Origin of the sequence: Nostoc sp. MG11, assembly GCF_014904695.1 — a bacterium.
GTDB lineage: Bacteria > Cyanobacteriota > Cyanobacteriia > Cyanobacteriales > Nostocaceae > Komarekiella.
Map to the genome: position 1 here is coordinate 172,867 of NZ_JACXXN010000010.1, position 50,651 is coordinate 223,517.

The 50,651-nt window shown below is 42.0% G+C and carries 39 protein-coding genes, 1 tRNA gene, 2 pseudogenes and 1 other annotated feature (1 of these 43 running past the window's edge); of the genes and pseudogenes, 25 read left to right on the forward strand and 17 right to left on the reverse strand.

The annotated features are described in order from the left end of the window. A protein-coding gene (locus HCR01_RS16845; RefSeq protein WP_193197278.1) for a response regulator crosses the window boundary here: on the reverse strand, positions 1 to 1,211 show its 5' portion. Its footprint begins 2,350 nt before the window's first position; the window shows 1,211 of its 3,561 coding nt (coding positions 1–1,211); the start codon lies at positions 1,209 to 1,211; its stop codon lies off the left edge, out of view. Between the two features lie 1,033 nt (positions 1,212 to 2,244). On the opposite strand from HCR01_RS16845, the gene HCR01_RS16850 reads away from it, so the two are divergent. Together HCR01_RS16850 and HCR01_RS16855 are read left to right on the forward strand one after the other, a co-directional pair. Next, positions 2,245 to 2,889, forward strand: coding sequence for a GNAT family N-acetyltransferase (locus tag HCR01_RS16850; protein ID WP_320073125.1), 645 nt, complete (start codon positions 2,245 to 2,247; stop codon positions 2,887 to 2,889). A 927-nt stretch (positions 2,890 to 3,816) separates the two neighbouring features. After that, positions 3,817 to 4,380 carry a hypothetical protein gene (locus HCR01_RS16855; protein ID WP_193197279.1) on the forward strand — a complete coding sequence of 188 codons (564 nt, stop codon included), beginning with the start codon at positions 3,817 to 3,819 and terminating at the stop codon, positions 4,378 to 4,380. Between the two features lie 8 nt (positions 4,381 to 4,388). Here HCR01_RS16855 and HCR01_RS16860 read toward each other — a convergent pair whose 3' ends face one another. The 4 genes from HCR01_RS16860 to HCR01_RS16875 form a co-directional block, all read right to left on the reverse strand. After that, on the reverse strand, positions 4,389 to 5,537 hold the full coding sequence (locus HCR01_RS16860) for a histidinol-phosphate transaminase (RefSeq protein ID WP_193197280.1): 1,149 nt from the start codon (positions 5,535 to 5,537) through the stop codon (positions 4,389 to 4,391). Positions 5,538 to 5,615: 78 nt separating this feature from the next. After that, complete coding sequence (locus HCR01_RS16865) at positions 5,616 to 6,257, reverse strand: YqiA/YcfP family alpha/beta fold hydrolase (RefSeq protein ID WP_193197326.1); 642 nt, start codon at positions 6,255 to 6,257, stop codon at positions 5,616 to 5,618. A gap of 78 nt (positions 6,258 to 6,335) precedes the next feature. After that, entirely contained in the window at positions 6,336 to 7,712 is a 1,377-nt protein-coding gene (gene gor / locus HCR01_RS16870) for a glutathione-disulfide reductase (RefSeq protein WP_193197281.1), read from the reverse strand. Between the two features lie 458 nt (positions 7,713 to 8,170). Further along, entirely contained in the window at positions 8,171 to 9,478 is a 1,308-nt protein-coding gene (locus tag HCR01_RS16875; RefSeq protein WP_193197282.1) for a FecR family protein, read from the reverse strand. A 463-nt stretch (positions 9,479 to 9,941) separates the two neighbouring features. Here HCR01_RS16875 and HCR01_RS16880 point away from each other — a divergent pair, with 463 nt between their 5' ends. Next, the gene (locus HCR01_RS16880) at positions 9,942 to 11,264 is read left to right on the forward strand and encodes a hypothetical protein (protein WP_193197283.1); all 1,323 of its coding nucleotides are present in this window, start codon (positions 9,942 to 9,944) and stop codon (positions 11,262 to 11,264) included. Between the two features lie 88 nt (positions 11,265 to 11,352). On the opposite strand, the gene HCR01_RS16885 is transcribed toward HCR01_RS16880, so the two are convergent. Then, the gene (locus HCR01_RS16885) at positions 11,353 to 12,174 is read right to left on the reverse strand and encodes a sulfurtransferase (protein WP_193197284.1); all 822 of its coding nucleotides are present in this window, start codon (positions 12,172 to 12,174) and stop codon (positions 11,353 to 11,355) included. A 25-nt stretch (positions 12,175 to 12,199) separates the two neighbouring features. Between HCR01_RS16885 and HCR01_RS16890 the strand changes: the two genes are divergently transcribed. The 3 genes from HCR01_RS16890 to glmU all read left to right on the forward strand — a co-directional run bounded on the left by HCR01_RS16890 (position 12,200) and on the right by glmU (position 16,653). Continuing rightward, entirely contained in the window at positions 12,200 to 13,150 is a 951-nt protein-coding gene (locus HCR01_RS16890; RefSeq protein WP_193197285.1) for a tRNA (5-methylaminomethyl-2-thiouridine)(34)-methyltransferase MnmD, read from the forward strand. A 758-nt stretch (positions 13,151 to 13,908) separates the two neighbouring features. Further along, on the forward strand, positions 13,909 to 15,138 hold the full coding sequence (locus HCR01_RS16895; protein WP_193197286.1) for a two-component system response regulator: 1,230 nt from the start codon (positions 13,909 to 13,911) through the stop codon (positions 15,136 to 15,138). A gap of 132 nt (positions 15,139 to 15,270) precedes the next feature. Next, complete coding sequence (gene glmU, locus HCR01_RS16900) at positions 15,271 to 16,653, forward strand: bifunctional UDP-N-acetylglucosamine diphosphorylase/glucosamine-1-phosphate N-acetyltransferase GlmU (protein WP_193197287.1); 1,383 nt, start codon at positions 15,271 to 15,273, stop codon at positions 16,651 to 16,653. Positions 16,654 to 16,670: 17 nt separating this feature from the next. Here the strand turns inward: glmU and HCR01_RS16905 are convergent, their stop codons facing one another. The 3 genes from HCR01_RS16905 to HCR01_RS16915 all read right to left on the reverse strand — a co-directional run bounded on the left by HCR01_RS16905 (position 16,671) and on the right by HCR01_RS16915 (position 18,361). Further along, positions 16,671 to 17,627, reverse strand: a complete 957-nt coding sequence (locus HCR01_RS16905; RefSeq protein ID WP_193197288.1) for an isoaspartyl peptidase/L-asparaginase — start codon at positions 17,625 to 17,627, stop codon at positions 16,671 to 16,673. Between the two features lie 128 nt (positions 17,628 to 17,755). Then, positions 17,756 to 17,920, reverse strand: a complete 165-nt coding sequence (locus HCR01_RS16910) for a DUF2256 domain-containing protein (protein ID WP_193197289.1) — start codon at positions 17,918 to 17,920, stop codon at positions 17,756 to 17,758. 279 nt (positions 17,921 to 18,199) lie between these two features. Next, positions 18,200 to 18,361 (reverse strand): hypothetical protein, encoded by a 162-nt coding sequence (locus HCR01_RS16915; protein WP_193197290.1) that lies wholly within the window; start codon positions 18,359 to 18,361, stop codon positions 18,200 to 18,202. 226 nt (positions 18,362 to 18,587) lie between these two features. Between HCR01_RS16915 and HCR01_RS16920 the strand changes: the two genes are divergently transcribed. Next, positions 18,588 to 18,926 (forward strand): hypothetical protein, encoded by a 339-nt coding sequence (locus tag HCR01_RS16920; protein WP_226889389.1) that lies wholly within the window; start codon positions 18,588 to 18,590, stop codon positions 18,924 to 18,926. A 92-nt stretch (positions 18,927 to 19,018) separates the two neighbouring features. On the opposite strand, the gene HCR01_RS16925 is transcribed toward HCR01_RS16920, so the two are convergent. After that, positions 19,019 to 19,861, reverse strand: a complete 843-nt coding sequence (locus HCR01_RS16925) for a pantothenate kinase (protein ID WP_193197291.1) — start codon at positions 19,859 to 19,861, stop codon at positions 19,019 to 19,021. Positions 19,862 to 19,970: 109 nt separating this feature from the next. Here HCR01_RS16925 and HCR01_RS16930 point away from each other — a divergent pair, with 109 nt between their 5' ends. The 6 genes and pseudogenes from HCR01_RS16930 to HCR01_RS16955 all read left to right on the forward strand — a co-directional run bounded on the left by HCR01_RS16930 (position 19,971) and on the right by HCR01_RS16955 (position 25,611). Then, a complete protein-coding gene (locus HCR01_RS16930; protein ID WP_193197292.1) occupies positions 19,971 to 21,695 on the forward strand; it encodes a diflavin flavoprotein in 1,725 nt (574 codons plus the stop codon). A gap of 156 nt (positions 21,696 to 21,851) precedes the next feature. Then, complete coding sequence (locus tag HCR01_RS16935) at positions 21,852 to 23,564, forward strand: diflavin flavoprotein (protein WP_193197293.1); 1,713 nt, start codon at positions 21,852 to 21,854, stop codon at positions 23,562 to 23,564. 380 nt (positions 23,565 to 23,944) lie between these two features. Beyond that, on the forward strand, positions 23,945 to 24,202 hold the full coding sequence (locus HCR01_RS16940; RefSeq protein ID WP_226889390.1) for a putative toxin-antitoxin system toxin component, PIN family: 258 nt from the start codon (positions 23,945 to 23,947) through the stop codon (positions 24,200 to 24,202). A gap of 11 nt (positions 24,203 to 24,213) precedes the next feature. Beyond that, complete coding sequence (locus tag HCR01_RS38730; RefSeq protein WP_226889391.1) at positions 24,214 to 24,378, forward strand: YlcI/YnfO family protein; 165 nt, start codon at positions 24,214 to 24,216, stop codon at positions 24,376 to 24,378. A gap of 297 nt (positions 24,379 to 24,675) precedes the next feature. Continuing rightward, positions 24,676 to 24,816: pseudogene (locus HCR01_RS16950) on the forward strand (Uma2 family endonuclease); the annotation flags it as partial. A gap of 219 nt (positions 24,817 to 25,035) precedes the next feature. After that, positions 25,036 to 25,611 carry an HdeD family acid-resistance protein gene (locus HCR01_RS16955; RefSeq protein WP_193197294.1) on the forward strand — a complete coding sequence of 192 codons (576 nt, stop codon included), beginning with the start codon at positions 25,036 to 25,038 and terminating at the stop codon, positions 25,609 to 25,611. 101 nt (positions 25,612 to 25,712) lie between these two features. On the opposite strand, the gene HCR01_RS16960 is transcribed toward HCR01_RS16955, so the two are convergent. Then, positions 25,713 to 26,258, reverse strand: coding sequence for a phycobiliprotein lyase (locus HCR01_RS16960; protein WP_193197295.1), 546 nt, complete (start codon positions 26,256 to 26,258; stop codon positions 25,713 to 25,715). A 608-nt stretch (positions 26,259 to 26,866) separates the two neighbouring features. Here HCR01_RS16960 and HCR01_RS16965 point away from each other — a divergent pair. Next, entirely contained in the window at positions 26,867 to 28,402 is a 1,536-nt protein-coding gene (locus tag HCR01_RS16965; RefSeq protein WP_193197296.1) for an efflux RND transporter periplasmic adaptor subunit, read from the forward strand. Between the two features lie 63 nt (positions 28,403 to 28,465). Further along, on the forward strand, positions 28,466 to 31,768 hold the full coding sequence (locus HCR01_RS16970) for an efflux RND transporter permease subunit (RefSeq protein ID WP_193197297.1): 3,303 nt from the start codon (positions 28,466 to 28,468) through the stop codon (positions 31,766 to 31,768). Positions 31,769 to 31,999: 231 nt separating this feature from the next. Here the strand turns inward: HCR01_RS16970 and HCR01_RS16975 are convergent, their stop codons facing one another. After that, the gene (locus HCR01_RS16975; RefSeq protein WP_193197298.1) at positions 32,000 to 32,626 is read right to left on the reverse strand and encodes a hypothetical protein; all 627 of its coding nucleotides are present in this window, start codon (positions 32,624 to 32,626) and stop codon (positions 32,000 to 32,002) included. 372 nt (positions 32,627 to 32,998) lie between these two features. Here HCR01_RS16975 and HCR01_RS16980 point away from each other — a divergent pair, with 372 nt between their 5' ends. Next, on the forward strand, positions 32,999 to 33,658 hold the full coding sequence (locus tag HCR01_RS16980; RefSeq protein ID WP_193197299.1) for a hypothetical protein: 660 nt from the start codon (positions 32,999 to 33,001) through the stop codon (positions 33,656 to 33,658). A gap of 55 nt (positions 33,659 to 33,713) precedes the next feature. Here HCR01_RS16980 and HCR01_RS16985 read toward each other — a convergent pair whose 3' ends face one another. Continuing rightward, complete coding sequence (locus HCR01_RS16985) at positions 33,714 to 34,775, reverse strand: glycosyltransferase family 4 protein (protein WP_193197300.1); 1,062 nt, start codon at positions 34,773 to 34,775, stop codon at positions 33,714 to 33,716. 469 nt (positions 34,776 to 35,244) lie between these two features. Further along, positions 35,245 to 36,189, reverse strand: coding sequence for a glycosyltransferase family 2 protein (locus HCR01_RS16990; protein WP_193197301.1), 945 nt, complete (start codon positions 36,187 to 36,189; stop codon positions 35,245 to 35,247). Positions 36,190 to 36,341: 152 nt separating this feature from the next. Here HCR01_RS16990 and rplS point away from each other — a divergent pair, with 152 nt between their 5' ends. From rplS to HCR01_RS17035, 9 genes and pseudogenes are all read left to right on the forward strand, one after another. Then, complete coding sequence (rplS, locus tag HCR01_RS16995; protein WP_162399485.1) at positions 36,342 to 36,704, forward strand: 50S ribosomal protein L19; 363 nt, start codon at positions 36,342 to 36,344, stop codon at positions 36,702 to 36,704. Between the two features lie 213 nt (positions 36,705 to 36,917). Beyond that, positions 36,918 to 36,990: transfer RNA gene (locus HCR01_RS17000), tRNA-Trp, on the forward strand. A gap of 174 nt (positions 36,991 to 37,164) precedes the next feature. Continuing rightward, positions 37,165 to 37,386 (forward strand): preprotein translocase subunit SecE, encoded by a 222-nt coding sequence (gene secE / locus HCR01_RS17005; RefSeq protein ID WP_162399486.1) that lies wholly within the window; start codon positions 37,165 to 37,167, stop codon positions 37,384 to 37,386. Next, positions 37,386 to 38,018, forward strand: a complete 633-nt coding sequence (gene nusG, locus HCR01_RS17010; protein ID WP_193197302.1) for a transcription termination/antitermination protein NusG — start codon at positions 37,386 to 37,388, stop codon at positions 38,016 to 38,018. The genes secE and nusG overlap by 1 nt, the downstream gene beginning before the upstream one ends. A 6-nt stretch (positions 38,019 to 38,024) precedes the next feature. Continuing rightward, positions 38,025 to 38,450, forward strand: coding sequence for a 50S ribosomal protein L11 (gene rplK / locus HCR01_RS17015; protein WP_162399488.1), 426 nt, complete (start codon positions 38,025 to 38,027; stop codon positions 38,448 to 38,450). 111 nt (positions 38,451 to 38,561) lie between these two features. Next, complete coding sequence (rplA, locus tag HCR01_RS17020; RefSeq protein ID WP_193197303.1) at positions 38,562 to 39,278, forward strand: 50S ribosomal protein L1; 717 nt, start codon at positions 38,562 to 38,564, stop codon at positions 39,276 to 39,278. Between the two features lie 47 nt (positions 39,279 to 39,325). After that, positions 39,326 to 39,494, forward strand: a sequence feature (ribosomal protein L10 leader region). Between the two features lie 55 nt (positions 39,495 to 39,549). Then, the gene (gene rplJ, locus HCR01_RS17025; RefSeq protein WP_193197304.1) at positions 39,550 to 40,101 is read left to right on the forward strand and encodes a 50S ribosomal protein L10; all 552 of its coding nucleotides are present in this window, start codon (positions 39,550 to 39,552) and stop codon (positions 40,099 to 40,101) included. A gap of 92 nt (positions 40,102 to 40,193) precedes the next feature. After that, positions 40,194 to 40,586: a 50S ribosomal protein L7/L12 gene (gene rplL, locus HCR01_RS17030; protein ID WP_193197305.1), complete on the forward strand. Its 393-nt coding sequence runs from the start codon at positions 40,194 to 40,196 to the stop codon at positions 40,584 to 40,586. A 378-nt stretch (positions 40,587 to 40,964) separates the two neighbouring features. Beyond that, positions 40,965 to 41,198 (forward strand): annotated as a pseudogene (locus HCR01_RS17035) (Uma2 family endonuclease); the annotation flags it as partial. A gap of 226 nt (positions 41,199 to 41,424) precedes the next feature. On the opposite strand, the gene HCR01_RS17040 reads toward HCR01_RS17035, so the two are convergent. From HCR01_RS17040 to HCR01_RS17050, 3 genes are all read right to left on the reverse strand, one after another. Beyond that, positions 41,425 to 46,761, reverse strand: coding sequence for a DEAD/DEAH box helicase (locus tag HCR01_RS17040; protein WP_193197307.1), 5,337 nt, complete (start codon positions 46,759 to 46,761; stop codon positions 41,425 to 41,427). A 98-nt stretch (positions 46,762 to 46,859) separates the two neighbouring features. After that, on the reverse strand, positions 46,860 to 47,633 hold the full coding sequence (locus HCR01_RS17045; RefSeq protein WP_193197309.1) for an Rpn family recombination-promoting nuclease/putative transposase: 774 nt from the start codon (positions 47,631 to 47,633) through the stop codon (positions 46,860 to 46,862). A 9-nt stretch (positions 47,634 to 47,642) separates the two neighbouring features. Continuing rightward, on the reverse strand, positions 47,643 to 50,651 hold a 3,009-nt coding region (locus HCR01_RS17050; RefSeq protein ID WP_193197311.1), incomplete at its 5' end, for an endonuclease domain-containing protein.

Below are 50,651 nucleotides of genomic sequence, written 5' to 3' on the forward strand. Positions count from 1 at the left end.
TCCTGGACTTTTTCCAGGGAATCCTCTGAATTTTGAGAGCTGTCATACAAGCCTACACACTGGACAAACTCATCTTCCTCTGTCCACAAAGACAGGACGCAGCCATCAACTTGTAAGGCTTGTCCCAGCTGTTGTGTAATAGCTGCAAAGATATCTTGAGGATTCAGGCTAGAGCGAATCGCGCTAGTAATCGTATTAATCAAGCTCTCTCGTTTGGCAAGGGCCCGTACTTGCTCGTAAGCATAGGCTTGAGACAACGCTAGGGCTGCTTGATCCGCTACCATCAACACCAGTTGTACCTCTTCCTCTCCCCACAAGCGAGGCTGAGAACACTGGTGTAATGCTAATACTGCCATCAGCTCTTGTTGGCAAATCAGTGGCACAACTAAACTAGAACAAATGTTAGCGGTAGCAAAAGCAGCACCACGTTGATAAGATTCGGGAGTATCGCCCTGAATACGCTCATCACCTACCACATCGTGAATCACTTGTACTTCGCGGGTTTCCCACACCGTCTGAGCTAGTAAAGAAGATGAGGAGGGTGAAGGAGATGTTGCTTGTGTTCCATCTCTGTGATCTTCTCCTTCTCTCCCTGCTTCTTCCTTAAGAGCCTTTTGGTAAATGAATCCTTCATCTGCCAACTGCTCATCTTGGAAAGGACGCAACAGACAGACATCCACTTCCAACATATGACCCACTGTATCCACAATTGCCTGCAAAATTTGCCGATAGTCTAAGGCGCTGCGGATAGTGTTAGTAACGGTGTTCAACAGCGATTCTTGACGAAGTGTACGGGTAAGTTCACGAGTGCGGGCTTTAAGAACATTATGGGTATCTAAAGCTTGGCGTACTACTGCTTTAAGTTCTTCTGCTTCCCACGGTTTCGTAACATACTTGAATACTTTACCAGCGTTGATTGCTTCCACCAGATCTTCAACATCGGTGTAGCCAGTTAAAATAATTCGAATAATATCTGGATATTGAGTCGCTGTCAGACTCAAAAATTCAGTACCGCTCATCATCGGCATTCTTTGATCGGAGATGATCACTGCGACCTCTCCCTCTTGCGAGAGCAGATCCAGCGCCGCAGGACCAGAGGTTGCCCTTAGCACCTTATAGTCGCGATAGAAAGTGCGGTAAAGCAAGTCAAGGTTGTCTGGTTCGTCATCGACAACCAAAATTTTAGGCTTACTGTTTGCTTGGGATTTCATGCACCGCTTTCCTGCAGCAACGGCAGTCGGATAAAGAATAATCTGATCAGGTAAGGATGTTTCTGAGTCAGTCCAGAGCAGAGCATTTTGACCAATAAGGCTGTTTGGCTACATGACTGCTGAGTGTGGAAGCGTTTACTCACAGTAATTTGTCTCAAGAGCTTGTGCCGATTGCTATTCGCTCTGGTGCAGTGCAATTGATTTCATAGTCATTAGTGTTACAGAGTGGATGCTTGCTGTCCAAATTTTCTCTCACCTCCGAGAAGAAATGTCTGATACTACATACAGTGCTCAAAGCTGGTTGAAAAATCCAGATGAAGCTGCATATTAAGTTTTCCCCTCGCAGCAGTTGCACTAACACTTGCTGGTAACTTTTATTTGTGGTAGTCATGGTAGAGTCAGCAATATTACAACAATAATATTTAAAGGCAACGTATACTATTAGACAAATACCTCTTTCCAATTTAGCAATCAAAACTATAACTAAGACAAGTGCTAGTGTCAGGAAAATTCAGGACTAGGAATAAGATAGCCTTGCAGGTTCTTTCCTTAGTGCTCATATAGCCTGTTTCTATTACTGAGTAGCATAATGGTTTTTGCGTAGCGCTAATTGCATAAAATAAGTCAGTACCGCAATCAGGAGTAGTTTGAAACAAGGGTTTGCTAGGGGTGTGCTTGCTTAATAATTTTGTAGGCAATGTTTACTAACAGGTTATACTATGTCTCTACCTGCTCAATCCAGCTACTACCACTGTCAATTATCAATTTGTTTTGTACTAAACAATTCGCTCGCTTTTCTACCCTAAAACCAGGATGCACTTGAACCTCCTGAACTAAAGAGTGTAAATTTATGAAACTGCAACTCTTAAACCTCCTTAAGGCACACAGGTTATAAAAGCCCAAGCAGAGTTTTGCACTTTGTTTGATCCACAATCAAAGGCGAATTGGCAATTTCAGGTCAGTTCAACACCTGGGCGGCTCTTGAGTTTTATCCAGGTGGAGATGGTATTTTAGGATATTTGAGAAGATTTTCGTGAATAAAATTAATACTAAACTAGCCTTGACATCTTGTTTTTTTCGTCCATACCACCAACAGTCAATTACATCTGTCATCAATCCAACTTCTAGCCAATTTCAAATCCGTGCAGCAACATCTGCTGATTTGACTGGTGTTGCTCAAATCATTACTGAAAGCTTTCATTCTCAAAAGGGTATGTGGGGATGGGCTTTTCCGTTACTACGTTTGGGTATTTATGAAGATTTAAGGCATCGCCTAGCGTTACCTACACCCAATCAAGTTTGTTTAGTTGCCGTTGATGTTACTAATGGTGAGGCTAATAACTTAGTGGGAACTGTGGAACTCAATGTACGTTTTAGTGATTCGTGGGCCCAGGTTGGTAAGAGTTTTCCTTATCTGTCTAACTTAGCGGTTCATCCAAAATACCGTAGGCATGGTGTAGCTTCAGAGTTACTTATTAGCTGTGAAAAAGTCTCCAAAGACTGGGGTTTTCAAGACTTATATCTCCACGTGTTGGAAAATAATTATCAGGCAAGACAGCTTTATTTCAAGCTGGGGTATCGGACGCATAAAGTTGAATCGAATTGGAATGCATATCTTCTAAGACGATCACGTCAAATACTATTATTCAAGCATTTGAGTACTGACTCAACTACCTGAGTTATATTGTGGGAATTTTAAATTAGGCTATTATAATTATTTGTTTGTGAGAAAAACTATCGTAAATATTGGTAATTAGACTATAAATTTATCTAGTCAAATATACGTTCAATATTACATATAGTTTGTATGGTGGTAATTTATGTTTTCTGAAATTTAGACAAATAGGTAGACAAGATAGACATAAAACTTATCGTATATATCGAATGGACTAGTACCCAAGTAGTATAATTATTTTTTGTTATGTTAATTCATCCTAAATTTGTATGAATCTCTCTTTAAATAACAATAAAGGCCCTGTGTTACTGGTATTGCTTAGTCTTAACTAAACTACTTTCAAATTTTAGAAAAAACTATATATAAATACGGACTCTTTTAATAACTAGTATAGCTCAAAATTCAATACAAAACAAATTTTTAGACATCTTTGATATTTAACCGTGGAAGTTCTCTGAATTGTACATAGTATAGTTGGATGTAAACTTTTTAAATCATAAATAATTTGTAATAGCAAAAAAATATGATTTTGTTTATTTAGAAAACTTTGCTGTTTGTAAATGTATGCAAGTTTCGATTTTTTTAAATTTATATTTCCATAAATAAATTAATTGATTATATTATATAATAATGGATATATCCGTAATTTCATACTTTAAAATTTGATCTACCTCATAATAACTTTGTAATTAAGATATTCATCTTTATAAAAACTTTAAACAAAAAGTCATACAGTTGGAGACAAATATAGTTATATCTCATAAAATATGATCACTCAATTACTGAACAACGTCTATATTTTTCCCATCTTAGTTAAATTGTCCTGCAAATTTTTGATAATAAGAAAACTCAAAAACTTGATTTGATGTAAAATCTAGTTCTGTTTGGAAGTGCATACTACTACAAAATTCATTGAAAGTTTGAGAAAACATGGATAGCGAAAAGCGTCGACGCTATCAAACTGCTATGTTATCAACTTACTACCCTAACACCAGTTTCCTTGACCATCTTGTCATGCCCGATGGAACTGAGCAATCACAAGGCTCGGATATCCTCACGCTTTTGCACACTGGAAAAGTTTTCATCGTCAATAGTCGTAAGCGGAATGGACTAATACTCTTTAAACGCTACCACGCGGAGTTTGCTGGACCTGGAGCGGCAGTGGGTGGGGATTACGATTGCGATTGCCACAGGGCACTGCCCATAGGCAATGTTTCTAATCAGTTTTTATTAACTCCTGAATCTAATGAGGAGCGCCAAAAGGCTTACTTGATTAGACGACAGTGGATTCGGTTAATTAAGCAAATTACAGAAAATCCGTTGCCCCAGCAGCGAGTACAGAAAATTCTTGATCAATTTGAACAATATTTCCTACCAGAAATAGTGGCTGATTTGCCGGATGTTGCTTTTGCCCTTTTAGTGGGTGTACTGCCACAAACAGTGGAAATAGTACGCCGTTTGGGCAGCGAGGTGGATGGCAGGTTTAATTCCTGAGTGAATCGCTAAGAGTCAAGATTTGCCAAAGCAGCTTGTACTCGTTTTAAGGTGCGGGCGTTTTCTTCGGTCGTCCCTACAGTGATTCGCAATCCTCCGCTGATTTGCCGAACAAGAGTGCCATAATCTCTGAGTTTTTGGTGTAACTTTTTTAAGGCAGCGTCTTGGGAATGAGAACCTTTTGGTTTGAGACGCAGGTAAATAAAGTTAGCAGTACTTTCTGCAATTTGTAATGTTGAATGTTGAGATAAAGCTTTGATAAGTTTGGCTCGTTCACTCAGGGTATGGGGAATCGTCTCAAGTAAGAGTGTACGGTTTTGCAAAGCAACTAATGCCGCTGCTATGGAGAAGCTAGGAAGATTGTAGGGTAAGCGGACTTTTTCTAAGATGGCGATCGCCTCTGGATGAGCAACGCAATAGCCAATGCGAAGGGCTGCCAATCGGAAAGCTTTAGAAAAAGTACGTAGTATAATCCAGTTGGGGCGATGTGCTAATTCACTAACTAAAGTACTCTGACTAAATTCAAAGTAAGCCTCATCAATTACTACTAAAATCTCTTCGCTGAGATTTCTTAACCATGCCAATTCTGCTGTGGTTAAGCTGTTGGCAGTTGGGGAATTGGGATGTACTACAAAAACCACTCGAATGGGAGGATTTTGAGTTTGTTCGATAGCGGCCTGTGCAGCTTTTAAGTCAATTTCAAAATTTGTTTCATTTCTGTCTACTCCCACTACAGGGATGCCTAAAGTTTGTGCCAAAATTCCGTACATCGAGAAAGTAGGATTGGCAACTAGAATGCATCCCTCTCCTCTAAGACAGGTGGCGATTAATAGAGAGCGAATCAGTTCATCTGAACCATTGCCCACAGAAATATTGGCAGAAGTGAACAGGGATGGTGAAAGGGCAGCTGACTCATTGACATACTCGGCGATCGCTTCTTTGAGTGTTTCGTGTCCGCCATCAGGATAACGATTTGTTTCAATTACTTGCTGATACGTCCAGACTAGTTTTTCTTTTAACTCAGGTGGCAAATCATAAGGACTTTCATTCGTATCTAGCCGATCAAACTGCGTAGGAACAGCTCCGGCTGTATCACTGCTGGGGTGGGGTTTATATGCGTGTAGCTTGGTTAAATCTGATCGGATGAATGGAAGCATAATTTTAGTAATTAGCCATTTGTCATTGGTTATTCAATAAATGACAAAGAACAAGTAAGAGTTTAATATTTTACAGCTTCAAGGTAATTGACAAAAGAGGCGAATTGCTTGCCAGATTTCTTCCATAACATTACCTAAAGCATGATTATCCTCTAGTTCGACTAACTCTATCCAAGGACGCGATCGCGCAAAATCACGACTAGCTTCAATAGGGATAACTTCATCATGCTTTCCATGCAGGATAAGGGTGGGGATAGGACGTTGCAAAAGTTCCTCTTGGTATTGAGCAGCGTCTTTAACAAAATCGTAACTTAGAGGCAGCGATTGCCCCTCCCCATAGTGGTAGATCATGAGATATTTTTCCCTTTGCCAACGCTTCACCTCTTCATCTCCTAACTTGGGCAACCAATGGGATAAAAACCCAAAAGCTGGTGCTAGCAAGACTAGGCGTTGTACTTGTAAATATCGCTCTCCCAAATGAGCAGCTGTCAAACCGCCCAAACTTGAGCCAATCAGTACTACAGATGCAGTATCATTACTGAATTCTGCGGCAACTTGTGTTATCTGACGAGTGATCGTCAGATGAGAAAAATCCCCAGCATTCAAATCGGGAATTTTTAGGTTTGTCTGAATTTGGGTAAAGCGATCGCTTATATTTTGCGCTTTAGCAGATTTAGGACTGGAAGCAAAGCCATGAAGATATATGAACTGAGTTGTCATCAAGCTTTTCTTGTTAGGGTTGTTCCTTGTCATTTGTCCTTTGAGATGACAAATGACAAAAAACTAATGACCTTGTTCTTAACGCAATGTGACGAATTCTTCTGCTGCTGAGGGATGGATACCAACGGTAGCATCAAAGTCTTTTTTAGTTGCGCCCATTTTGACTGCGATCGCCACCCCTTGTATTATTTCAGCTGCACTTTCTCCCACCATGTGAGCGCCCAGCAATTTATCGGTGTTGCTATCAACCACCAATTTCATCATTATCTTCTCTTGTTTACCGGTCAAACTATGGTACATGGGGCGAAAGCGAGTGCTATATATTTTTACAGCATCGCCTAGTTGTTCTCGTGCTTGCACTTCTGTCAACCCAACTGTAGCGGCTTCGGGTGTGGAAAATATGGCTGTTGGCACAGTTTCGTGACTGAATACGCGGCGGTTAGTGCCGAATTCGCTATCAGCAAAGGCGCGACCTTCACCAATGGCCACGGGAGTTAAATTTAAGCGATCAGTGACATCACCCACAGCAAAAATATGCGGTTGACTAGTTTGACTATATTCATTGACTGCGATCGCATTCATGGTCTTATAGCCAGGCCCTTCGACGGAACTAGGGACGACATCTACCCCAGCATTTTCTAAACCCAGCCCATCTACATTGGGAATCCGACCAGTCGCTACTAAAAACACATCGGCAATTACTGGTTGTTGATCTGCCTCAGATAAAGTCAGTTTCAACCCTTCCGGCACGCGTTCAATTGCTTTTACCAGATTATTCTTGATCAACTGAATTCCGTGGTTGGTCATGCCCTCTTCAATTCCGGTACGGATATCCTCATCAAACCCTTTCAAAATCTTTTCACCTCTAGTAATCTGCGTCACCTGAGAACCCAAACCGCGCATGATACAAGCAAATTCCGTGCCGATGTAACCAGCGCCAATAATGACTATATGTTTCGGCTGTTCTTTGAGATGAAAAATTTCGTTAGAGGTAATTCCACATTCCATACCTGATAAATCTGGTTTGACAGGACGTCCGCCAACAGCAATTAAAATTTTGTCTGCTGTAACTTTGCGTCCGTCAACTTCTACGGTATGAGGGTCTACCAGACTAGCGCGATTAGGAATTAGTTCGACTCCCGCTTTTTCTAAAAAGCTTATGTGTAGCTGGGACAGTCGCCGAACTTCCTTATCTATAGATGTAATGAAATGTTCCCAGTCCAATTCTGCGTTACCCACTTTCCAGCCATAACCTGCGGCATCATCAAATAATGCGGGAAAGTGAGAGCCATAGACCATGAGTTTTTTGGGAACACAACCACGAATCACACAAGTTCCGCCAACTAAGTCGTTTTCGGCGATCGCCACTTTAGCCCCGTAGCTAGCCGCTCGTTTTGAAGCTGCCAAACCCCCAGAACCAGCACCAATTACAAACAGGTCGTAATCAAAAGTCATAAATTTATATATCTCTTTAGCAACAAGTTGGTTCCTGGGAACTTACACAGAGAGCTTGATTGAACTACAAAGGATATCCGCTAAATCCTGCGTAAATCCTTTCCTTGATTTAATCTAGCGTTAGCAGATGCTCTCCTGTCAGTCGTGAATCTTACTTTTTGCTTTTACTTTAGTAGAGACAGTAGCTCAGCAATTCACAATGAAGAAACGCAATTTCGGCGAGCATCAAGTCAATAGCTAGAATACAAATCAAAGCAAGAACAGCTTAACACTTGTCATATTTCTGCTTCTAGTGTTAGGTGTAATTTCCGCTCCATCTGTGTTTAAGAAATAAGAGTCTACGAGTAAAAGAAGCAGGCTCAGGCTATCTCCTTGTCCTTTACAAAGAGCAATTAACTGATGAATAAAGAAGCCTATTACAGACTACCTTAGCAGTTTTATATATTTGGAGAATCGGTTTAATTATTGACGGGCGGTGTGTTATCATCTGGTTTCTCGACAGGTGTGTTGTCAGTTGGCTTTTCGACAGGTGTGTTGTCAGTTGGCTTTTCGACGGGTGTGTTATCAGTTGGCTTTTCGACGGGTGTGTTATCAGTGGGATTCTTAACAGGTGTGTTATCAGCTGGCTTTTCGGCAGGTGTGTTATCGGTGGGATTTTTAACAGGTGTGTTATCAGCTGGCTTTTCGGCAGGTGTGTTATCGGTGGGATTCTTAACAGGTGTGTTGTTAGTTGGTTTCTCGACGGGTGTGTTGTCGATGGGATTCTTAACAGGTGATGTGTTATTTTGTGAGTTTTGGTTTGTCGGATTTTCTGCTGAAGAGTTTTGAGGTGTTGTTGAAGTTCTACTAGAATCAACACCAACGTTATTTTTTGGAGTGTTTACGTTGCCGTTACCATTTGTTGTGCTTTGCTGCTCAGTATTTATCGAGCCTTGTCCTGTTTTTTCTGAGGAGTTTGCTGAAGAATTGTCTGTGACAACGTCTTTACTGGGCGAATTTGAAGGACTAGTAGTTAGCTGCACAAAAGAAGGGTTTTCAATTACTCCCTCGCCTATTATGGGTGGCTGTGCTTTCAAAGCCGCAGTGGTTTCGGCTTGAACACTAGTAATGGCAGGATCAGGCGTAGGTGCGGGATTCTGTTTATTCAAATCAAGTTCCCGAACCAGCTCACTCGTTTCATAAAAATTTTTCAGATCAAAATCATATAAGCTTTGAAATTTACCTTTAACTATAACTATCATCTGCCCTGCTTCCAGCATTTGAGTTTGAGAAGCTTCTCTATTAGAAACTTCAATGCCACTATTTGTCAGCGCACCCACAATTGTGGTGTCTGTTTGTTGGTTGTGGCGCACAAATAAGGCTGAACCACGAATTGCTGCTGCTGCACTCGGTGTTTGTATATGCGTTTGACCCCTTCCGGGTGGGATAAGCAACAGCACAGTCCCGTTTGACAGTCTAAAGTTGCGAGTCTTTGGCAAAAATTGAAATACCGCTTGTTCTCCAATCCGTGCCAAAGAGCCATCATTGAAACGCAAGTCTGCTAGAGAAGCTCGACCAGTTGACAGCCCATCCCCAGGAATCATTGCATCTAATTTCCGTGCGGGACGCTTTTTTAGGTTATCTCTGGGTATCAGTTGCACTAAGTTGCGGAGATTCTGAATCTCAGCTCGTGTCAAAGGAGTTATAGCACTTGCGCGATTTGACAAAGGCAGTACTGCAATTCCACAGAAACCAATAATTAACAGTGGAAACGATTTATGAAACATAGTTTGTTTGGGAGCTTGTGAACTTTAACTGATACCAAAAAAGTTAATCATAGATTCTGATGTTAAAGGTTCAAGCAGCTAATAACTGTTATAGCGAATTTTTTCAGGTAAATTTATCTGCATTTTAGTGTACATTTAATAGATAAAATAGACAATGAATACACTATATTTAGTTTGTTTAAGTTTTTACTCGAAAACTGACCTACTATGAAATAAATTCTGGAACAAATTTCAAAGTTGTACTTAATATCAATAGTTAAATGAGGAGTACCTTACAGATAATCCTTATCTAATTACCTAAGCCACAGGGTGGATATGCTTAACAAGAAGTTGTGGGGAGCTGTATGAGGTGACTCACTGGCTAAATTTCAGTAAAGTTAGGCAGAAATTTTATTTTCTGAGTTGGAACTTCCAGTGCAACTTGTGGGTCTACATCTGGCAGATGTGATCAATAATTTCAAAGATGCAACTGAAGATCTGGAAAAATTTGTTTTTTTGGATTTTGTTAGCATCCAGCGGTGGAAGCTGTTATTGCATTAAAGTAGATGCGGCAGAATCAGTAAATACAAATATATGGCGTCATCACAATAATTTTGCACCAAAAATAACATCTTTCGCTAGCACACAAAATCATCAGCAATGCCAGCAGTTAGAGCAAGAAGCAATTAACTCTTTTTGCAAGCAGTCTAGTGAGTCAAAGAGTTTACACTCTCAGATACCGTCAAATCTGACACAGCAAATACCACCAACAACTGATCAAACTCCAGCACCAACAGAAAACTCTGGAGGTAATCAAGAGCAGGATGACTCGCCACAGCTAGAAGTACAGCCAAGTAACTTCCCTGCTTCTTCTGACTCAATAGAGCAACTATTAAATGCTCCTGAGATCAATGAGTCTGAAAGACTAGAGAGGCTCTGGCAACTGTTGCAAGAGCAAAAACAGCCACCTCTTGAGTCTGATAGCGATCGCGAATTAGGGCTAAGGCTACGACCACGACCCCTAGAACAGCTGCCACCTCCACCAACAGAACAGCCTGTAGTTCAGTTTAAACCCATAGGCTACCTACAAGCTCGTGTTGGCTACTTTCAGACAAGTAACATTTTTTCCTCTAATGATTCTCCCATAGAAGATGGTTTGATTTTTTCTGGACTAAGACTAGCCTCCGCATATTTTCCTTTGGGATCTGAGACTTATTTAAACGGGTCAATTGATGGCAACCTAATTCGTTACATAGATCAATCACAATACAATTACAACCAAGTAAGATTCAATCTCAGTATTTACCAGCAGCTATCGCAGCGAATGTACGGAAGAGTGAGTTGGAGTAATCAACAGTTATTTTATGCCAACAACAGCGATCGCTTGGATAGCTTTAAAGCTGGCGATCGCTTCTTAGGTGAGAATTCCTTGCAACTGTCTTTGGGACGACGAGATCCTCTAACTTCAAGGTTGGTGCTAGATACTTTCTACGAATTGAGTGTGAATTTTGCTGACCCTGAAAGCCGAAATCGCGTGATCAATTCCTTTTGGATTTCTTTGAACTACTACTTGCAAAAACCGCTTCAGGTTGGTCTAGATTACCAATTTAGCTACTCTGACTTTACGCAGCGCGAGCGAGAAGATCAATTTCATCGGCTATTTGGGCATTTGAATTACCAAATCTCTGACTCCATAAATATGAATGTACAGGCTGGAGTTACATTAGGTAATTCTACCGCTCAAAACATTGATTTTGATGGCTGGTTCTTTAGTGTCAATTACAATTTGGAATTAGGCCAGTTTTAAACTTGTTATCTCTTACAAAGTTCTGAGCGCCGGCTTCCGGCGCTCAGAACTTTGCGCTTTGTCCTTGGTGATTACAAATGACTAATGACTACATATAGCTAATCCAATCACTCCAGCTACCAGCATAAAGTTTACCCTTACTTATGCCGGCTAGTTCTAAAGAAAGTAAATTCACACAAGCAGTTACACCAGAACCGCAATAAACTAAAATTTCCTCGGCTGTTTCTATTTTTTCCCATCGATGGCGTTGCTCTGGTTGAGGAAGTAAGTAACCGGAAGAGTCTGTAATTTCTTGCCAGGGATAGTTAACTGCGCCGGGAATATGACCTGCTATTTTATCAATTGGTTCTCGTTCGCCTCGATAGCGATCGCTCTCTCTTGAGTCTACCAACACTACTTCTGGACTATCTTTGCGATTTTTCACCGCTGTAATATCTACTACCCTGTCTGTTTGTGCTTGAGCTACGAATGTACCCATTCGAGGGGTAGGAAGGACATCCGTGATCAGATACCCGGCTTTTTGCCATCCAGCAAAGCCTCCATCCAGTACAGCTACTTGCTCATGTCCTAGATAGCGCAACAGCCACCACAGACGAGCGGCAAAGGCAAAGCGCGAATCATCATAAGCTACAACTAAAGTTTCTTGGGAATTTACTCCAATCGTCGATAATTTGTTAGCTATATCATTGGGGTTAGGTAAAGGATGTCTTCCGCCATGCTTACCTACGGAACTGGAAAGATCTTGATTCAAATCAAGGTAATAGGAATTCTTTATATGACTTGTTTGGTACTGTTGTTGTCCTAATTGTGGATCGGCTAGAGAAAAGCGACAATCTACAATGACAACTTGCGGATCTTCAAGATGTTCAAACAGCCACGTTGGCGAAACAACAAATTGGGAATTGTGCATTGATCATTATTCAGTTTTTTGTAAGATGTCATTAGAGAATTTTACACCTCAGCTCACAGCAGATGGTTCATTCACTTTCGTCTCCCAAGAGTTTGGTGAATCTTTTCACAGCCATTATGGAGCTAAGCAGGAGAGTTTTTTCAAGTTTGTAGTTCCTACTCAACTAGCTACAGCCGCACGTAAACCTGTTTTGCGGTTATTAGACGTTTGTTATGGTCTAGGATACAATACAGCAGCGGCTTTACAGACTATTTGGGCAGTTAATCCTAGTTGCTATGTCGAAGTCATTGGTTTAGAACTGAATCCGTCTGTGCCAAAAGCTGCGATCGCCCATCAGTTATTCGATAATTGGAACTGCAACCATACCGAAATTTTGACCCAACTAGCTTTTGAGCATCAAGTGCAAACACCTCGCTTGAAAGCAACACTACTAATTGGCGACGCCAGAAGCTCAATGGCATTGGTACATAAGTCAGATTTCCGAGCAGATGCGATTTTTCTTGATCCGTTTTCACCACCTCAATGTCCTCAACTATGGACAGTTGAATTTATCCAACAACTGTCATTGTGTTTACATGAAGACGGTTTCCTAGCCACTTATTCCTGTGCTGCTGCTGTACGCACAGCATTATTAGCGGCTGGTTTGGTAATAGCTTCTACTCCACCAGTGGGAAGGCGATCGCCCGGTACAGTAGCAGCCCACAATAGAGCAATAAAAGAAGTATTGGAATTTTCCCCCTCTCCTCCTCTCCCTCTCCCTCCCTCCTCTTACCAACTCTCTCAAGCAGAAAAAGAACATTTGCTAACTCGCGCTGCGATTCCCTACCGCGATCCCGAATTGAGCGATTCTGCTGAAGTCATAGCAATGCGGCGACAACAAGAGCAACAAGCCTCATTTTTGGAACCTACCTCTCGTTGGCGAAAAAGGTGGCTATCGGGAATTGAAGGTACTGATTTTACAAGCACTAGTTCATAAGAATATTTAGTAAACAATCCTAAGTTACGTATAATATTTTACTATAATTTTGATTTGTGTTTCTTACTAGTCAAGCAATTAGTTTTGATGACCTAAATAAATTAAATTACTCAAAAGTAGCTAAAAATACATGTTTATTAGTAGTATTTACTAGATATGATTATTAGCTAAGGAAAAATACTTATATATTTATATAATTACTGTAAAAACTTTAAATTCAAACCCAGATACTTTGATATAAACTAAGCAACTAAAAGATTTTCTGGCGCTGCTATGTTAATCGATATCCGTAAAAAACCTGATTTAACATTTGCGCGGATTCATCATACTGGAATTTATAGGCGAAAAATTAGACAGCAATATTCTTCTGGTTCTTGTAACATAAAAAACATGCTGAGAATGCCTCGGTTAAGAAGTTTGATCAGCTGTCAGACTTATAAATTGCACATTCTATTTTGTACCCCTCCGGGGAAGCAAGCTAGCAAGAGCGTCGGTTACAACAGAAGTTTGGCAAGAGCAGAGTCGGCGATACTTTGCCTTTGGTCAAGTTTCACTCTGAACTGGAGGATTTTTGACCGGAACTAACGGAAACGTCTCCAGTTCCGCTTTTGAGAGCTATAACGCATAATTATGTAGATTAAAGAGTAAAAGTTATGATGTGTCACCTTTATGAAAATACTGGCTTAAATACAGTCAAAAACTAAACTTTTTTTGAAATTTGACGCTGTTAACTTTTTCAAGAAAATTGCAGTGCCTTTATGATTCAATGGAAATCCAACCATACAGGCTCTACTGAACAAATTATTAGTGGGTCGAACCCTCTAAGTAAAGTGAAGAGTATCGGTTCAAATCACGCCGTAGAATTACAAAATGTAGAGGGTTATTCCGTGGGCTTATCTAAAGAAGACCTTATGCTTGAAGATACCCAAGCAGTGTCTTCTTGGATAAAGGCTGATGTTAATAGTGGTGATTCATTGGTATCTAGAACCCTAAAAACCAAAGGTTCTAAATTGAATGGCTTTGACTCAGAGCCACCCAAGGTTTTAGTGGTTGATGACCATGCTGCTAGTCGCATGACTGCTGTTGCCCTTTTAGCTATGGAAGGATACGAAGTAATTGAGGCAGACAGTGGTTTTGTTGTTGTAGAATTAGTAACGCAAAAACAACCGGATCTGATTTTGCTGGATGTGATGATGCCGGGGATGGATGGATTTGAAGTGTGCCAGCTGCTCAAGCAAGATGAGCAGACTAGGTTAATACCAGTAATTTTTGTTACAGCCTTAAATGATAGGCGATCGCGCATCCGGGGAATTGAAGTTGGAGCGGATGATTTTCTTACCAAACCCTTTGACCGTGTGGAATTGGCAGCGCGTGTTAAATCCTTAGTGCGGCAGAAGCGTTTGAATGAAGACTTAGACCATGCCGAACAAGTACTGTTTTCCATTGCCATGTCGATTGAAAGTCGCGATCCTAATACGGGCGATCACTGCGAACGACTAGTCAAGCTGGGACAAGCGTTTGGGGAATACCTCAACCTTTCACGCTACCAAATTCGGGATTTGATGTGGGGTGGTTATCTCCACGATATCGGTAAAGTGGGTATTCCCGACGCGGTGTTGCTGAAAAAAGGTAAACTCAGCCCCGAAGATTGGAAAATTATGAGACAGCACGTTTTGATTGGGGAAAAAATCTGCCAACCACTACGCAGTATGCGGGGTGTAATTCCGATCATTCGCCATCACCATGAGCGCTGGGATGGCTCAGGCTACCCCGATAGACTTAAGGGAGATAACATTCCTTTCTTGGCGCAAGTGTTTCAGTTAATTGATATTTACGATGCCTTAACCAGCGAACGACCTTACAAGAGAGCTTTTACTTCAGAAGAAGCGCTTTTAGTGATGCGAGAAGAAACTGATTCGGGTTGGCGCAATCCCGAACTAATGCAGCAGTTTACAGAGTTTATTCACTCTTTTGAGGATAGAGAGTAGTCAGTAATCAGGAGATAGAAGATAGGAGCCTTTGATATTTCTGTCTTAGACAATTAGCTGGTATGATTTGAGCCTAAATCTCAAAGCACCAACAATATTTATCACAATTTTATTGATAGCTGATAGCTAATTATGGTAGTTGTAGCAATTCTAGCGGCAGGACGCGGCACACGGATGAAATCAAACTTACCCAAAGTTTTACATTCTTTGGGTGGGCGATCGCTAGTAGAGAGAGTTATCGAAAGTGTAGAACCGCTTTCGCCCTCACGGCGGATAGTAATTGTGGGGTATCAAGCCGAGGAAGTCAAAGCCGCCATGCATTCAATCCCCACCTTAGAGTTTGTCGAGCAGACTGTACAACTGGGTACTGGTCATGCAATCCAGCAATTACTTGCTTATTTAGAGGATTACACTGGGGATTTGCTAGTGCTAAATGGCGATTTGCCTTTAGTACGTACTGAAACCCTCCATCAGTTGTTACAAACTCATCAAGAAAATCAGAACGCTGCCACCATCCTCACCTCGCATCTAAGTGATCCCACAGGCTACGGGCGCGTTTTTTGTAACGATGAAAGTATTGTGCAGCAAATTGTTGAACACAAAGATTGTACGCCTGCTCAAAGACAAAATAGTCGGATTAACGCTGGAGTTTATTGCTTCCGGTGGCAGAATTTGGCAGAGATACTACCGCATCTCCAGGCAAACAATGCCCAAAAAGAATACTATCTTACCGATGCTGTGACTCAGGTTGGCAAAGTCATGGCAGTCGATGTGGAAGATTACCAAGAAATTCTTGGTATCAACGATCGCCTGCAACTAGCAACAGCATACGATATTTTGCAAAGACGAGTTAAGGAAAAATGGATGCTGGCGGGTGTTACCCTCATCGATCCTACAAGCATCACTATTGATGAAACGGTGGAATTACAGCCGGATGTAATTATTGAACCGCAAACACACCTGCGGGGAGATACCACAATTCAAACAGGGAGTCGCATCGGGCCTGGGACTTTAATAGAAAATAGCCAAATTGGTGAAAATGTTACTGTCAAGTATTCTGTAGTGACGGATAGTATTGTACAGGCAGGAAGCCGGATTGGCCCCTATACCCATTTGCGTGGTCATGCACAAGTCGGTGCTGGTTGCCGTGTAGGTAATTTTGTGGAATTGAAAAATACTCAGTTAGGCGATCGCACAAATGTGGCGCATTTATCGTATTTGGGCGATACCACTACGGGAAATAAAGTCAATATCGGTGCAGGAACAATTACCGCCAATTATGACGGCGTGAATAAAAATCGTACCATTATAGGCGATCGCACTAGCACAGGTTCCAATACTACCTTAGTTGCACCAGTAACTCTAGGAAACGATGTTTATGTAGCAGCAGGTTCGACTGTTACAGAAGATGTCTCGGATGATTCCTTGGTGATTGCTCGTGAGCATCAAGTGATCAAACCGGGTTGGGTATCAAAGAAACGTTCAGCCCAAAGCCAACAACCGAAATCTAGCTGATAGCTTCAGGCTGATAGCTAAGACAAACAGCCAACTTCTGTATTTTCAGGAAGTTCCAAAGTATCATTTACTGCTACGCCATCATGGTACGCAGCGAGTAAGACTTGGCTGGTTTTACCCCAAGCTATCGCCCCACTAGCATCTAGAGCGATCGCCCCCAAATCCCGTTTGTTCTGGTGGGCTTCCATAAAGGAGCGCTGCATAGCATCCTTAAGGGACATCCCATCAGTGACGCGTACTACAACCCTTGCTGCTAAGCACTCATCAATGATGTCTTCTCCAATACCAGTGCAGCTGACCGCAGCATGACCAGTAGCATAGTTGCCTGCTGGCATTGCTGAATCACTTACCCGCCCAATTCGCTCAAAGCCTTTGCCACCAGTGGAAGTGCCAGCAGCTAGTTTACCATAGCCATCTAAAGCTACTACTCCTATGGTGCCGCGTCGGGCGTTACTGGTTTCTACTAGTTCGGGTTCTGCTACTACACCAGCCATCGTACTTTTAAAGTTATCCTGGCGTTCCTGTATCCACTCTTGCAACCGCAAATCAGTTAAAGCATTGTAGATGGGAATTTGCATTTCTCGCGCCAACTCAGCTGATCCGTAATCCGACAACACTCGGTCTGGGGAGTTTTGTAAAAATTGCGCCAACTCAATGGGATTTTTCACACGTGAGATATTAATCACGCCACTGAAGCGCCCTAATGCACCATCCATCAGAGAAGCACTCATGCGGATTTGACCATCAGATTGCAGTACTGAACCAGTGCCAGAATTAAAGCAGGGGTCATCTTCGAGTATGTAGCATCCTTGCACCACTGCTTCGCAAGCAGTTGCTCCAGACAATAGAAGAGAATAGACTTCTTCTACTACCTTATGGAGCGATCGGCGCACTACCTCTATTCCCCCTTTCCCGTGGAGAGAACTACCAGCCCCTCCATGAATAATTAATTTAGGTTGCACCTGTAGCTTCATCTATCTCTTGCGCTATTTGCGTCTCACTTGCGGTTCGTTTCACTAGGGATTGGATATTAAGGATTGGGTACTGGGTATTGGGAAGAATTTAGTTCCCAAGATTAGTTCTAATCCCCAGTCTCTAATCTCTAGTCCCCGGTCACTGTAATTCCAGAACGGCGACGGCGACAACGTTCTGAACAGTATTTCACTTCGTCCCAGCAATCTTCCCATTTCTTGCGCCATGTGAAAGGACGTTGACATACCGGACAGATTTTTGTGGGCAGGTCAGATTTAGAACGAGCATGTCCCATATGAACACTGTGCGGATTAGAATTTTATTTCTGAGAGAGATGGAAGATAATTATAACTAGTTTGCTACGAAGGGAGGATACTTTTGACAAACAAATGTATAGTCAATCTCTCTATAGGCTTATTTCTCGACAACCTATTTGAAAAGATAAAACTATAGGCAGATGCTTCAACGCTCAAATAAGTTGGTGCATCTCTCCAAAGATGGTTTTCGTAGCATTCTCAGGAAACGAAGAGATAAACCAACAGAAGTTACAAACGGCGACTCTCATCAGCATCAGCTAGGCGATCGCCTTTTTCAGTTTTTTTGGAATTGCAAGGGTGCGATCGTCCGCCTGCTTGCGTAGTCGAAACTGGAGCAGAGTAAGGTCGGGCGGTTGATCATTGGGGACGACGTTGGCCATTGGTGTCAACTTAACGTGAAAGCCTAGTCTGATAAGCATTTCAAAGTTTTTCGATGTACCACCTAGATTTGAGATCCCCCCTAACCCACGCCAGTCGCTCCACTTGGGGAGACCCCAAGACCGCGCTGGCTCCCCTTTTTAAGGGGGGAATTAGAATCGAATGCCCCCTTTTGAAGGGGGTTGGGGGATCTGAAACTACGGGAAATTGAGTGTTTGAGCTTAAGTTGGCACCAATGGACGTTGGCTAATTCCGTCAGGACTAGTTATGGCAGGCCTAGCTGGTATTGTTATGATTTTCGATATTCCTGCATATGTCACGACGATCGCGGTTCTGTTCTTATCTTTGGGGTACGACCTTACACAACCTTTGTTTGTGGGTATTGTGACCGACTTGGGGGATGACAATAATTTAGGTCAAACTATGGGATTCAAAGTGTTTACACTGTTCACTGGATTTGGTGTTGGCAGCCTCATCTTTGGAGAACTACTGCACTTTGGATTTGGGATATCTCTTGCCATTTTTGGCGGCATTGAGTTAATTTCTGGTTTGATAGCAATTCCACTATTTTGGCAGGAAGTCCCATCTCGATTGCGCTCAGAATGACAATTCATATCTTGATTCAGCAATGCCACTTATCGCTTAGTTCTATGCTGTTTGTGCTTTGGGCTATCGGCTTGCTGTGAAAATTCAAATTACTATTGCCCATTTTTCATGACTATTTTTTGCATTCCCCAAAAAATTAAATTTGGTTCCACAATTAAATGTGCAGCAATTTTGGGAAATTGGGATTGTAGGTAGTTTATCAACAGACTGCGATCGCCTCCTTTAATCGCAACCTTTCCTTCAGGAAATAAATTCCACCACGCCTCAATAAAATCTTTGATTCCAGCTAATAAAGTGTAAATCACTCCGCTTTGAATTGCCTCTGGTGTATTGAGAGCAAAGCGTTGAGGTAGCGTGAAATTGTGTGTCTCTACAAGTGGTAATTGCCCTGTTTCTTGACCTAGAGTTGCAAATTGCAACCCTATTCCCGGTAGAATTGCTCCCCCAACCAGACATTGATTTGCATCTGCACCTGTAAAAGTCAACGCTGTTCCAGCATCAATAACCAGCATCGGAAAACCCCAAGTTTTCCCCGCACCCCACAAAGCTAAGGCGCGGTCAATTCCCAGCGTCGGATACATTTCCTTCAGCGGTACTTGGTCTAAGGTAATAACGCGAATATGGGAATACTTTTGCCAAAGCGCTGTTTGCTTAGGAACTACAGAAGCTACAAAAAGGGCTAGATAAGAAGATGTCTCTGCAATAATTTCTTTTTGTTTTCTACTCCGCTTAGTAAGTGGAAAAATTTCTGCTGGTAAATCATCCAGTGTTCGACATTGAGCCATTTGCTGTATGACAGATTCAGGTAAATGGTTAGTATCCCAAACACACTCCAAAGTTTCGCCTATAAATAACGCCCAATGCAACCGGGAATTCCCAATTTCCAGAGCTAACCAAAGATTTTCTCTGTATTCTGGATGTTTTTGTAGTTTCACACTTTTAATTTTTTTAAGTCAGCCATAGGTTTTTTAATAAAATTTAACATTCCAGGCGTGTAACAATAAAACCAGAGGAATAAATACTCAATTTGTCAAGGAGGGAGTTATGGTAGCGCTCACCGAAAAAACTGAAAAACGGCTCACCATACAGACTTTGGAAATCGCTCAAGATACGACGGCAATTCGCTCTTTGGACTGGGATCGTGATCGCTTCGATATTGAGTTTGGTCTGCAAAACGGTACTACTTACAACTCGTTTCTCATCCGAGGCGAGCAGACTGCCTTAGTTGATACCTCCCATGAAAAGTTTCGTCAACTATATTTTGATACGCTCACTGGATTAATCAACCCAAAAGAGATTGATTATTTGATCATCAGCCACACCGAGCCAGACCACAGCGGTTTAGTTAAAGATATGCTGCAACTAGCCCCGGAAATCACCGTTGTTGGTTCTAAAGTGGCGATTCAGTTTCTTGAGGATTTGGTACATCAGCCATTTAAGCGGCGGATTGTGAAAAATGGCGATCGCTTAGATTTAGGTAACGGTCACGAATTTGAATTTGTCATTGCACCCAATTTACACTGGCCAGACACTATCTTCAGCTTCGATCACAAAACCAAAATTCTCTACACCTGCGATGCTTTTGGGTTGCATTATTGCTCAGATAGCACGTTTGACGAAGACTTGGCGGCTATCGAAGCAGACTTTCATTACTACTACGATTGCTTGATGGGGCCGAATGCGCGATCAGTCTTGTCTGCCCTCAAGCGGATGGCGGAACTGAAAACCATCGACATGATTGCCACAGGTCACGGGCCGCTATTATCTCATAATGTTGAGGAGCTAACTGGACGTTACCGCACTTGGAGCCAAAACCAAACCAAGGCAGAAACAGCAATTGGGATATTTTACGTTTCCGAATATGGGTATAGCGATCGCCTAGCTCAAGCAATTGCCAACGGTATCAGCAAAACTGGTGTCGCTGTGGAAATTGTGGACTTGGGGTCAGAAGTAGATTTACAAGAACTGCGGGAACTAGTTAGCCGTTGTACAGGACTTGTGGTTGGTGTGCCTCCTGCTTCTGGTGCTGCTAGCATCCAAGCCGCACTCAGCACAGTTTTAGGATCTGCCAAAGAAAAGCAAGCCATAGGCGTATTTGAAACTGGCGGTGGCGATGATGAACCGATAGATCCTCTGTTGAGTAAATTCCGCAATTTGGGTTTGACAACAGTTTTCCCGGCGATTCGGATTAAACAAACACCCACAGAAAATACCTACAAGCTGTGTGAAGAAGCGGGTACAGACTTAGGTCAATGGGTAACACGCGATCGCAGCATCAAAGCGATGAAATCCCTAGGTGCTGACCTAGATAAAGCATTAGGCAGACTCAGCGGCGGGTTATACATAATCACCGCCAAAAAAGGCGATGTCTCCAGTGCAATGTTAGCCTCTTGGGTAAGTCAAGCTAGCTTCAAACCGCTAGGATTTTCCATTGCAGTCGCCAAAGACAGAGCAATTGAATCACTAATGCAAGTAGGCGATCGCTTTGTCCTCAACGTCTTAGAAGAAGGCAATTACCAAAAACTCATGAAGCACTTTTTGAAGCGGTTTACCCCTGGTGCTGATCGTTTTGAAGGTGTAAGAACTCAGCCAGCCGAAAATGGAACTCCCATCCTCACCGATGCCCTCGCATACATGGAGTGCGAAGTCGTCAGTAGAATGGACTGCGGCGACCACTGGGCGGTATACAGCACCGTTTACGCCGGACGAGTGAGTAAGCCAGATGCTTTAACAGCAGTTCACCATCGCAAAGTCGGAAACCACTATTAATTTTGGATTTGGGATTTTAGATTAATAATCCAAAATCCCAAAACACTCAATAAAAAAGTATTTGTGCAGGATGGCCATCCCTACTTAATATCCAGAATTTGGATGTTTAATTAACAATCCAAAATCTAAAATCTAAAATCTAAAATTGTTTCAGCCATGTCAGTAAATAAACCCCGCGACGTTCAAGTTTATCCAATTGCTACAGATACAAGAGTACTGCGATCGCGCAGTTGGTCAAGGCTCAGATTTGAAATTGAATATGCTCTTGCCAAGGGTACAACTGCCAACTCTTATTTAATTGAAGGCGATAAAACTGCCATCATTGACCCTCCAGGTGAAACGTTTACGCAAATTTATTTAGAAGCTTTGCAACAGCGTTTCGATGTCACAAAACTAGATTATGTAATTTTGGGTCACGTCAATCCTAACCGCGCTGAAACTTTAAAAGCTTTGCTGGAAATTGCTCCTCAAATCACCTTTGTGTGTTCTAATCCAGGGGCAAAAAATTTGCGTGGAGCGTTGGGAAACCCAGATTTGCCAATAATTGTGATGCGAGGGGAAGAAATCCTAGATTTAGGTCAGGGACACCATCTACAGTTTATTCCTACCCCTAATCCCCGCTACGCAGATCAACTTTGCACCTACGACCCGCAAACAGAAATTCTCTACTCAGATAAGCTATTTGGGGCGCATGTTTGCGGAGATCAGGTATTTGATGAAGGTTGGGAAATCTATAACGAAGATCGGCGCTATTATTTTGATTGCCTGATGGCTCCTCACGCCCGTCAAATTGAAACAGCGCTAGATAAACTAGCCGATTTTCCCGTGAGAATGTATGCTACCGGACACGGGCCTTTGGTACGCTATGGCTTAATCGATTTGACCAAAGCTTATCGAGAGTGGAGTCAGCAGCAAACATCGGCTGATTTGACAGTAGCGTTGATTTATGCATCAGCTTACGGAAATACTACAACTTTAGCCCAGGCGATCGCTCGTGGCATTACAAAAGCTGGCGTCGCTGTAGAATCGATTAACTGCGAATTTACCGACCCTGAAGATATCCGCGCAGCTGTGGAAAAATCTGCTGGCTTTGTCATCGGTTCCCCCACCCTTGGCGGACATGCACCCACACCCGTACAAACAGCTTTGGGAATTGTCCTATCCACCGCCACCAACAATCAACTTGCTGGTGTGTTTGGTTCCTTTGGCTGGAGTGGTGAAGCCGTTGATTTAATTGAAGGCAAACTAAAAGATGCTGGTTATCGGTTTGGTTTTGACACCATCCGCGTCAAATTCAAACCCAACGATGCAACTCTGCAATTGTGCGAAGAAGCCGGAACCGACTTTGCTCAAGCACTGAAGAAAGCTAAGAAAGTGCGATCGCCAAGTCAACCTGCGACTACTGTAGAACAAGCAGTTGGTCGAATTGTTGGCTCTCTTTGCGTTCTCACTGCCAAGGAAGGCGATAGATCGAGTGCTATGTTAGCCTCTTGGGTGTCTCAAGCCAGCTTTAATCCGCCTGGTTTAACCATCGCCGTAGCCAAAGACCGCGCCATAGAAACTCTGACACACTCAGGAGACAAATTTGTCCTCAACATCCTCAAAGAAGGCAATCACTTAGGTTTGATGAAGCACTTCCTTAAGCCTTTCGGCCCAGCACAAGACCGATTTGCTGGTGTTGCTACCGAAGAAACTGAAAACGGCTCTCCTGTTCTTACAGATGCTCTGGCGTACTTGGAATGTTCTGTACAAAATCGGATGGAATCGGGTGATCATTGGCTGGTTTATGCAACTGTCGAGAATGGCAAAGTTTTAAATCAAGATGGTGTCACCGCCGTGCATCATCGCAAGTCGGGAACTCATTATTAATTGGGCATGGGGCAATTGTACTGAGCGACTCGAAGTATTGGACATTGGGGATTGGGAATAGAAAATTCTTCTCCAGTCTCTAGAAATGAAGTTTAGACATTTCGGCGTTCCGAGTTCTGAACACGAAGTTCCGAGTTCTGAGCACAAAGTTCCGAGTTCTGAGCACGAAGTTCCGAGTTCCGAGCACGAAGTTCCGAGTTCTGAACACGAAGTTCCGAGTTCTGAACACGAAGTTCCGAGTTCTGAGCATGAAGTTCCGAGTTCTGAGCATGAAGTTCCGAGTTCTGAGCATGAAGTTCCGAGTTCCGAACACGAAGTTTCGAGTTCTGAGGTAAAAAGTAGAAGTTTTGAGAGTGATCGCAGTTTTGGATGTCTAGCAGATGACACCATTAGTGGTGCTATGGCAGAAGCTTCAGCCTGTGTTGGGAACACTTCTTACGCTTGCTCAGTTCACCGTGATCTATTACTCATGGCTACCGACTTCACCCGACCCCGGAGATGACTTGGTAATTGATTGTGCGATGAATTCAGGTGCGATCGTGATCACATCAAACATTCGTGATTTTCAAAAAGCTAAGGAATCACTAGGGGTGCAGATTATGACACCTGTACAATTAGTTATCAAATTGGCATCTTAAGGAAGTTAGTTATGAGTCGATTAACACTTCGATTGCCTGAAACTCTATATCAACAGTTGATTCACTTAGCTGAAGGTGAAGGGGTTTCTCTCAATCAATACATTGTTTATGCTTTAACTCGGCAAGTTGCCCTTGCTTATTCAATTCAGACGGTATCTTCTGAGGAAATTACCTAGCAAAAATAGTCTTTTGTAGCACTCTTACAGAAGAGGGAGCAAGCTACGCCATCGGAAATTGAGTCAGCTTTAGCAGAACGCGAACCAGTTGAGCCAGAACAAGAGTTAAGTTCTGAAGTTATAACCCGTCTTCAACAGCGAATCCAGGAAAGGATCAAGCAGTCAAATTTTGGTGATCATGAGATGATCACCAAGTGTGAATAGTTGAGAGCGATCGCATCTGCTTAAAACTAGTCAAAAAAGCAGCGTGGGTAATGAATGCCCACCTTTTTTGCTTAGGGTAGTATAAAGTTAGTTTCAGGGAAGCTATTAGGCATGACTAATCCTCAAGATAAACAGGTAGAAATTTACCGACTAGGACAGCCTGTAGAGGTAGTTGCGATACCAGCACTACTCTCTGGGGAAGAAGTGTTACCTGGGTTTGAGTTACAGGTATAAATTGCTGGCACTCAGTTAACTCTTCACTCTCTTTTTTTCATCGCCAGTGCGGCAGATAATTATCTGTCTTGTGAAGTATTTCTATTAATTAGCTTCTACTGTTTTTTAAAACCACCTAGTAAAACTTGTTATACGGCGTATATCTTAGGGTTCTATCTTCTTTTTAATAAATTCTCTAGCCTAATTGTAGAGTTCATTTAAGCATAGGGAAAAATTTGTATGACAACTAATGTTTCCGATGATGTTAACATCAAAAAAAATATTAATGGATCGCTAGTAACTGGCATTATCCTGATTATTTTTGGGATTATTGCGATCGCAATCCCTACTATTTCGACAATTTTTGCTGAGACTTGGTTTGCTGTCATTCTGATCTCTTCGGGTTTTGCCAAACTAGTTTACGCTACTCAAACGCGCGATCGCGGAGGTTTCTTTTGGAAGCTTTTATTGAGCGGACTTTATATTGCAACAGGTGTGATGCTGTTTGTTTACCCCAAAACAGGTATCCTGACGCTGACTCTGTTGTTAGGTAGCTTTTTGCTGACTGAAGGTGTATTTGAGCTGATCCTGGCATTCCGATTGCGTCCGCAACAAAACTGGACTTGGGTACTTGGTGATGGCATCATTACTCTAATATTGGGCGCAATGATTTGGTTCCAATGGCCCTTCAATGCACCCTGGATTCTTGGCACACTAGTAGGTGTCAGCGTTCTGTTCACTGGCGTTTCACGCGTGATGCTGTCGTTAAATACGCGTTCTTTCCTAAATAAATCTGACACCACTGCAAGCGCTTAAAGCGGAATTCGATAAACCTCTCCCTGCATATAGAGACGTTGCAATGCAACGTCTCTACTATTTTTAAATTCTGAATTCTTCTTTTGCCTTTTTTGTGTGTCTTAAATCTCAATTCTCTTTTCTAAATACTGCCCAATCATCAACTGTTCTCCAGCGCGAGAAATAATAGTTTGTCTCGTCCGGTATTTGCTGCCAACTAATTTTAACTCTTCCTCAAAAACTGAACCATTGTACTCAGTTCGCAAACATAAAGTTTTGGGGTTTGAGAAATAATATTTAGCTGTGACTGGTTTGGATGTGGCAAAACCGCGATCGCGATATAAAATATTTCCCAAAGCACCAAACAGGGTAGAACCTTTCGACTCTTTCCTGGCTTTGAGCAAATCTGTACTTTCCCAGATAACTTCTGCACCACATTGCAAACTTGCTGAATCGGCTAAATCGTGCATCTGAGCAAGCTGTTGCAATTCATCGCATCCTTGTTCCAAAAACCGGATGGTGATTATGCTCTCCATCTCTTTGGTTTCTCCTTCCGGTAAGGTGTAGTAGCGCCGTTCCGAACGCCATTTACCTGCTGACTCCTGGAAAAATTCCGCAATCTGCTGCGATCGCTCAGCGGTTTGTGCAATTTGTACTGGTAATGTCACTCGTAACTTTCCTCACCTAAAGTAAATAGAATTCTGGCAAAAGTTAATTGCTCTAGTTGCTGTTAAACATATCAGCCTGTTATTTGCCATATATGCAAGGGGCCGAAGAAAAACTGGGTTTATTTACATTATGGCGTTGAAAAAGCAATTTATCTTTAATATTCTTAATATATTACTTGAACAGCGAAAAGTATTAGTCTTTTTGCTATATTAGGTGTGAGTATCTAAAAATAAATATAGTTATTTGATACTAGCCATTTTAAAAGTCAAGACAAAAAACCCCATATCTTTAGGTATTACAGGTCTTCTCCTAGGGGTAGATGTCAAGAAAGTAAAAAATATTTATACTAAGTTAATAATTACAACGTCTGCAAGAAGATTGTTTACCTCCGCGTAAGCACTACAGTAGTGAGATTTTTTTGAGTTTTAAAAAAATAGTAATTTCTGATACAGAAAAGTTAAGAGATATAATCGTGGAACTTTTGTTTTCCATTAATTGTATCTTTTAGAATTGCTTGCTCAGAATTACTTGGTAATACACGGCTGTATAACCCAGAAACTCCCCAACGGCTGTATAACCCAGAAACTCCCCAATAGGAGAAAAGTAAATGATTTTGGACGGAAATAAGCCGCACAAGCAGGCGAAAACATCAGCTTTAGCAGCTGCTAACCAGGTAATTAATACTCAGTTAGATTCAGGTGCGAAAACTGACGCGGCTGTTGCAGACGTAAATAGTAGTTTTAACACTTTACCTAGGTTCCAGTATTTCTTTGTTTCTGTATCTTCCCATTTGACATCCATCTTATTGATTCCCTGTTTGCTGGGCATAGGAGTATTGACAGCAAGTTGCGGGGCGCTACCCAAAGAATCAGCCGGGGCGCAATCTCAGAATCCTGGTGGTGGTAGTGGCGGTGCAACGCCTGTGGATGTAGTGATCGCCCGAACTGATATTCTGGAAAAACAACCAGAGTATACAGGAAATACCACACCATTCCGCATTGTGTCACTGCGATCGCAAGTAGAAGCCAGACTATTGGCTTTAAACCTAGATGTAGGTGACACAGTTAAGCGAGGGCAAAACGTCGGACAGTTAGATGATGCCATCCTGTTGACAGAATTAAAGCAAGCAGAAGCAGAACTAGCAGCCCTCAAATCAGAAGTAGCTAGGGCAAGCAATCAGGTAAGCAATGCCCGTGCTTCCGTTGAACGGGCGCGGCTAGAAGTAGTACAAGCTCAGGCAGACTCAGAACGACAGCAGAAACTATTCAAACAAGGTGCGATCGCTGAACAAACAGCTCAACAAGCACGTACTGAAGCCCAAACGGCTGCCCAAGCACTACGAGCAGCTCAAGAGCAAGTTCGTACAGAACAGCAAGCTGTCGCTGCTGCCCAAGGTAGAGTAGTTGCCCAACAGGCATTAGTTGCCCAAACTAAAGAACGCAGATCTTATGCTCGGTTAACATCCCCCATCAACGGTGTAGTTACAGAAAGGGTGACAGAACCGGGTAATCTTCTGCAAGCAGGTAGTGAAGTCTTGAAAATTGGCGATTTTAACCGCGTTAAAGTCGTTGTTCAAGTCTCCGAATTAGAACTAGCACAAATTCAGGTTGGACAATCTGTGCAAGTCCGCTTAGATGCCTATCCTAATCAAACATTAATGGGCAGAGTTACGCGCATTTCCCCCGCTGCGGATGCCACGGCTCGCTTAATACCCGTGGAAGTAGTAATTCCCAACAATGATGGAAAAATTGGCAGTGGGCTACTGGCGCGGGTCAACTTTGAAAACCAGACGCCACAGCGAGTACTAGTGTCACAAGGAGCTATTCAGAAACAAGCAAATGGTAATAAATCTAATGGCACAGGGGAGACGCAAACAAATACAGGGCAGAATTCCCCACCAAACACATCTGATGAAATAGTAAGAGCAAAGTCACAAGATCGAACTGGGACGATATTTGTGATTACAGACACAGAAGGCAAAACAAAGGTAACGGCACGAGCAGTAACTTTGGGGCAAACAGCTGATGGCAGAGTAGAAATTTTATCCGGTCTGCAAGCAGGAGAGCGCTATGTTGTTCGTAGTGGTAAGCCGTTAAAAGAAGGTGACACTGTAAGTCTTTCGGTTCTTTCAGAAAAACAATAGTAGGTTGGGCAAAAACCACCATACTAATCAAAAAATACTCAGTATTCAGCATTTAGTATCATCATGCAGCAGGGAAATAATAATGGTAATGGCGGATTTAGTCTTAGCGCGATCGCTATCCGCCAACACATTGGCACACTCATGCTCACCGTGGCAGTAGTTGTTGTTGGGATATTTTTTCTTACAACTATCCAAGTCGATCTTTTACCATCAATTACCTATCCACGAATTGGCGTCCGGCTAGAAGCTCCTGGTATTTCCCCAGAGGTAGCAGTAGATGAAATCACCAGACCCTTGGAAGAAGCTTTAGCAGCAACCGAGAATGTAGTGCAAGTTTTCTCGCGCACCCGTGAGGGACAGGTGAGCCTCGATTTATACTTCCAACCAGGGGGCGATATAGATCAAGCGCTAAACGATGCTACTGCTGCTTTTAACCGAGGTCGAGGACAACTGCCAGATACGATAGAGGAGCCGCGGTTATTTAAGGTCGATCCCTCCCAATTGCCGGTTTATGAATTGGCACTGACATCCGCTTCGTTGCCTGGTAAAGATTTACGCGTATTTGCTGATGAAGAGTTAACCCGTGAACTCAGTGTCGTACCAGGAGTCGCCTCAGTCGATGTATCTGGCGGTGCTGAGGAAGAAGTGCGAGTGCTTGTTGACTTAAACCGTTTGCAAGCTTTGGGTGTAGGGTTAAATAATGTACTAGATGAACTAACAGCCCGTAACCAAGATACTTCTGGTGGTCGGATTCTGGGGCAAAATTCTGAGCCATTAACTCGGACTGTAGGACGCTTCCGAGATGCCAAAGAAATTGAAAACCTCTCCTTAGAAGTTTCCTCCCCTTCCCCTACTACCACTACTAACACCACTACCACTACTACCACTACTACTACCCCTGCACCTTCCCGCCGCGTCTACTTGCGAGACTTTGCTGAGGTAATTGACGATACAGAAGACCAGCGAGTATTTGTCTACCTCAACCGTCAGCCTGCTGTAAAATTTTCCGTCCAAAAGCAGCCTGAAGCCAACACAATTACAGTTGTAGATGCTGTGAAACGGCGAATTGAACAATTACGGCAATCAGGTTTAATTCCAGCCGACATGACTTTGAGTCCCACCACAGATGAATCTGTCTTCATCCGCAATTCTTTAAATGATGTTATCAATTCGGGGATTTCTGGAGCATTGTTAGCAGCAGCAGCGGTGTTGTTATTTTTGGGATCATTTAGGCAAACACTGATTATCAGTTTGACAATTCCGCTGTGTACTTTGACGGCGATCGCTCTGATGAAAATCTTTGGCTTGACTTTGAATGTATTCAGTTTGGCAGGTCTGACATTGGGAGTCGGTCAAGCAATTGATACATCGGTTGTGATTTTGGAGAACATTTCTGAAAAAACAGGCATGACTCCTAATCAGAGAGAGATGGACAAAGGGAAAGGGGGAGAAGGCGAGAGAGCGAGAACCCACAATAAAAAATTCTTTATTGACAGTGCGATTACTTCATCCCAAGAAGTAGAATCTGCTTTAGTCGCTGCTACTGCTGCAAACTTAGTTTCTGTAGTGCCATTCCTTTTAATTGGCGGCTTTATCGCACTACTATTTAATGAACTGATTCTGACAATTAGCTTCGCAGTTGCAGCCTCCCTTGTCGTCGCAATCACAGTAGTGCCGATGCTGAGTTCTCGACTCTTGGGAATTCGCTGGTCTAGTCGGATCAGTGAATTTTGGCTGCTTAAACAGTTTAATCACCGATTTGAAGACGCTTCACGGGGATACGGTAGCTTCTTAACCAAGGTTTTACGCTATCGGCTCCTTATAGTTACTGCTGCTTTGGTAATTTTAGGCGGCGGCAGCTTTTTTATGTTTGGTCAAATTCCCCAAGAAATTTTACCTCGGATCAGTACTGGGCAAGCCAACTTGAGAGCGCAGTTTCCTCCCGGTACGCCTTTAGCAACTTCTGAGAAAGTTATGCAAATTGTCGATGACATTTTGCTCAAACAACCAGAAACCGAATCTGCTTTCACAACTGTGGGGGGTTCTTTGTTTGGCAGCAATACTACAGAAAATCCTTTACGTGCCAGCAGCACTATCAATCTCAAACCAGGTACAGATGTTGAAGCATTTGTCAGAAAAGTAACTCAAGAATTTAACAAACTCAACTTAGCGGGAATTCTGCTGCGCCTCAATCCTGGTCAGGTACGGGGTTTAATCTTGAGTAATTCCCCAGTGCAAGGGTCAGAAGTTGACGTGATCTTGCAAGGTGAGAATGAACAAAACTTAACGCAAGCAGGCGCACAAGTGCTACAAGCTTTGCAAGAAAATGCAAAATTAGCGACATTCCGACCAGATGCCGACCCCCGACAACCAGAAATCCAAATTCGCCCTGACTGGGAACGGGTTTCAGCTTTAGGGCTGAGCGCTCAACAAATTGGTGCAACAGTTCAGACAGCAATTGAAGGTTCAGTTCCCACACAAATTCAACGCGGCAACCGTTTAGTTGATGTGCGGGTGCAGCTAAATAAACAAGCCATTCAGCGTCCCTCTCAGCTAGAGCAATTACCGCTATTTACAGAAAACAATCAACTAATTCGCCTTTCAGATGTTGCCGACATTCAAGAAGGTCAAGCGCCTGGCGAGGTGCAGCGGATTAATCAGCGCCAAGCTTTTATTGTTGCAGGCAACCTGAACGAGGGAGTTAGTCTGAGTGAAGCGATCGCCGAAGTCAATCAGGTACTCCAAGGCGTAGACTTACCTGATGGTGTTTCAATTGTGCCTAGTTCTGCCCAGGAAACTAATCAGCAACTTCAAGATGCGTTGAAAACTTTGGGAGCGTTGGCGACGTTCTTAATCTTCGTAGTTATGGCTGTACAATACAATTCGCTGATTGACCCATTAGTAATTATGTTCACCGTACCGCTAGCGTTAGCTGGGGGACTTTTTGGACTTTACATCACCCAAACGGCAATTGGCGCAACTGTGATTGTTGGCGTGGTGCTGCTAGTGGGAATTGTCGTGAACGCGGGAATTCTGATGGTAGAACTGGCGAACCAAATTCGGGAAGAAGAAGGTTGTACTCGCCAAATTGCTATCCTCAAAGCTGCTCCGCAACGCTTACGCCCAATTATCATGACCACAGTCACGACTATCTTGGGACTGTTTCCCTTGGCATTGGGCATTGGTGAAGGTTCTGAGTTTTTGCAGCCATTAGGGATTGTAGTCTTCTTTGGGATGGCGATCGCTACAATGCTGACGCTGTTTATCATCCCCTGTTTTTATATTCTGCTGCATGATTTACTCGGCGGGAATTGGGCGAAGCCAGTGTTAATCTGGTTGCGTGGATTTACGAAAAAATTTATTTGAATCCTGATAAGGATTAACGCAAAACTAACCCCTTCTCTAATACTATTCGGATGAACCTAACACCTTTCCTTGTGGTGTGGGAAAAGGTTAAAGAGTAAAGGGTAAGGGCTAAATTAAAACCCTTACCCTTTAACTGAAAGGTATTTTTCTCCTCTCCCATATAATATTTAAAGCAGTTATTAAACAATACCAAGCTATTTACTTGGTCTAACAATAATGCTTGTAGCATCCTTAACTAGCTGATGTCTGGTTTATAATCTCCTTAAATCTCTCAATAACGTCTTTTCGTATCAACTTGAAATCTGAATTTTCTATTTTATTTTCAGCTTGGTCTGTGCCATCAATATTGAATTTGCCGTAATAAACCCCTACAGGGAAATACAATTGACTACCATTCAAACCTTTTTTAAGAAAAAGAATGTATTTCGCATTCTTGACTAGCGGTTGGTAATCGTCAAATACCTGGAGGAAAGTTTTAGCGGTGTCTCTGTCTGCAACTATAGCTGCTTGTTGCCCAATTAATAGGGTGTTTGAATATGACGCACCTTTCAGTACACGTTGTACTTTAAATTCAGTTTGGGAGATCGCTTCAGTAACGTAACCCCCATCACTTTGAATTAAAGGTTTACTTTCCGCGATCGCTTGCGCTGGTTTTCCAATAGCAATAATATCTGATTTTGCAATTAAATCCTCTACATCTTTTGGTGCAATAATGCTCACCTCTGTTCTTGTAACTGTCAAACCCTCAACATTTTCAGTACTTTGTGATAAGGAATTGGTTGTATTGTTTACAGTAACTAGACCAGCACTAAAGACCGCGATCGCTGCAATAGTTGTAAAACAAATTCTCTTTTTCATTAATTACTATTAAGTATTTATGTAATAGACTCCATGAGCGATGCCTGGGTTTGGCTATGCCTAAGCTCACTCAGCATAATTGCATACTGAGGATCTAAATCAAATTTTTAAGCTCACATATTGCCCAATCTGTCAATATATAAGTTCTAATTTAGATTTTTGATAAAGATTGCGTGAAATTACTAGTTATGTTGATAAAGCATTATCAAAATTGCTTTATAAATCTACCTATGAGTAGATATCAACTAAGTAAGTAAACACACTTCAACCAAAACTATCTGCTAGATAAAAAGCGGTTGAAATGTGAGTATTTGCTGTTTGATTAACCCACACGTCATAACATTCTTTCAATTCATATAAAGAGGAGAGAACATGAATACAATAGCAACCAAAATAGCACTGTCTGTTCTAGGCGCAGCAGGAATTAGTTTTTCGTCTTTGACACCAGCCAGAGCCGTCATTTTGGTAGAACCCATCGTGACAACCGTCAATGAAGACATACTTCAAACGAGAGACCCAAGAAGCCTTGGGCCAGATATACACCCTGGACAAATAATAAGATATGGTGTTCCAGATAGAGCTAATAACTTACTAAATGCCACTGGGCGCGATATAGCAAGCCTGGTCTTTGAATTAGAAACGCTGTCGTATAGCAATCCAGATTCTACTCCAGCATTTGACAATGAGCCAGTGAAGTGGGGAGACGCAGATGGAGATGGAAAGATTGGTTTCTCCAATACTCCTGGTCTAGAGGATATATTTGCAAACGTTACGATTAAAGATAACGTCATCACCTATAGTGGTGGCGTTATCCCTAACAATACTGTGTTTTACAATCTATTCTCTACCCAGCCCGATTTATCCCCAGGCGGTGGAATTATTCCAGCAGCACCACCCCTACCAGCAGATCAAGATGGGCCCATCCGGGTGAATAGCTATTACAATGCCGTTCCAGAACCAACTGACATTTTAGGTACATTAGCTTTTGGCGTCTTAGTTGTAGCTTTTAAACTAAAGCGTAAACTTAAGTAGCTGGCAAATTTTGGCAACACTGAGAAAGGCACAAATCTCCTAATTTCCATGCCTTTCACTGTGTAATTAATTCACAATATATCGTCAATGTTTCCTGATGTACGCGGCTAGCATTCAGCCACTCAAGGTTTTGATTTGCCCGATTTTTCCACTCGTACAACGTATCTGAATTACTCAGTAATTGCACTAATGCGTTAGCCAGAGCTTTACTATCTTTCGCTGGTACTAAAAGACCTGCTTGCCCATAATCTAAGGCTTCAGGAATCCCGTCTACCTGAGTGCCAATAATAGCGGCGCCAGCTTCTCTTGCTTCTGAAAGTACTAGGGGACAGGGGTCACGATGAGAAGCGAGGACAAATATGTCGCAAGATTTTAGGTAGCATTGAGGCTCAGGTTGAAAGCCTTCAAAATGAATGCGTTCTGCAACAGAAGTTGCTTGCGCTTGTGCCTCAAATAGCTCTCTATCAGGCCCATTTCCTACCAGATAAAGATGCGCTTGGGGAAAATCTAAAGCAATTTGCTCAAAGGCGGTGATTAATTCAGCAATCCCTTTACGTTTATACATCCCGGCTACGGTAGCGATCGCCGGATGCTGTAATGGTAAAGGTTGATAATCCTGTAGGTTACGGGTGCGAGGACTACCCAGGGTTCCATTACATACCACCCGCAACTTGTTTTCCGGGATACCGCGCCGTGCCATAGACGCTTGCACAGCTTTGCTTACGGCAATTACCCTATCAGCTAAACCCATCAACAGGCTGGTACGCTGAAATTCGTTGTGTACTGTGGAAACTAAAGCATACTTATGCCCATATCTAAGAAAACGTGCTAGGACTATTCCCGTCATCATGTGAGCATGAACGATATCTGGTTGAAATTCTGCTGCGATCGCCCGATAAAGACCAGCTGCTTTTATAATATTTATCGGCTTTCTCTGCTGATCTAAATGGTAGTGTTTGACACCACAAACAGCTAGTAGTGCCTCGTATTCTCCACCAGCAGAAACTACCGCCACTTCATGCCCAGTTTTCGCTTGTAGACAGGCAAGATCCACAGCTACATTTACAATTCCGTTACCTATCTCTTGAACATGATTCAAAATATGAATTATTCGCATAATTTTTAATATGTGTATAAAAATTTAGATAAGTAACTGAGTATCAATTGGTCTAGTTATTAGATCTTAAGTGATAATTTAAGAACCTTCAGTAATGAGTACAATACCTTGAAGCTATTAGTAACCAGATACTTATTTTTAAAGACTTATTCATAATATACAGTGTGATTCTATAGCAGTCAGAAATAATTTCGGGTATTTATGAATTATTTATTTTTTATTTTTTATTGGCGGTTTTTGCTTTGTTGTCAGACTACTTAGCGGTTAGCTAACAAAAATTTTCATATTATTCTTGCAGATTCCAAAATAATATATCTAAATCCAACCAAATATGGTAATTTGTTCCAAAGAATACTTAATAAATGTGAGTTTTGTGACATTATTTAAGTTAGCATCTTCCTTAAATTACAGAGATTATACAAACGCACTGTCTCTGTAAGAAAAAAGATTATTATAAAAACTCAAATAGTTAAGAATCAATTAATACAAACTTGCGAATATGAGAATTGCGCTCTGGGAAGCGGCGTGATAAAAAAGCAGTTAGCAAAAATCTCCAAGCTATAGGAGAAAATACAGACTGATCTATCATTAACAAAAAGCTTTTAATGTTTCTTTGCTTGAGTGCTACTAAAATCCAATGTAGTTTCAGGTAATTTTTTATATCTTGAAGAAGAGGAACTTGTGAACGGTACTGTTCATCTACTAAGGCGTAAATCTTCTCTTTCATCAAGATATTTGTAGCTAACCGTTGAGTCAAAGAAAATTTTTGATTATAAGCACCGGGCCAGATAGTGCGATAAGCAAGACACTGATTCAGGAAAATGGCATGACCAAACTGGACAATGCGAATCCACGAATCAATGTCGTCACAGTTAGCATCAAGCGTGGAGTCCCAACCACCAGTTTCCAAGAAAGCATCACGCCGACAAGCCACTTGTACAGGTGTACCAAAAGGTAAAAGCTCTAAAAGCATACCGTAGTGAATATCAGCTTGTGGAATATAAAAAGCCAGTCCAGAACCAAGTTGAGGAGTGCGACTGATTTCAACTTCATTACAATCCACCTGAGCAGCCACGCATGAGCAAATCACAGCATCAGGACAAAGTGCGATCGCTTTTGCCATCTCTTGGAGACAATTGGGAGCTAGGTAGTCATCATCATCCAAAAATTTAATCCAGTCGCCGCTAGCTTTCGCAACCCCAGCATTTACGGCCGCTGCATGACCTTGGTTAAATTCGTGGCGATGGTAAACAACGCTGTTCCCCAAGCTTTTTAAATAGGTTTGCGTGTTATCAGATGAGCAGTCATCGACAACAACCACCTCGCACTGCATAGTCTGGTTAAGAGCAGAGTCAATTGCTCGTTGCAGTAAGTTTAAGCGATTATATGTGGTGATGACGATGCTGAATTTCATAAATTCTAAACTTGTGGCACAGTCTTTTGTAACATTCTTTCCATTCCAAAGCATTCATATCAGAAAAATTCTCAACATCAAATAACTAGACTCTCAGGCAGTTATAGATCTATGATTGATGATCGTGAGTTTTTTAATTAGACAGAGAGACTATGAACGCTCAAGAGATCATCCGCTCCATTGAAGCGGAACATCTAAAATCTAATTTGCCCGAAATTTATGTGGGCGACACGGTAAGAGTAGGAGTAAAAATTAAAGAAGGCGAAAAATTCCGCGTGCAACCCTACGAAGGAGTAGTAATTGCCAGACGCAACGGCGGCATCAACGAAACTATTACAGTCCGTCGGGTATTTCAAGGTGTTGGCGTTGAGCGGGTGTTTTTGTTGCATTCTCCCCGGATTGACAACATCAAAGTATTGCGTCGTGGTAAGGTACGGCGTGCTAAGCTGTATTATCTCCGCGATCGCGTTGGTAAGGCAACCCGAATCAAGCAACGGTTTGACCGCCCTTTGTGATTCGCCCTTCAAAGTATGGGAGGCTTCAACTTCAAGCGGCTCCTGCCGCTAGTTTATTCCCTCACCAAAACTCTGAAAAGTCTGTAGCGCTTATGCGGTAGGCGTCAAGTCGTTAGACATCAAAACTTTTCAAAAGCAAGGTAAAATAAAATTCAAATATTGCGTTAAACTAAGATTTAGCTCAGCGTAATGTCTGAACCAAAAACAGCTTGTGCGCTCTTAGTTCAGTTGGTAGAACGCAGGTCTCCAAAACCTGATGTCGGGGGTTCAAGTCCTCCAGGGCGCGCTCAAGAGCAAAAACAAAGCCCGAAATAATTAGACAGCTGCTAACATGGCAGTTAGTGCTAATGATTTCGGGTAAAACTTTTGTATTTGCAGCTTTTTGGCTTCCAGTTAAGTTGTCACCTGGATAAAAATTAGCAAAGCATAGCTGTACAAGATAACGGAGGGATAAACGGCCGTGGCCAAAAAAAATGAAGCAGAATTGCCAGAAACCACAAATGGGTTTAGCTTTAACAACTTCATCCAGGGAACCAAAGAAGAACTTGACAAAGTTGTTTGGCCCAGTCGGAAGCAAGTAGTGAGCGAATCAGCCGCCGTGTTGTTAATGGTAGTACTCTCCGCATCTTTGATATATTTGGTCGATGGATTGTTTGGTTGGGCAGCAAAACAGGTGTTCTGATGAGTTCCGCAACAGACGAACCACGCAACTCCACGTTGCAGTCAGAGGATACAGCAGAAACAGCGTCAAATGAAGCACGCTGGTATGCAGTGCAAGTAGCCTCCGGCTGTGAAAAGCGTGTAAAAACTAACTTGGAGCAGCGAATCCAAACCTTTGATGTAGCTGACAAAATTATCCAGGTGGAAATTCCCCACACGCCAGCGGTGAAAATCCGCAAAGATGGCAGTCGCCAGCATACCGAAGAAAAAGTTTTTCCAGGCTATGTGCTGGTGCGGATGATGATGGATGATGATACATGGCAGGTGGTACGAAACACCTCCCATGTAATTAACTTCGTGGGTTCAGAACAAAAACGTGGCAGCGGCAGAGGTCGTGGTCATGTTAACCCAATACCCTTGGGCCCCTCAGAAGTAGAACGTATATTCAAACAAACCAGCGAACAAGAGCCGATTGTCAAAATTGACATGGCTACTGGTGATAAGATAATCGTGCTTTCTGGTCCGTTTAAAGACTTTGAAGGTGAGGTGATTGAAGTTTCCCCAGAGCGGAGTAAGCTCAAAGCCTTGCTCTCGATTTTTGGTAGAGATACACCAGTAGAGTTGGAATTTAATCAGGTAGAGAAACAGAGTTAAATACAAATGGCGAAGAAAGTAGTAGCGGTCATTAAATTGGCCCTGAATGCTGGAAAAGCCAACCCAGCACCGCCAGTTGGCCCCGCATTGGGTCAACATGGCGTTAATATCATGATGTTCTGCAAAGAGTACAACGCCAAAACAGCAGATCAAGCTGGGATGGTGATACCTGTAGAAATTTCGGTTTTTGAAGATCGGAGTTTTACATTTGTTCTCAAGACGCCACCGGCATCAGTGCTGATTCGCAAGGCAGCGAAAATTGAAAAAGGCTCGAATGAACCTAACAAAAAGAAAGTTGGGTCAATCACCAAAGCGCAATTGCAAGAAATAGCCCAAACCAAACTGCCCGATCTCAATGCCAATGACATAGAAGCGGCAATGAAGATTGTAGCAGGGACAGCCAAAAATATGGGCGTAGCGATCGCAGATTAGTCAAGACTCATGGTCATTAGTCATTAGTAAAAGACAAATGACAAAGGACAAATAACTAAATTTATTTATCGGGGGAGAGGCCAAGCTTCGGAATTACCCCAGGAGAGACAAATGGGAAAAAAATTATCACGCCGCTTGCAGGCGTTGCAAGACAAAGTAGAAGATAGGGACTATGAACCCCTAGAAGCTTTAGCCCTGCTCAAAGACACAGCAACAGCTAAATTTGCTGAAGCCGCTGAAGCACATATCCGGCTAGGAATTGACCCGAAGTATACAGACCAACAGCTGCGGACAACGGTAGCACTGCCCAAAGGTACAGGACAAGTAGTCCGGGTGGCGGTAATTGCCAGAGGGGAAAAAGTCAACGAAGCAAGCAACGCTGGTGCTGATATAGTCGGCTCAGAAGAGTTGATTGACGAAATCCAGAAAGGCATGATGGACTTTGACAAGCTGATTGCCACACCGGATGTGATGCCACAGGTGGCAAAGCTTGGGAAGTTACTTGGGCCTCGTGGTTTGATGCCATCGCCCAAGGGTGGAACTGTGACATTTGACTTGGCAGGTGCGATCGCTGAATTCAAAGCTGGTAAATTAGAATTCCGAGCTGATCGAACTGGTATTGTCCATGTTATGTTTGGTAAGGCATCCTTCTCGCCTGAAGATTTGTTAGTAAACTTGAAGGCATTGCAAGAGACGATTGACCGCAACCGTCCTTCAGGAGCTAAAGGTCGTTATTGGCGCACATTTTATGTGGCAGCTACTATGGGCCCTTCGATTAAACTCGATATTAACGCCCTACGAGACTTTAAATTGACCGAAGCCGCTTAAGTTTAGTCATTAGTTATTCGTCTTTACGATGACTCATGACAAAGGGCAAAACTAAATAAGCAAAGCCAAAGATAGCAGGAGCCAATGGCTTAATATCCTGCCGAGGTTAAAGTTCTTATTGTCTGAAGTACTACACCCAAAGGGTGTGATGACTATGGCATGAAGAATATTACTTTTAAACCCCGGCTGAGATAGCTGGGGTTTATTGTTTTGAGTTGCTCAGAAATAGACACACAAGTATGGAGGATGGTTTTGAGGAGGTGAAAAAAGCATGGGTAGAACACTAGAAAATAAAAAAGAGATAGTAGCTGACCTCAAGGAAACTTTGAGCGGGTCAACTCTAGCACTGGTGATTGATTACCAGGGACTAACTGTTTCAGAAATTACTGACTTACGGCGGCGGTTGCGTCCAAGTGGCACTGTTTGTAAGGTGACTAAGAACACCCTGATGGGTATTGCCATTCAAGATCAGGAAAAATGGCAACCATTGTCAGAATTACTCACAGGTGCTTCTGCCTTTTTGCTGGTCAAAGAGGATTTCTCATCTGCGATTAAGGCTTACCAAGACTTCCAGAAAGTCACCAAGAAGACAGAACTTCGCGGTGGTGTGATGGAAGGTCGCCTGCTCAAAGAACCGGATGTCAAAGCTCTGGGAGACTTGCCATCCAAAGAGCAACTTATGGGACAAATTGCTGGAGCTATCAACGCTTTGGCTACCAAGATTGCTGTGGGTATCAACGAAGTTCCCAGTTCTTTGGCTCGCGCCTTGCAGGCTGTGGCCGAGGGAGAAAAAGGCAGTAGCGACGAAAGTTCTGCTGAATAAAATTCGTGCTTCATTAGTTCACAGTTATAAGTAATAACTAATGACTAAAAACTAATGACTAAAAACTAATCAAAATTACAGGAGTTATATCAATGTCTGCTGCAACTGATCAAATTTTAGACCAACTTAAAACCCTATCTTTGCTGGAAGCCGCTGAGTTAGTCAAGCAAATTGAAGAAGCCTTCGGCGTGAGTGCTGCTGCACCAGCTGGCGGCATGATGATGATGGCTCCTGGTGGAGCAGCTGCTCCAGCAGAAGAAGCTGTTGAGCAAACCGAGTTTGACGTGGTTCTAGAATCCGTCCCAGCTGATAAGAAGATTGCCGTGCTGAAGATTGTACGGGAATTGACTGGTTTGGGTCTAAAAGAAGCTAAAGACATGGTGGAAGCTGCACCCAAGGCAGTTAAGGAAGGTATTGCTAAGGATGCCGCTGAAGATGCTAAAAAGCGGATCGAAGAAGCTGGTGGTAAGGTGACTGTGAAGTAGTCACAATTTCGTTACTAGTTTTGATTAAGGAGCCTAAATTAGGCTCTTTTTTTTAATATCAACCCAGCTGCTTTTGTCTCAAAAGTTTGCATTATTTTTCTTGTTTTTTTAACATATAGCAGTCGCCAAAACTGTTAGGACATGAAATTGAAACGCAAAGGGGCGCAGAGCTGAGCGCAGAGGAACGCAAAGTTTATTTAGGTCTTATTCGCTACAAATTAATTAAATGCTGCACTAAGCTTCCTGTCCGTTGCTATATATCTAGGACTTACGCACTGTACAAATTTATGCTTGTGTGCATTAACGAAAATTGATTGTTTCAGGCTTTTCTCAATAACATGGGAAAATAAAAAGAATCATTGGAAGGAAGCAATCGCCATGACTGTTATCGCTGCCAAATGGACAATTGACGAATATCATCGCATGATTGTCGGTGGCATTTTAAGCGATCGCCAAGTTGAACTGCTCAAGGGGTAAATAGTAGAAATATCGCCAGAAGGGGAACCTCATGCTTATTCTAGTCATGAAGCGGCAGAATATCTAATGGAATTATTAGGCAAGCGTGCCACATTACGTCAAGCCAAGCCTATCACATTGCCCGCTAACTCAGAAAATCAGTTTTACATGGTCTGAAAAATGTCAAAAATTTGAACTTTTGCGATCGCATCAAGAGCAAAGTCGAAATTTATTTATTCAGTGGTATCGCGGATATATATGGTTAGAAAATAAAGCTCTAAACCCAGTTTTTGCCTGTTATTTAAAAGTTGACTGAGATTTTTCTTTAACTAGAGTGATGGAAGAGTGTTAATTTCACTTTACCTTAGTCACTCAAATTCGATTACAAACTCTCCAAGATCGCCAGATATGTTCGCCAATCTTCATCATGGCGTAAGACAAGGATATGGTAACTGGTGTTGTGCTTAAGATTATCCCGTTCAATTTGGTCTTGCTTGCGTTTTTCAGGGCTGTCATGAACTGAACCGTCGCAGAAAACAGCAATGCACTTTTCTTTATAAAGAAAATCTGGCTTACAGTTTGACTCTGGAATCAATTCCTGTGCAGTATCGGGTAATTTATATCCGCGTTGATAAATCTCTTCTAAAACTATTCGCTCAAATTGGGAATTTGGGTCTGTTTGTTGTAGCAGTTGTTGATACTGTTCATCGCGACATATTCCTTCTATCTGCACTGTACTTTTTTGTAGTTCTTCAAGTAAGGGTTTGATAAGATGGCGATTTATCAAAGCATGGTCGAACTGGTTGCGGTAAGAAAGCAAGCATTCATAGCAAGCTTGGACACAACTATCTTTAGTTTCTTTGAAATGACAAATATCTAAAGCTGCATCGGCTATTTTTTGGAAAGCTTGCGGTTTTTCTAATAGTTGAGAAAGGACACCTGCACCGCCTTCTGTAGCCTCCCAGAACAGCAAATATTTACCGTCTCCCAAGCGTTCGGAGTCGAGTTCATCGGCTTCTAATTTGTACACTGCTTGGATGGCAGTTTCCAAGACATATTGCAGGGTGGCAATAAAAGCTTCCCTTTCATCTGTGGGTACACTTAATGGTTCAACAACCAGAATATTGCAGGTGTTTTTCACCATTAAGTTAACATCGGTGTGAATACTATCTTTTGCCGAGTCGTTTTTGGCATCGCCCCAAATACCAGTTTTGATATCGAGTTTAAATCCTCGTTCCTCGCTTTTTTTCTTGTTCAGTCCGCGATTAATATGCCAGATGTCTGCCGTAGCGCCGTAGTTTAAACGTAATAATTCTGTACCATCGGCAGTCTGTACCGTTGCTGATTGGCGTTTTTGCTGGTCGTAACGGAAATGGGTGGTGATGTTGTAACCGTATTTAAGGCGTTCTTCTTCGTCGCAAGTAATGCGTTCTCGTCTCCAGGCGATCGCAGTTTCCATTGATAATAAGCGTGTAAGTAAAGCCTTATTATTGTTACTATCGGCAAGTTTTGCCCCGCAGTTCTCACAGGTATCGCGGTGACTGCTTGCCCCTTCATGGAAATAACCGCATTTAAAGCAGACATTTACCCGTTGATAGTCAGCACCACCAACAGGGATTTTGGTTTTAGCCACCATAAATTTACTACCCTCGTAGTAAATAACATTACCAGGAGCAAATTCTCTCAAGGCGACGCTGCGGAGACGGGAAATAAATTCGCCACTTTCTTCTGTGGGAATAAATGCCCGAACTGGTAAACGAGGGAAGTTAAACCCAGGTAAAAATCCCTCGGCAGCAAAGTAACGATAAGGGTAAAATTCAAACTGATTATTGCTGTTGCCTTGGACTTGTCCCACTAGCAGGTCGATTTGTCGCAGTGCTTCTTTTTCTTGGGCTTTAGCGATATCCCGTTCTTCTTGAGTAGCATAGCCTCTGGTATAACGACTTGTGCTGTCGCGGGCTTTGTCTAATTGTTCAACTGCGTCTTTGTATAGTCTACGCCAGCGATCGCAAGCTTGATCAAAAGCATTATGTGCATTTTCTAAGGTAAACTGTAACCAATTTTCAGAATACCAAGAGGTTTTGTTCAGGTCATTTTGGCAGAACGTATCAGATAAAATCAGTTTTGTAGCTGCCAGACATTTGGCTAATTTTTCCTGACTCATCTTGATTTTCTGAGTGACATCTTCTTTTAGCGGACAGTCCCGCGAATCTAACTCCAGAATTTGGTTCATGGAATTTTCCAGGTATAAGCCAGTGTGTGCCAGCCAAATTGAATATACGTGAGATTTAATTAAATCCTGGTTTGCTAGTTCTAATTTGGGTGGGGCGACGACACCAGCAACCATTTGACTTTGACGTTTAAAGAAATATTGGTCGTGACCGCTACCAATAGAGGCATAAGTAATTACTAAAGCTTCCTGTCCACTTCTCCCGGCGCGACCACTGCGTTGGGCATAGTTGGCTGGACTGGGGGGAACATTCCGCAGATGGACAACGCTGAGGTCGGAAATGTCTATCCCCAATTCCATTGTCGGGGAGCAAAATAAAGTTGCTAATTTGCCATGACGGAATGCGTCTTCTCGTTTCTGGCGGTTTTCGTTTTTTACCTGTCCGGTATGTTCTCGCCCTTCTAGTGCTTTAATTTGATGAGCGTTAGTTTGGTAGAAGTCTTGAAAAAATTGGTTGACAGAAGTATTTCTGTCGCTACCCTGCAAACGACGGGAGGTTAAAGGGTCGGGGGGAATTTCACTTAATTTTGAGGCAACCCAGACCATTGAATTAATTTTTAGTTGGACTTCTTCTTCCTTCTTGTATAAGTAACCTGCGTCTGCTAAAGCATTTACCAGAGCATTAATTAATTGGTTATAATCTGACTCTGGTAAAGGTTTTTGCAACCAATTCCATGCCCGATTAGAACGCAGAAAGCGCCCGATTTCACCACGAAATGTCAGCCTAATTGTATTTCGTCGTGATTTACCTTTTTTCTCTGTGGGGCTGAGGCTTGCCCAACTAGCTTCGTGTAAATATTCAAAAGTATCAATTGTCCAAGGGTCTTTTAGTGCTTGGGATACTTCTTTTTTCAGTTGTTCTGTTCCCTCTCGTTGTAAAATTTTCGCATCAATTACCAATTTTTTTCTGAGGTGGTCGAGGAAGGTTTTAACAACAAAATATCTTTGTGACGGTGAGGCTTGCAGTAAAATTGGATGGCGGTATTTTTGCCAGAGTTGAGTATTTTCACAAGTTGCTAAGAGTTCGGCGTATTCTATGGTTAATAAACCGCATTGTTCTAGATTAGGTTGGACAATTCGCCAACCGCGACGCAAATCTTCGTATAGCCGATATTCAATTAAATTGCTAAAAGCTTCTTCATTCTTGCGTTTACCAAAGCCAAATTCTGCGGCTTCGATTGCATAATCTGCTTGAGATAAAGCCATCTGTTTGACAACTTCCGCCGCCAGTGCTTTGTGAGTTAACTTTTCATTTTCTTGAATAGCACTATTCAAAGCTGCCCGTAAGAAACTGGTTTGGACAAAATCATTGAAATGTCCTGCCTGTAATGAAGCATCTTGACGGTTATCAGTAAAGCTGAGGATTTTGGCGGCTTTGGCTTTCTCGCCAGTGAAAACTTGCTTGAGGCGACTGACAGTAGAAAGACAAAGTAGAGTAGTTGCGGTACTACGTCCTTCACTACTTAGACGAGAGAGTTTGGTAAATTCGTTTTTCTTTTGGTCGTACAATACACCGCAGTGGAGACAGGTAAGAAAGGGTTTAGGAATAAACCAACAGGTAGTTCCCTGTAATACAGAGTTTATGACTTTACCGTTGGGTAGAACTTGTAGTTTGTGGGGAATAAAAGGTGCATATTTTTTTTCGGGAATACGCCCTTGTCTTTTAGTTTCTTTAAACCATGAGTCGGGAAGTCTTTCTTCGTCTTCTTTATCCCAAAGTCCTGGTTCATCAAGGGTTAGGTAGCCTTCCTTGATATCTTCATTGTCAAGACTATCTAAGGCTGTAGGTAATTGGGGCAGTACAATATCTTTTTCAGAATCGTAGCGTACCACATAATAGTCCTGTCCGCATTCCCGACAAAAGACGAGGGGATAAAGCAGGCGGTTTTCGGTGGTTGTGTACTGCCCTTCTAGGGTGAGAAGTCGTTTGTCTCGATTTTCAATGGTGGCGTAAACGCTACCGCCTTGGGAAATAAACTGATGCAGGCGGAATGCTAACCCCTTTGTTTTACTTCCCCAAAGAAATATCTGTTTGAGGATATTTAAGCAAGTTTCCTCGTTGAGTTGGGTTTCATTTGCGAGTTGATTTGCACCTGTTTCTAGGGTGATGGGTGTGCGGCGGACGAGATGTCCTTGTTTGTCTTCTAAACCAAAGTTCATCTCTACCCAGTGGCTAAGAGAATGCTGTTTAAAAGCGTCTAAAGTTTGTTCTGACTTTGGAGGTAAACCTTGAGTAATGCTTTCCCGCAATTTTTCTGTAGTGGGTGCAGCACTTTTGATAGAACGTTCTAAAGTTTCATCAATGACGTTGCTGGGTTGAATTTCTACACCGAATAATTTACTAGCAACATCTGCGACTACCTGACGGCGTTGCTGGCGGGAACCTTCCGAAGACATGGTGGCGCTAGTGCCAATACACAGAAGTTTCTGGCCGCAGCGTTGCCGAAGTTTGCGAATTAAGATAGCGATATCTGCACCTTGCCGCCCTCTGTAAGTATGCAGTTCATCTAGTATCAGAAATTTTAAATCGGGGGATGCGACTAATTTATCTTCGTGAGTGCGCGAGAGCATTAACTCTAACATCACGTAATTTGTGAGCAAGATTTGGGGCGGGTTGTTTTGAATTTCGGTTTTCTTCTCTAGTTTTTCTTGCCCAGTGTACTTTTCAACGCGAATATGAGTGTTAGGTACTTGTTTGAGAAATTTTCTTAATTCTTCTTCCTGAGAATTAATTAGGGCATTCATGGGATAAACCAAAATAGCCCTAACTCCTTTGATTTCAGGATGGTGTAGCAAATCATCAATGATGGGTACAACATAAGTGAGGCTTTTACCGGAACCGGTTCCTGTGGTGACAACGTAGGGTTCTTGACGTTGTGCTGTTTCAAAGGCTTCTTTTTGGTGGTAGTGGAAGGTAAAAGGTTTACCATCTTGTGAGAAGTAGCGTGTACAGTCTGGATGGAGAAGACGTTGCTGTACTAATGTAGTGACAGATGCACCAGGACGATATTTAGGGTTAAGTTGCACTAAAGGGTCAGTCCAGAGTTGACCTTTTTCTAACTCGTTATCGACAAATGCTTTAACTTTTTGGTCGCGGATTTTGAGGAAGCTTTCAATATAGCGACGGTAGTCGCCAATTACTTCGTTGCGGAAATTAAATATATCAAGGAATTGAGAATTGGTGAGAGAGGATGAATTACTCTTTGCTGGTACTTGATGATTTGTTCGACCTAAGCGTTGGTCAATCCATTCTCGAAGTTGGTAATTGAAGGTTTGAGTAATAGTAGAAAATTCAAAGATTTCTGCAATTTCTTGTATATCCCAATCTTGAGGAATACTTGTAAATAGCAAAGTTAATTGTTCTGGTGTGACAGCTACCACTCCTGTACAATCTAACAATGCTAGTTTTTGTCCCAATAAATTACTAATAGGTAAAATCGCATTTTCAGGCTGATGTAATAATTCCTGTAGTTTTATATTAATTTTCATATAATTTGATTCTAATTTTTAGTAAATAGGGTGCGTTAATAAACTAACGCACCCTATCTACTATATTTCCCGTTCTAGACACGGAAATAACAAAATACTTATTGTTCTTCTGCAATTTTTCTTACTTCTTCTACATCTATTTCTAATGATTCAGCAATTTCCTGAATGCTTAGTCCTTTCTTCAGTAACGCTGGTACAACTTGTAACTTGGTTTTTTTCAGGATACTTTGATAAAAAGCAGTTTTTTCTATATCTTCACCTAAGTTAAGCATGGTTTCTATTTCCTCCAGGGTCATATCTGGAAATTTGTAAACAACAACGGTTTGGATAAATGCTAACACTTTCAGCCGAAGGTTTTCATCAGTTAACTCTTGTCTTGCTTGGTTTATAAGTTTTTTGGCAATAGCCGGAGTTTTTCTTGGAGTTTCTACAAATAATTTTGTAATTCCTATCCCTATAGAGTCATCTGTTTCGCTGTTAAGTTCGTTAAGGTAAATACGGCGCACATGATGTTCTATCAAAAACTGATAACGTGGGTGGGGTGGAGTTTGATTAATACGTCTGTCGTAAATAACAATTGCATACCATTCGTAGTTTGCTGGTTTATATTGACGGAAGTAAAGGAAAATTTCCCCAAAAAGTCGTTCGTAGAATTCTTCATCTTTGTATGTTTGGAGTTCTACAAAATATAATGGCTCATTCTCAAAACCTGCAATTGTGGAAAATAAACCATCTAATCGGAAGCTTTTTTGTTTAATCTCTAGTGCAGAAAATTCATAAACATTAGGATTGGTGTCAGGCTTACCAATTAATTCAAAAAATATTTGTGGTAGTTCTCTAATTAGTTCGTAAAAAATTGCATCTGTTTTCATAATTACTAATTACTTAAACATTCTATCCCATGCCTCTAGGACTAATCTTTGGGTGCGATATTCGCCAAATTGCTTGATTTCATTATTCTTTAATACGCGGAATGTTTCGCTGGAGAAGTCTGCGCCGTAGACATCAGCAGGGTCTAAAATATATCGCAGTTCATCACGGGTGAGTCTGTAGAGTTTGGCGTAATATGCGTCTAATTCTGCTCTTAATAATGCGCGTCTGTTGGGGTTCCAAATGAAGGGTTCGCCGTCGTATCCAATATCTTTGGCGAAGGGTTGCATATCCCAGGCGGTGTAGACTAATTCGAGTACGCGATCGCTAATAAATTTGATATCTTCTGGGGTGTATAATTCTGGAGGAAGAATGGGTAGTTGTTTAACTATGAAATAACTAAAATCAGTAGCTCCTATTTTTTGTCTAGTTACAAAATCAAATATCAGTGAATTCAAATTAGCTAAAAAGCACCCAACTAATGAAACATACTTTTTATTTATTAAGATAATTGGTGCTTTATGTCCCACGCCAAATTTAGGTAATAAACTATAAATACCAGTCCGTTCATCAGTTGATCTACAAATACTTCTAAATCCCAAAAGCCAATTTTTATCCCACTTTCCAGCTAACTTATTTTCCACCTCAACCCGACTCACCCAATAACGCGGCTGAACAGCAAAAGACACATCTCCCTTTTCCTCATCAGTCAAATCACGAGTATTCCCATCATCAGTATAAGTCGCCCAATAATGATCAAATTGATGAAACATTTTTGCTTCGTAAAGCGGAACTAAATCATTACCCACCTCATTTTTAAATAATCCGCTATCGTTTGCCATATCAAACATTCGCATAAATGAAATACCCCAAGAATTACTCCCTGTTTTTTCATTCTCCAAAACTGGAACGCGCTGATAGATTTTTTTGGCTAATTCTGCATCTTGGCTAGTTCTAAAGATTGGACAAGTTAGTGTATTCGGATTAATTAAAGCAATATCTTGAGGTGAAAGCTGAAATAGACGAGTTTGATTGTCTAATTGTTTAGTTTGAGTCAGGAAGAAGGCAAAATTCCCCCGTTTAATTGGTTTACCACTCATAGCCAGTAGTGAAAATTTCATACGGCTATCTACAGCAGCAAATAAAGCTTCTCGATTTTCAAAATCATACAGACTTGCTAAAGCTTGTTTCTGCGTCAAATCTCCAAAAAACTTTTTACAAGTGTCATCAGTTGCAATTCCGGTAGGAACAATTACCCCAACTCTTCCATCAGATGAAATCAACTTTCTCGTAGTCTCAGCAAAAATAGCATAAGTATTGATGTCTCCCACCGCAGTTAAAGGAAATCTACCCGACTCCCGAATAAATTTACCTTGCGCCTCAGCATCATGTTTCGCATCTTCAAATGCTTGTGCTAACTCAGGATTTTTCTTGGGTAATTCCTTAATCATTTTCTCCCGCGCCGCCTTATTTACAGCGTTAGCAATTTCCGCACTTTGAGAAGCAAAAAATTCTTTCTCTTGTAACTTAATACGTTCCCAAGGCGGATTACCCAACACACAATTAAATCCGCCTTGTTCAAATACTTCAGGAAACTCTAAACACCAGTGAAAAAAGTGTTTTTCTTCAGATAACTTCTTCGCGGCATCTACAATATTATTTAATTCATAATTCGTAATTTTTAATTCGTAATTATCCTCTGATTTACGAATTTTTTCGACTTTTTCACGCTTTAAACGGTTTAATGCTTCAGTTGTAGGTAGTAACTGCAAATGATGCTCAGTTAGTGACATAAAAAATGCTGCTGTCCATAAGTTGCAAGCAGAATATTTTAACCACCAACTAGATTCTTGCAGATTCTCTTTATATTGCTTTTGCTTATCTTTAACTTGTTGTGGTGTGGTTTCAGGAATTACCCCCAACTGTCGCCACATTTCTGCATAATCTACGCTGTCAGTTTCTAAATTCTCACCAATTGATAATTGTCCTACTTTCTCTCGTTCGTTTTTATTCCGTTTCTTAAGCTGTGTAGATAGTTTTTTATCATCACCTGTTACTGGCTTAAACGCTTCATCAGGAATTCCTGCATCCAAACAACTCAAATCCATCACTCCCACAAGGGAATTACCACACTTAATTCTGTGGTCTAAAAAGTTAAGAGGTAAGCCGCGAGAAAAACCTTCAATCCATAAGGCTACTTTGCACAAATCAACAGCTAAGGGGTTTAAATCCACCCCATAAATGCAATTTTGAATAACATCTCGAATCGCTAACTTTAAAGGTTCACTACCTGGTTCAGCTTCCCCAGTGCGAATTTTAGCTAATTCCTTTCCTACCCGACGTGCTGCGGCTAAGAGAAAATGACCAGAACCACAGGCGGGGTCTACAATTTTGAGGCTGAGTAAAGCTTGCTCTTGTAGGGACTTGCTCTCCTCTGGAAAACCTCTCTCCAAACCTCTCTCCTGCAAGGAGAGAGGCTTTGAATTCTCCCCTTTCCCTAGTAGGGAAGAAGGGGTCTGGGGGGTTAGGTCTCGCGTTTGTTTTTCTATACAACGTGAAAAATCAGACTTGCTCTCACTCTCATGACTTCTTTGACTAGGTGAGGGGGGAAAAGCAGCACGAATTGCTTCTAAAGTTGCATTTAAATCTGTTTCAACTTGTTGGCTACTGATACGGACAAAACGTAGCCCTAATGATTCCAGGAGTTCTTGACGTTGTTGGTCTAGATATCTTTGAGATTCGTGAATTCCTCCATCAACTTCAACAATCAGCCGTTCTTCTTGACATAAGAAATCAACTATAAATGTACCAATTGGATGCTGTCGCCGAAACTTGCGATTGTCTAGCTTGCGATTGCGTAATGCCTCCCATAAAATTGCTTCACTCTTTGTTGGCTGTTTGCGTAACTGTTGAGCAATTTCTTGCATTTTTCTGCGAACAGCAAGAGGAACTTCCCATTTATCTTGTTTACCCTCTTTACCCTCATCCCCCAACCCCTTCTCCCTTGGGGAGAAGGGGAG

Coding starts and splice junctions, on each gene's coding strand:
- rplL (WP_193197305.1), top strand. CDS start 40,194: ATGTCTGCTGCAACTGATCAAATTTTAGACCAACTTAAAACCCTATCT.
- HCR01_RS16895 (WP_193197286.1), top strand. CDS start 13,909: ATGATTCAATGGAAATCCAACCATACAGGCTCTACTGAACAAATTATT.
- HCR01_RS16930 (WP_193197292.1), top strand. CDS start 19,971: ATGGTAGCGCTCACCGAAAAAACTGAAAAACGGCTCACCATACAGACT.
- HCR01_RS16980 (WP_193197299.1), top strand. CDS start 32,999: ATGAATACAATAGCAACCAAAATAGCACTGTCTGTTCTAGGCGCAGCA.
- HCR01_RS16910 (WP_193197289.1), bottom strand. CDS start 17,920: ATGGGACATGCTCGTTCTAAATCTGACCTGCCCACAAAAATCTGTCCG.
- HCR01_RS16975 (WP_193197298.1), bottom strand. CDS start 32,626: ATGAAAAAGAGAATTTGTTTTACAACTATTGCAGCGATCGCGGTCTTT.
- HCR01_RS16955 (WP_193197294.1), top strand. CDS start 25,036: ATGACAACTAATGTTTCCGATGATGTTAACATCAAAAAAAATATTAAT.
- HCR01_RS16865 (WP_193197326.1), bottom strand. CDS start 6,257: ATGACAACTCAGTTCATATATCTTCATGGCTTTGCTTCCAGTCCTAAA.
- HCR01_RS38730 (WP_226889391.1), top strand. CDS start 24,214: ATGAGTCGATTAACACTTCGATTGCCTGAAACTCTATATCAACAGTTG.
- HCR01_RS16920 (WP_226889389.1), top strand. CDS start 18,588: ATGGCAGGCCTAGCTGGTATTGTTATGATTTTCGATATTCCTGCATAT.
- HCR01_RS16890 (WP_193197285.1), top strand. CDS start 12,200: ATGTCATTAGAGAATTTTACACCTCAGCTCACAGCAGATGGTTCATTC.
- nusG (WP_193197302.1), top strand. CDS start 37,386: ATGAGTTCCGCAACAGACGAACCACGCAACTCCACGTTGCAGTCAGAG.
- HCR01_RS17045 (WP_193197309.1), bottom strand. CDS start 47,633: ATGAAAACAGATGCAATTTTTTACGAACTAATTAGAGAACTACCACAA.
- HCR01_RS16940 (WP_226889390.1), top strand. CDS start 23,945: ATGACACCATTAGTGGTGCTATGGCAGAAGCTTCAGCCTGTGTTGGGA.
- rplJ (WP_193197304.1), top strand. CDS start 39,550: ATGGGTAGAACACTAGAAAATAAAAAAGAGATAGTAGCTGACCTCAAG.
- HCR01_RS16990 (WP_193197301.1), bottom strand. CDS start 36,189: ATGAAATTCAGCATCGTCATCACCACATATAATCGCTTAAACTTACTG.
- HCR01_RS16970 (WP_193197297.1), top strand. CDS start 28,466: ATGCAGCAGGGAAATAATAATGGTAATGGCGGATTTAGTCTTAGCGCG.
- gor (WP_193197281.1), bottom strand. CDS start 7,712: ATGACTTTTGATTACGACCTGTTTGTAATTGGTGCTGGTTCTGGGGGT.
- rplA (WP_193197303.1), top strand. CDS start 38,562: ATGGGAAAAAAATTATCACGCCGCTTGCAGGCGTTGCAAGACAAAGTA.
- rplK (WP_162399488.1), top strand. CDS start 38,025: ATGGCGAAGAAAGTAGTAGCGGTCATTAAATTGGCCCTGAATGCTGGA.
- HCR01_RS16875 (WP_193197282.1), bottom strand. CDS start 9,478: ATGTTTCATAAATCGTTTCCACTGTTAATTATTGGTTTCTGTGGAATT.
- HCR01_RS16935 (WP_193197293.1), top strand. CDS start 21,852: ATGTCAGTAAATAAACCCCGCGACGTTCAAGTTTATCCAATTGCTACA.
- HCR01_RS16885 (WP_193197284.1), bottom strand. CDS start 12,174: ATGCACAATTCCCAATTTGTTGTTTCGCCAACGTGGCTGTTTGAACAT.
- HCR01_RS16965 (WP_193197296.1), top strand. CDS start 26,867: ATGATTTTGGACGGAAATAAGCCGCACAAGCAGGCGAAAACATCAGCT.
- glmU (WP_193197287.1), top strand. CDS start 15,271: ATGGTAGTTGTAGCAATTCTAGCGGCAGGACGCGGCACACGGATGAAA.
- HCR01_RS16880 (WP_193197283.1), top strand. CDS start 9,942: ATGCAACTGAAGATCTGGAAAAATTTGTTTTTTTGGATTTTGTTAGCA.
- rplS (WP_162399485.1), top strand. CDS start 36,342: ATGAACGCTCAAGAGATCATCCGCTCCATTGAAGCGGAACATCTAAAA.
- HCR01_RS16855 (WP_193197279.1), top strand. CDS start 3,817: ATGGATAGCGAAAAGCGTCGACGCTATCAAACTGCTATGTTATCAACT.
- HCR01_RS16985 (WP_193197300.1), bottom strand. CDS start 34,775: ATGCGAATAATTCATATTTTGAATCATGTTCAAGAGATAGGTAACGGA.
- HCR01_RS17040 (WP_193197307.1), bottom strand. CDS start 46,761: ATGAAAATTAATATAAAACTACAGGAATTATTACATCAGCCTGAAAAT.
- HCR01_RS16860 (WP_193197280.1), bottom strand. CDS start 5,537: ATGCTTCCATTCATCCGATCAGATTTAACCAAGCTACACGCATATAAA.
- HCR01_RS16905 (WP_193197288.1), bottom strand. CDS start 17,627: ATGAAGCTACAGGTGCAACCTAAATTAATTATTCATGGAGGGGCTGGT.
- HCR01_RS16915 (WP_193197290.1), bottom strand. CDS start 18,361: ATGCTTATCAGACTAGGCTTTCACGTTAAGTTGACACCAATGGCCAAC.